Origin of the sequence: Bordetella flabilis, assembly GCF_001676725.1 — a bacterium.
In the GTDB taxonomy this organism is placed as follows: Bacteria; Pseudomonadota; Gammaproteobacteria; order Burkholderiales; family Burkholderiaceae_B; genus Bordetella_C; species Bordetella_C flabilis.
The window spans coordinates 1,200,473-1,256,102 of record NZ_CP016172.1 but is presented as its reverse complement, the minus strand read 5'-3'; the positions used below and the strand labels follow the sequence as shown (position 1 = coordinate 1,256,102).

Here is a 55,630-nt window from a genome sequence, read left to right as displayed (position 1 = left end):
CCGCGCGCTGGCGGCCCTGGTCCTGCTGGTACTGGCCAAGCTCTTCGCGGTTGCCGTTCCGGTGGCCCTGAAGATGGTGGTGGACAGCCTGAGCCGCCCCGACGCGGTGCTTGCGCTGCCGGTCTTCCTGCTCATCGGCTATTCCCTGCTTCGCTTCGCAGGCGGCCTGTTCACCGAGCTGCGCGACACCGTGTTCTCGCCGGTGACGCAAGCCACCGTGGCCGATTTCAATCTGCGCATCTTCGAGCACCTGCACCGGCTGGGCGCACGCTTTCACGCGAGCCGGCAGACCGGCACGCTGGCACGCGACGTGGAACGCGGGACCAACGGCGTCGGGTTCCTGATGAGTACGGCGCTTTTCACGCTGCTGCCCACCCTGGTGGAGATCGGCTCAGTGGTCGCCATACTGATGAGCGGCTACGACCCCTGGTTCGCCATCATCGTCGCCATTACCTTCGTCGTGTACTCGGTGGTGACGTATGTCCTGACCAAGCGCCGCATTTTCTACCAGCGCATGATCAACGAGCTGGATTCGGCGGCCGGCGGACGGCTGGTGGACAGCCTGCTCAACTACGAATCGGTCAAGTACTACACCAATGAAGCCGGCGAATCTCGCCGCCTGCGAGACCTGCTGGACCGCTGGCGCGCCGTCGGCGTGGAGAACCAGCGCGCGCTGTCCACGCTGCATATTTCGCAGAGCGCGGTGATCGCGCTGGGTGTCGGCGCCGTCATGCTGCTGGCCGGCTTGCAGGTCACGCATCGCACGATGACGGTAGGCGACCTGGTATTGGTGAACGCCTACATCATCCAGATCTGCCTGCCGCTGAACACCCTGGGCCTGGTCTTCCGCCAAACCAAGGAAGCCATGATCAATGCCGAACAGGTGTGCACGCTGCTACGCCTGCCCCCGGAAACCGAGCCTGCCCATGCCTTGCCGGAGATCGCGGTGACGCAGGGGGAAGTGGGCTTCGAGTCGGTGAACTTCGGCTATGAACCGGGCCGCCAGATACTGTGGGACGTCAACATCCGCGTGCCGGCGGGCGGAACGGTGGCCGTGGTCGGAGGCAGCGGTTCAGGCAAGTCCACGCTGGGTCGCCTGCTCTTTCGCTTCTACGAGGCCGACAGCGGCCGCGTGACCGTGGATGGCGTCGACGTGCGTACCATCGACCCCAGCAGCCTGCGTCGCAACCTGGGCATCGTGCCACAGGACACCATGCTCTTCAACGACACGATCGCGTACAACATTGCCTACGGCAAGCCGGGCGCCTCGCTCTCGGATGTGATTGAAGCGGCCAAGGGCGCGCGCCTGCATGACTTCGTTCAAAGCCTGCCTGCGCAATACGACACCGTCGTCGGAGAACGCGGCGTCAAGCTTTCCGGCGGCGAACGGCAGCGCATCGCCATCGCGCGCGCCATTCTGAAGAATCCCCCCATCCTGCTGTTCGACGAGGCCACATCCGCGCTGGACACGCGAACGGAGCGCGCGATCCAGGCCGAACTGGACCGCATTGCCGTAGGCCGCACGACGCTGATCATCGCGCACCGGCTGTCCACCGTGGTGAACGCGGACGAAATCGTGGTGCTGGAACACGGACGCATCGTCGAACGCGGCACGCATGCCGAACTGCTCGCCAGGCAAGGGATCTACGCGCAGATGTGGAACCTGCAACGGCAACAGAGCGAGCTGGAAACCACGGGCTCGCGCCTGTCTTCCCAGCACATCAACCTGGCCACGCTGGTGGCAGGCGTGCTCGATGGCGTGCGTCATGCCATCGAGGAGAAGGACATCAACCTGTATACCCACCTCAGTCTGGAGAACGCGCGCGTCCTGGGCGATCCCAGCGTGCTGCAACAGGTGATCTGGGATATGTGCATCAACGCCATCGCGGCCACGCCCGCAGGCGGCCGCGTGGAACTGGCGCTGCGTCGCGTCGGCGAAGCGGCGCGCCTGTCCGTGACCGACACCCGGCTGCCGCCGGCCGATGCGGCGGCGCTGGAGCCTGCCGAGCAGTTGCAGACCGTGCTTGCCGATCGGCCGCCGCTGGACCCCGTACGGGCCCGCGCCGATGTCGAAAAGTTCGGTGGCCGCTTCGGTGCGGACGCCACCAGCGGGCCCGGGCGCACCCATTGGCTGGAGATGCCGCTGCGCGCGCCCGCCGCCGCTACGCTGCCATACACCGGCAATCGTGCGGCGCCGCTCTCCTTGCGCGAGGCGCGCATCTTCCTGGTCGATGACGACACCCCTGAACAGTCGCGCATCAGCGAGGCGCTGGTCGGCGCCGGCGCGCAGGTGCAGGTCTTCAAGACCGGCGGCGAAGTACTGGAGGCGTTGCAGAGCATGCCGCCCGACACATGGCCGGACGCGCTGGTGTGCGATGTGACCTTGGACGACATGGATGGATATGCGGTCATCGCCGCCATACGGCAGATGGAGGCCGAGCGCGCGGTGGCCTTGTCGCAACGATTGCCCGCCGTGGCGCTGTCCGGGCACTCCGCATCCGAAGGCCGCCTGCGCGCATTGATGGCGGGCTTCCAGATGCATTGCCCCAAGCCCGTGGACCCGCACGTCGTGATCAGCACGACAGCGGGCCTGGTGGGTGGAAAGTTACGTCGCTTGTAAACCATACCGGGGCCGCGCCGCGTGAAAAGCGCATCCCCAGAAGCGTTACAAAGCCGGCCCGCGTCGGCACGCTAGTTGCCTTACCGGCCGGGCCCGAACTGTTGGGCTGATTCGATCAATAACGCGCACGGCAAGGCGCGCGAGACCCTCCCGGTTCTCCAGCAGAGCAGCGCGACAACTCATCCGACATGGAGAACGGTCATGCGAAGAATCGCAATCGTCAGTGAGCATGCGTCGCCGTTGGCGCTGGCCGGCAGCGTGGACAGCGGCGGACAGAACATCTATGTCGCGCAGGTAGCCCGGCAGTTCGCCAGGATGGGCCATCAGGTCGACGTGTTCACCCGCGCCGACAGTCCCTTCCTGCCCACCGAGATGAACTGGCAGGACAACGTCCGCGTGATCCATGTGCCGGCGGGGCCTGCGCGCCAGATCCCAAAGGAAGAGCTTCTGCCCTACATGGGCGCGTTCGGCGACTTCCTCGAACGGTATTTCTCCAGCCAGTCCCGTCCCTACGACATCGTCCACGCGAACTTCTTCATGTCGGCCCTCGCGGCGCTGCCGGCGGCGCGCGCCTGCGGCATCCCCTTCGCCGTGACCTTCCATGCCCTCGGGCGCGTGCGCCGCAAATTCCAGAAGGAAGCCGACCTGTTTCCCGAATGCCGCTTCGATATCGAGGACGACATCATCGCGCAGGCCGACCGCATCATCGCCGAATGTCCGCAGGACCGCGACGACATGAAGGAGCTCTACAACGCGGACCCCAGCCGCATCTCGATCGTGCCGTGCGGGTACGACCCGGTCGAGATGCGTCCCATGGATCGCGCCCGCGCGCGGGCCGAGCTGGGTTGGAACGACGATACGTTCACGGTGTTGCAGTTGGGCCGCATGGTGCCGCGCAAGGGCGTGGACAACGTCATCCGCGCGCTGAGCCGCATGCGCACGATGCATGGCATCGATGCGCGGCTTTGCGTAGTGGGGGGCAACAGCCGCGAACCTTCGGAGAAGGCGACGCCCGAACTCGCGCGGCTGCGCGCGATCGCGCGCGAAGAGGGCGTGTTCGATCACGTCGAATTCACCGGCCGGCGCGACCGCCTGCAATTGCGCGCCTACTACTGCGCGAGCGATGTCTTCGTGACGACGCCCTGGTACGAGCCGTTCGGCATCACGCCGGTGGAAGCCATGGCCTGCGCGCGCCCCGTCATCGGCGCGGACACCGGCGGCATCCGCTATTCCGTCCGCCACGGCGAGACAGGCTGGCTGGTGCCGCCCAAGGACCCCGATGCCCTGGCCGAACGGCTTGCCCTGCTCGCCCAGGACAACCTGCTGCGCAGGCGCATGGGCGAGGCCGGCATGCGCCGCGCCCGCGAGCACTTCACCTGGGAGCGCGTCGCGGGCGAGCTGCTGAACGTGTTTGACGAAATCATGGCGCCGGCGAACGTGCCGGCGACCGCCAACCGTGCGTCGGCGACCGCTGCGCGCGCCATAGCTTAAGGAGATGTGTGAATGAGCGATGTCGATACTTCCACGCTGTCGGGTCGCATTGTGCTCGTGACCGGAGGCGGTAGCGGGCTGGGCAAGGCGATCTGCGAGCTGCTCGCCGGCGACGGCGCGCGCGTCGTCGTGGCCGATCGCAACCCGCAGGCGGCGCAGGACGTGGCGAAGGCATTGCCGGCCGAACGCGGGTACGCCGTCACCCTTGACGTAGGCGACGAGGCGCAGGTGCGCGATGCCTTGCGCCAGGCGGTCGAACGCCATGGCCGGCTGGACGCCATCGTCAACAACGCCGGCGTCGATGTCACCGCGCCTTTGCAGGAGCTCAGCGCCATGGATTGGGACCGCGTGGTGCGGACCAACCTGACCGGCCCCTTCCTCATGTCCAAGCACGCGCTCGAGTACCTGGGCAAGGGCGGACACATCGTCAACATCGCATCGACCGCGGCGCGGCGCGCCTGGCCCAATGCCTCGGTCTATCACGCGACCAAATGGGGCCTGCTCGGCCTGTCGCATGCCTTGCATGCGGAACTGCGTCCGGCCGGCATCAAGGTGTCGGCGGTGCTCGCCGGCGGCATGCGCACGCCCTTCCTGCTCGATCGCTTCCCGGACATCGACCCGGGCAACCTGCAGGATCCGGCCAATGTGGCGCGCGCCGTGCGCTTCGTACTGACCCAGCCCGAAGAAACCGTGATTCCCGAAGTCATGGTGTTGCCGATGCGGGAGACCTCATGGCCTTGAAACCCGCGATCTTCCTGGACAAGGACGGTACCCTGCTGGCGGACCGCCCCTACAACGTCAACCCCGCGCTGATGGAATGGGCGACGGGCGCCCGCGCCGGCGTCGCCCTGCTGGGGCGCCTGGGCCACCCCTTGATCGTCATCAGCAACCAGGCCGGCGTGGCGCTCGGCCGTTTCGACGAATCCGCCCTTGGCGCCGTACAGGCGCAGCTGCGCGCCATGTTCCAGCACGAGGGCGCGCGGTTGGCGGGCTTCTACTATTGCCCGCATCATCCGCGCGGCACCCAGCCGCAGTATGCGGTGTCGTGCCTGTGCCGCAAGCCCATGCCGGGCATGCTGACCCGCGCGGCTGCCGAACATGGCATCGACCTGAAGGCCTCCTGGTTCATCGGCGACATCCTGGACGACGTCGAGGCCGGTCGGCGTGCGGGCTGCCACACCATGCTGCTGGACAACGGCAACGAAACCGAATGGGTACGCGGCCCCCTGCGCACGCCGGACGGGATGGCCGCCGACATGCACGCCGCGGCGCGCCTGATCGCGCGCCAACTCCCGCCCGTCCATGTGGGCGGCAAGGAGGCCGCATGAGTGCATTGGAGCCTACCCCGGACCGCGCATCGACTCCCACCGCGCACCATGCCGCCGGCAGCGGCGCAGCCGCGATCGTAACGCCGCGCGGCGCCAGGCAGACGACGGGCGCGCGGCACTGGACCGAGGCGCGCAACATCCTGTGCGTACGGCTGGACAACATGGGCGACGTACTCATGACTACGCCCGCGCTGCGCGCATTGAAGGCGCAGCATCCCGGTCGTCGGCTGACATTGCTCGCTTCGCAGTCCGGGGCCGCTGTGGCGCCTTACGTGCCGGAGATCGACGCCGTCATCGCCTACGAGGCGCCTTGGGTAAAAAACGCGTGCAGCCCGCCGGAGGAATACCACGCCACGCTGACGCGCCTGCAGACGCAGCGTTTCGACGCCGCGGTCATCTTTACGGTGTACAGCCAGAGCGCCCTGCCCGCCGCCTTGATGTGCTATAGCGCCGGCATCCCGCGCATCCTCGCGCACAGCCGCGAGAACCCCTATCACCTGGTCACCGACTGGGTCCACGAGGTCGAACCGCTGCCGGAACCGCGCCACGAGGTGCAGCGGCAACTGGACCTGGTGGGCACGGTGGACGCACGCACGGACGAGACGACGCTGTCCTTCCGCACCACGGAGGCGGACCATGCCGGATTGAATGAAGTGTTGCATGCGCATGGCGTGGGATCGGCAGGCGGCTGGGTGCTGGCCCACTGTGGCGCCACCGCGCCGTCGCGCCGATATCCCGCGGCGCTCTTCGCCCAGGCGATAGACATGCTGCAGGGCGCGGGCGAGTGCGTGATCCTCACCGGCGGCAATAGCGAACGCGCGCTCGTGCAGGAAGTCATCGCCCGCAGCGGCAACCCCGGCGGGCTGGTCAACCTGGCAGGCAGGCTTACCCTCGGCCAGCTCGGTGCCCTGATCGAACGCGCCGGCGTGCTCGTGTCGAACAACAGCGGTCCGGTCCACCTGGCCGCGGCGCTCGGCACGCCGGTCGTCGACCTGTATGCGCTGACGAATCCGCAGCACACGCCCTGGCAGGTGCCGCATCGCCTGCTCTACCACGACGTGCCATGCAGGAACTGCTATCGCAGCGTCTGCCCCCAGGGCCACCATGCCTGCCTGAGCGCCGTCGAGCCATGGCGCGTTGCGCAAGCGGCGTTCGAACTGCTGGAAGACCCTGCCCGCGGGCGCCCCCCAACCCTCATCAAGGCGGCGTGAGCGAGCCGCGGAGGGGATTCCATGTTTTGTAGCCAGCCGCACTAGAAGGATAACGCCATGTACACATTGGGCATCAACGCCGCGTTCCACGACTGTTCCGCCACCCTGGTCCGCGACGGAGAAGTGATCGCCGCCGCGGAGGAAGAACGCTTCACGCGCATCAAGCACGGCAAGCGGCCGGTCCCCTTCAGTACCTGGCAGCTGCCTTACCACGCCATCGACTATTGCCTGGGCCATGCCGGGATCGCGCTGCGCGACGTCGACCATGTCGCATACTCCTTCGATCCCGCCTTGCTGGCGGGCGCCGGCTCGCTCCCCGCCACCATCACCCTGCCCCTGGAACCTTCGCGCCAGCCGCGCGGCCCCGGCGGCGAGTCGCCGTGGGACCCACTGTTCCTGTCCTATATCGTGAACGCCCCGCGCCAACTGATCGGCGGCGCCCCGCACCATCTGCGCGAGCGGTTCGAGGGCCTCAGCCTCGAGCAGATGCAGGCGCGCTGGCAGTTCGTGGAGCATCATCTTTCCCACGAGGCCAGCGCCTTCCTGGCGGCGCCCTGCGACGAATGCGCCGTACTGACCATGGACGGCCGCGGCGAGCGCGCCACCACGAGCTACGGCCACTATGTCGACGGCCGCTACCGCCGCCTGCGGCAGATCGACCTGCCGCACTCCCTGGGGCTGCTGTACGAAGACCTTACGCAGTATCTCGGTTTCCTGCGTTCCTCCGACGAATACAAGGTGATGGCGCTGGCCTCCTACGGCAAGCCGGAGTACGCCGATGTGTTCCGCGAAATCGTGCGGCTCGATGCCGAAGGCGGCTACCGCATCGAGCCGGTCAACCTGGTGACGAAATTCGGCCCGGCGCGCAAGCGTGGCACGCCTTTCGAGCAGCGGCACATGGACATCGCGCACTCCCTGCAGCTGGTGCTGGAGGCGACCGCGCTGCACATGGTCAAGTGGCTGCACGAGCAGACCGGCTCCAGCAACCTGAGCATGGCGGGCGGCGTCGCGCTCAACTGCGTCATGAATGCCCGCATCGCGCAGAAGGGCCCGTTCGAAAGCGTGTGGGTGCAGCCCGCCGCCGGCGATGCCGGCACGTCGCTGGGGGCCGCGCTGTGGGTGGATTATGAACGGCGCGAGCGCGGGGAACGCCGCTGGACCATGCAGCACGCCTACCTGGGCCCCGAATACTCCGACGACGAAATCGAACGCTTCCTCGACCGTTCCAAGCTCGTCTATCGACGCCTTGACAATGTCGCCGAAGAAGCCGCCGAACTGCTGGCCAAGGAGAAGATTCTGGGCTGGTTCCAGGGCCGCATGGAGTTCGGACCGCGCGCGCTGGGCGCCCGCTCTATTCTGGCCTCGCCCCTGGACAGCGCCATGCAGGCCAGGCTCAACGGACTCAAGGATCGGGAGGACTTCCGTCCCGTGGCCCCCGTCGTTATCGAAGAGCGCGCCCACGAGTGGTTCGACGGACAGGGCAAGGGCAACATCTGCGCGCCGTTCATGCTGTTCGTCTACGACGTGCTGCCGCATCGGGCGCAGAAGATTCCGGCGGTCCGGCACATTGACGGCACCGCGCGGGTGCAGACCATACGGCGCGACCAGCACCCGCTGTACTACGACCTGCTGGCCGCCTTCGAAAAACGCACCGGGGTGCCGGTGCTGGTGAATACGTCCTTCAACACGCGGGGGGAACCCGTGGTCTGCACGCCGCGCGATGCCGTGGAGTCGTTCTGGACGTCACCGCTGGACGCGCTGGTCATCGGCAGCTACCTGGTCGAGAAGCCGGTCTGAGGCCCGGGCAACCGATACTGAGGAAAGATATTCGATGAACGCAGAGACCCAACCGCGCATCTCGGTGGTGGTGCCGACCTACCGCCGACCGGACCTGCTGGAACGCTGCCTCGGCGCACTGCTGCGGCAGACCTTGCCCGTGCGCGACTATGAGATCGTGGTGTGCGACGACGGGCCCAGCCAGGCGGCGCATGACGTGGTCCGCCGGTTGGCGCCCGTGGCGGGCGGGCCCACGGTGCGCTATGTCCCGGTCACGGACACGCAGGGGCCGGCCGGCGCCCGCAACGCCGGCTGGCGCCAGGCGCGCGCGGACATCATCGCCTTTACCGACGACGACACCGTGCCGGACCCCGCCTGGCTGGCCGCCGGCCTGGCCGCGCTGGCGCCCGAGGTCGACGCCTTGTCGGGCCGTATCGTGATGCCGCTGCCGGCCAACCCCACCGATTACGAACTGGATGCCAGCCGACTGCAGGATGCGGAGTTCGCCACGGCCAATGTCTTCGTGCGCCGTCATGCGCTGGAAGCCGTGGGCGGTTTCGACCCGCGCTTCACGCTGGCATGGCGGGAGGACTCCGACCTGCATTTCTCCTTGATGGAGCATGGGTTCCGCATCGTCAGGGCGCCCCAGGCCATCGTCGTGCATCCGGTGCGCCCCGCCCCGTTCGGCGCTGGCATCGGCATGCAGCGCAAAATCGTTTTCGACACGCTGCTGTACAAGAAGCATCCACGCCTGTATCGCGAACGCATCCGGCCGCATCCCCCGTGGTTTTATCTGTCCGTGACCGCGTTGCTGATCGTCGCGCTGGCGGCCTTCGCCGCCGGGCAGGGCACGCTGGGCGCCATCGCCGGCGCGGGCTGGCTGGCGCTGACGGCCTGGTTCTGCGCGCGACGGCTGCGCGGCACCCGGCGCACGCTGGACCACATCGTGGAGATGGCCATGACGTCCGCGACGATACCGCCAGCGTCGATCTTCTGGCGCGTGGTGGGATCGCTGCGTTTCCGGGCGGGGTTTCCATGACGCACGCCCACTTGTGGCATCCGGCGCCACGCCGCATCGCCGTATTCCGCGCCTTGCAGCTGGGCGACATGCTGTGCGCGGTACCTGCCCTGCGCGCCCTGCGGCGCCACTGTCCACAGGCACACATCACGCTGGTCGGGCTGGAGAGCGTGCGGCCTTTCGCCCAGCGCTTTTCCGCGTATATCGACGAACTGCTGGTGTTCCCGGGCATCCCGGCGTTCCCCGAGCAGGCGGCCCGGCCGCAGGCCCTGCCCGCGTTCTATCGCGAGACCCATGCCCGTGGTTTCGACCTGGCCCTGCAGATGCACGGCAGCGGCGCGCAATCGCTGGAGATCGTGCGCCAACTGGGTGCGCGCGCACATGCCGGCTTTGTGCCGGAGGCCGGCATGGCGGAGCCGGGACGGCTGTTTCCCTGGCCGGACGACCTGCCCGAGTCCAGGCGCTATACGGCGTTGATGCGTTTTCTCGGCGTGCCGGTCGACGACGAGGCGCTGGAAATGCCGCTGACGAACAACGACAGGTCGGAAGCCCGCCGCACCGCCCGCGCCTGCGGCATCGACCCGGCGACCACCATCTTCATCCACCCCGGCGCGCGCCTGCAATCGCGCCGCTGGCCGGCAGAGCGCTACGCCGAAGTGGCGCGCACGCTGGCGCGCCGCGGCTGGCGGATCGCCGTCACGGGCAGCGCCAGCGAGCGCAACCTGACCGCCACGGTGGCGACGGCGGCGGGCAGCGCCGCCGTGGACCTGGCCGACCGCACCTCGCTCGGCGGCCTGGCGGCCTTGCTTGCGAGGGCGCCACTGCTGATATGCAACGACACGGGCGTCTCGCATGTCGCGGCCGGCGTCCGCACGCCGAGCGTCGTGATTGCCTGCGGCAGCGACGTGTCCCGCTGGGCGCCGCTGGATCGCACCCGCCACACGGTGCTCGCCGACCACCCGCCGTGCCGGCCCTGCGCGCATGACATCTGCCCGGTCGGCCACGTCTGCGCCCGCAACGTCTCCGTGCAGGCCGTGTTGCAGGAAGTGGAACGACAGCTCACGGCGGCGCGGCCCGCGGATCCGCAGGCAGCCGGCGCGAACGCGGCCCGGCCTGCGCCTCCCGCACGCACTTTCAGCGATCTCAAGGAAGCGACACCCGACCATGCATAAACCGGCGACGCCGCGCAAGCTGCGCATCCTTACGTGGCACGTCCACGGCAATTACCTGTACGCGTTGACGCGCGTGCCGCACGAGTTCGTCATTCCCGTGCGCGAGGGCAACCCGCCGGGCTACGGCGCGCTGGGACATCGCATCCCCTGGGGACCGCACGTGCGCGAGGCCGACGCCGACGCGCTGCGCAACGAGGATTTCGATTGCATCGTCTACCAGTCCCGCGCCACCTACGAGACGCGGGAGCAGTTGCTTACGCCACGCCAGCTCGCATTGCCATGCGTCTATATCGAGCACGACCCACCGATGCCGCACCCCACGGACACGCGGCATTGGTTCCGGCATGAGCGCGGCATCCTGGTCCATGTGACCCATTACAACCGCGCGGCCTGGGACAACGGGTCCACGCGTGCCGCGGTCATCGAGCATGGCGTGCCGGCGCCCCGCAACGTCGCCGGCAAGGACACGCTGCCCAAGGGCATCGTGGTGCTGAACCATCTGCGGCGGCGCGGTCGCCGCATGGGGGCCGACCTGTTCGAACAGATACGCGAACAGGTGCCGCTGGACCTGATCGGCATGGACGCGGAATCGATGGGCGGGCTGGGCGAGGTTCCCAACATGGAGGTCGGCGACTTCGTCTCGCGCTACCGTTTTTTCTTCAGCCCCATCCGCTACACCAGCCTGGGCCTGGCGCTGATCGAAGCCATGATGGCCGGCGTACCGGTGGTCGGCTTCGCCGCCACGGAGCTGCCGCGCGTCATCGTAAATGGCCGCAACGGCTATATCGATACCGACCCGGGGCAGTTGGCGGCCGTGATGAAGGCACTGATCGACGACCCCGCAATGGCCGCGGCCTGGGGCGCCGAAGCCAGGAAGACTGCCTTGGAACGTTATGGGATGGACCGCTTCGTGGCGGATTGGCAGGACCTGTTTTCCGGGTTGATGGGAGATCAACGATGACCCAAGCATTTCCGAGTCCTCTGCGCGTACTGGTGTCCGGCGGGGCCGGCTTCATCGGCTCGCACCTGTGCAAGCGGCTGCTGGCCAAAGGCCATACGGTGGTCTGCCTGGACAATTTCCACACGGGCCAGATCCAGCACGTGGAACCGCTGAAGCGGCATCCGCGCTTCACCCTGGTCACGCACGACGTGGTGGACCCGTTCGACGCGGAGGTCGATCGCATCTACAACCTGGCCTGCCCCGCATCGCCCATCCACTACCAGACCCAGCCCGTGCACACGCTGCGCACCTGCGTCATGGGCGCGATGAACATGCTGGAGCTGGCGCGCAAAACGGGCGCGCGCATCCTGCAGGCGTCGACCAGCGAAGTCTACGGCGACCCCCAGGTCCATCCGCAACGCGAAAGCTACTGGGGCCACGTCAATCCCGTCGGCGTGCGGTCCTGCTATGACGAGGGCAAGCGCTGCGCCGAAACGCTTTTCCACGACTATGCGCGCATGTACGGCGTGAAGATCAAGATCGCGCGCATCTTCAACACGTACGGACCCAACATGGCCCCCGATGACGGCCGCGTGGTGTCCAACTTCATCGTCCAGGCCTTGCAGGGCCAGGCCTTGACCATCTACGGGGATGGCAGCCAGACTCGGGCCTTCTGCTATGTCGACGATATGGTCGATGCGCTGGAACGCCTGATGGAAAGCCCCGACGACTTCAGCGGGCCCGTCAACCTGGGCAACCCGGAAGAATTGACCGTGCTGGAGGTGGCGCGGCGCATCCAGCGCCTGGCGGGCACCGATGTCCCGCTGATTTTCAAGCCGCTGCCGGCCGACGACCCGGTGCAGCGCTGCCCGGACATCAGCCTGGCCGCACGGGAACTGGGCTGGGCGCCGTGCGTACACGTGGAGGACGGATTGCGGCATACCATCCGGTACTTCAGCCAGTTCGTCAACGCGGACCTCATGCGGGCGCACACCCGCGCCGCCGCGCCGCTGTGAGGCGGCGCGGCGGGCGGCTCCCCGCACAGGCGCCGCTCCAGAGGAGACGACATTGAAATGCATCGATGATCCCGGACATATCGCGGCGATTTCGCCCCATCTGGACGATGCGGTAGCCAGCTGCGGCGCGCTGCTGGCTGCCTACCCTGGCAGCACCGTCGTCACCGTCTTCGCCGGGGCGCCGGCGGCGGGGGCGCCGCAGACCGACTGGGACCGCCGCTGCGGCTTCCCGGACGGCGCGACCGCCATGGCCCAGCGTTGCGCGGAGGACGACAAGGCCTTGCACCTGCTCAAGGCACGGCCGGTGCGGCTGCCCTTCCTGGACGACCAATACATCCGCGCGATGACCCGTGTCAGTCCCAAGATCGAAAAGATCGCGCCTGCCCTGGCGAATGCCCTGGACCAGGCACAGGCTCGCACAGTGCTGTTTCCGATGGGCCTGTTCCACAGCGACCATGTGCTGGCTTCGGACGCGGTGCTGGCCCTGGTCGCCGCCACGTCGGACCGCCTGTGGGTGGCCTACGAAGACGCGCTGTATCGCACCAAGCCGGGGCTGCTGCACGCCCGCCTGGTGCAGTTCTACACGCGCGGCTACAGCCTGACCCCCGTTGTCTTCGGGGCCCCCTCCAACATTCACCGCAAGGCCACGGCGGTATCGGCCTATGCCAGCCAGCTCGGCGAACTTGGCGTCAAGAAAGGCGAAGGCGATGCCGCCGCCCCCGAGCGCTATTGGCTGCTGAGCGAATCGGTCAAACAACAACCATGATCGCGCAGGCCGCCCGGCGCGCCGCTCCCCGCACCCCGCCGCCGCGCGAAGGAAAGGACCCGACATGAGCGCTCCCCGACTTTCCATCGTCGTACTGACCTACAACCGCCGCGAGGAGCTGCTCGGCAACCTGGCGCGCCTGGGCCGCCATGCGCCCGGCGTGCCCATCATCGTGGTCGACAATGGCTCGGGCGACGGCACGGCCGCGGCGGTCCGGCAGGCTTTTCCCGGGATTCGCCTGGTGCGCGCGCCCGCCAACCTCGGCGCCGCGGGCCGCAACCTGGGCGCGGCCGCGGCCAGCACGCCGTACGTCGCGTTCTGCGACGACGATACCTGCTGGGAGCCGGGCGCGCTTGCCGCGGCGGAGCGACTGCTGGACGCCGCCCCCCGCGCGGGCGTGATCAGCGCCGCCGTGCGCATCGGTCCGGACGGCAGGATGGACCCCACCTGCCACGTCATGGCGAGCAGTCCGCTGGGCCCCGGCCCGGCCGGGACCATGCGCCTGCTGGGTTTCATGGCGGGCGCCTGTATCTTCCGCCGGCAGGCCTACCTGGCGGCGGGCGGATACCAGCCACGCTTTTTCATCGGCGGCGAGGAAGCCCTGCTGGCCCTGGATCTGGCCGCACTGGGATGGGACATGCTGTATGCGCCCCATATCTGCACCTGGCACCACCCCTCGCCCCTGCGCGACCGCCCCCTGCGCACCCACCTGCTCAGCCGTAACGCCATCTGGACGGCGTGGTTGCGGCTGCCCTGGCGCGCCGCCTGCCGCGAAACGGCAGCGGAACTGCGCGAGGCGGCACGGCGCGGGACCGGCTGGCGCGTTCTGCGCGCCGCCCTGGCAGGGGGACCCTGGGTCTGGAGGCATCGCCGGGTCATCCCGTCCCAGGTCGAAAGCCAGCGACGCTGCGTGGCCGGCGGGCCGCTGCACGGCTCGGCCGCCACCCCGGCGTCCATGGCCGGCGCCCTTTCCTATCCCGTACATGCGCGGGAAGACCATACTCATCCTTGACGTCCCTGCATGCCCGGCGCGGCCGTTGCGGTCGCACCGCGGGCTCTGCGGGGACTTCCGAGGGCCTCGCCCGGCGCGTCCGGGCAGTATCTTCCGCCCGGCATGCCAGGCATGACGTGTGCGGACGGCGACGAAATCATGAGGAGAACGATATGACGAAGGCGCGCAATCCGGGCCCCGATCGAGCGCCCAGTGACCACAGCGGCGACCCTCTGGACCACGCCGTACTGCGTCCCGATACCGGGCCGCGGGAGGACAAGCCCGAGCGCACGCTGGGCAACCACCCGGCCGACCCCAACTCCGTCAATGCCAAGACCTTCCCGCCGGGCGTCGATCCCAAGGACGCCATGGACCCCGGTCGGCAAACCCCCGGCGCGCCCCCGGTCGACAACCGCTCCGGTTCGAAGTCATGAAACGGGTGCCCCGGCGACGGCACGACAGCCCCTTTTGCCGCCTCGCCGGACGCTCGTTCGGCCCAGGCACGGTACTTGCTCTTGTCCCCCGCCGCAACGTTGCGGCACACCCCGTGGACAAGGAGAACAGTATGAACAAGGCGGATATACCCCTCGCTCAGCGTGACGCCCTGGCATTGATGCTGGATGACCATCGCAAGGTCAAACAGTTGTTCAAGGATTTCGGCAAAGCGGCGGATCCGGAAATTCGCGAGTCCATCGCGCACGAGGCCTGCCTGACCCTGACCGTCATCGCGCAGATCGAAGAAGAGCTTTTCTATCCCTTCCTGCGCAGCCAGAATCCGGTTGCCTTCGGGCGGCTGCTGGACAAGGCGATCGTCGAACATGGCTGCGCGCGCAATCTCATCGCGCAAATCCAGGGCATGACGACCGATGACCCGTTGTTCACCGCCAGGGTCACCGTGCTGGGCGAATACATCAGCCATCACATCGAGGAAGAGGAAGGCGAGCTCTTTCCCAAGCTGATCGTGCTGAACGTCGACCTTCGCAATATTGCCAAGCAGATGTTGCAACGCAAAGAAGAGATTACCGTCGAAGCGCATTTGGTATGACACCGGCGATCCGGTGGGGCGTGGAGCGCGATGAAGATATTGACTAAGGAAACGCCAAGCTCGAGAGCGACCCTATGGCTGGCACCAGCCAACGAGGGGGGTTTCCGTTGGGAAGTGGAAGTCGTTGATACGGGTAAGACGGCTGCGCCACAGGTCATACAATCCGAGTTCGTGTTCCGCACGCCAACCGATGCGGCGTTGGACGGCATCCGTGCGCTGGAAGCGCTGGCCGTACCGCCGTGAGCGAAGAGGTATCCCTTGATTGGAATGGCGCGCCGCCCTAGCGGCGCGCTTTTTCTTGGAGAGCCGGCCGGGGCGTTGCCGCGACGCCCGGCCTCCATAGCGCATGCGTGCCCCAGGCGCGAGGATTCCGGCAGAGGTTCAGGCGGTCAGCGGGTCGGCGCGCCCTTGTCGCCCGGCAAAAGGCTGGGCGGCGCCTCGCGTGAGGCGGGCGACACGCCGCCGGGAACCGTGGCGTTCGGTGCTGCGCGCTCGGGCGGGCTGGCCTGCCCGCTGGCGGCCACGCTCTTCTGCAGGGCGATGCCCTCATCCAGATGCGCCTTCAGGCTTGGCAGGGTCTGCTGCGCGAATGCCTTGATCTCCGGATCCCTGGCTTTCTGGTTGGCGTCGGAAAAGAGCTCCACGGCGTCCTTATGCGCCGCGACGGCAACCTTGTCGGCGTAGCTGCGGTCCAGCCGCGTGCCGTTTTCAGACCGCAATTCCTTGAGGATCCTGGCCTGGGCCGGCGGCAGTTCGGCGGGCAATTCCACGCCCTTGGCGGCAGCCAATTCCTTCAACTGCCTGGCTACCGTCGCGTGGTCCTGGATCATCAGTCCGGCATAGCGCTTGACCTCGTCCTGTTCGCCGTTGCGCTGCACCCATAGGCTGGCCTCGGATTCGAAGGTGTTGGCCTGCGCCGCCTGCCGCAGGAATTCACGGTCGCCGCGGCTGATATCGGCGGCCTGCCCGACGGCGGCCCCGGCCATCGCAACCATGCCCAGCAGGCTCGCGGCCAGAACGGCTTTTTTGAAGTGATTCATCTCGATCTCCCTAGGCGCGGGGCGCGCAGCCAGGGACCGCAACCAGTGTGCCCATCCGTGTGGCCCCTACAGGGACGCGGCCAGCAGTGAGCTCACCGACGCCGGTCAGGCAAACAGATAGCGCGCCTGCTTCAGCAGTTCGCTCTTCTGCAATACGCCCACGACGCGCCGGCCATCGGGGTCGCTCAGCACCGGGGTTCGCTCCGCCGGCGACTCCACCACGGTCTGCCACACGTCGAGCAGCCGCTGGCTCGCGTACACCACGGGGAAATCGCGGGCCGCCATGTCGGCCAGCGTGGTCGCCGCGCCCTCCCCGGCATTGACGCGCGCCATCAGGTCATTGGTCCAGACCGCGCCGATGAAGCGCTGCGCCTCGTCGACGACGAATACGAAGCGGTTCTTCTGCGACAGGCCGACTTCCAGGGCGTCGCGCAGCATGGCGGATGTCGGGGCCAGCAGGCCCGGCGTACGCATGACCGTGCCGGCCGTGGCGTCGGCCAGCCGGCTGCGCCGTTCGTAGCGCGCGCGATGGCGGGCGATGACCTCGTAGGTGCCCGTCTGCCGGAACAGCATGGAGGTCGCGTAGGCCGCCACCGTGGCGACCATCAGCGGGAAAACGAAGGAAGGCTCCTGCGTCATCTCGAAGACCATCAGCGTGGACATGAGCGGCGCCTGGGTGGTGGCCGCCAGCGAGCCCGCCATGCCCAGCACGCCCATCAGCACCAGGTCATGCTCCACGCCGAACACATGCGCGGCCACCGGCGCACACACCGCCCCGGTCAAGGCGCCGATCATCAGCGACGGCGTGAACAATCCGCCGATGGCGCCCGCACCGACCGTCGCCGCCGTGGCGACGATCTTCAGCGCCAGCAGCATCAACAGGGGCGTCGCCAGCGTGTCGCCGTCGAACAGCCGCGCGATGGGCGCGAAACCGTTGCCGGTCACGTCGGGCGCGACCAGGGTGATCAAACCGACGATCAGTCCGCCCAGGGTCATGCGCACCACCACCGACCGGTGCAGCCGCGTGAACAGGCGCTTGGCCATGCGGGTGCACCAGAGGAAGACCGAACCGGACACGCCAGCCGCCACGCCCAGCGCCGCGACGGCCAGCACGCCGGGGCCGGTGACATCGAACGCGTAGGCCGGCAAGGCATACAGGGGCGTGAAATGGCCCATCGCGCTGGTCACCCAGGTCGACGTGGCGGCCGCGGTGAACAGGTATCCGATGCGCCGTAGCTCGATGCCGCCAAACGCGATTTCCGCGATGAAGATGGCCGCGGCCAGCGGCGTGTGATACACCGCCGCCAGGCCGCCGGTGGCCGCCATGGCCACGGCCAGGCGGAAGTCCTCGCCGCGCAGGCCGCGCAGCCGCATGCAGAATACCGAGCCCACGGTTGCCGACAACTGCACCATCGCGCCTTCCTTGCCGATGGAGCCGCCCGACACGATGGAGAAGAAGGAAGACAGGCAGCGCAGCAACGACGGCATTACCGGGATGCGCGACATCTTGCCGTCTATGGTTTCCAGGTATTCCGACACCACGCCATCGCGCTGTTCGCGCCGCTGCGCCTGCACCAGCACGAAGGCGGCGATCGCGCCGCCCAGCGTGGGACAGGCGATCCGGATATACCAGGGCAGGTCGGCGAACAGCCGGGTGATATCGTCGGCCGTTCCGAACAGGGCCTCGGAAGCGTGCTCCAGGCTCCAGCGGAACCCGTGCGCGGCGAGCGCGCCCAGAACGCCCATGATCGCGGCCAGGGCCATGCCGAGCAGATAGTCCGCCACCGACCGGCCTTCGCGGTCGAGCGGCGGCGCGTCCATTCCTGCCCTTGCCTTTTCCTTTTTCATGGACGGTTCTTCAGCACACGGCGAAACGCCTTCATCATGGGCGACCACACGGCATTGCGGCGGCTCAACAGCGAAATATCCCGCGTCAGGGGCAACACCGCGCCGACCGGCAGGGCCGCCACGCCTGTCTCGCCGGTGTCTTCGAGCAGGGCCGCTGGGGCCACGGTCAGCAGGTCGGTGCCGGCCACCAGCTTCAATGCGCCGGCCGATATGAAATCGACTTCCAGGACGGCGCGGGGCAGGGGCTGGTCCGCGCCCGCGAACAAGGCGTCCAGGCGCTGGCGCGCCACCGACGTGCGCTTGGGAAGAATCCAGCGTTGCCCGGCCAGATCCGGCAAGCCGATCGTTTTTTGCGCGAACAAGGGGTTGCGCCGGCCGGCCACCAGACGCAGCACGTCCTGCCCGACGGCCTCATGGCGCAGCACGCCGCCGCGCGTGGCGTCGGCGGGCGCGACCGCGAGATCGAGGTCGCCCTGCTCCACGCGGTCCGGCAGTTCATCGGACAGCCCCAGGGTCAGGGCGACCCGCAGCCCCGGCTGCGCCGGCAGCAGAACCTCGAGCACCGGCATGATGACCGTGTCCATGGTGGCGGCCGTGGCCCCGAGGCGCAACAGGCCTCCCGTTCCGGCGCGCAGGCCTTCGGCGTGGCGCACGGCGTCTTCGTACTGGTTGACCACCTTGCGCGCATGCTCGGCGAAGGCCAGGCCCGCCGAGGTCGGCCGGATCGCCCGACCGGCGCGGTCGAACAGCGGGATGCCGGTTTCGTCCTCGAGACGCTTCAGCGACTTCGACAAGGCGGGCTGCGTCACGGCACACGCGGACGCGGCCCGGCCCAGATGGCCGTGCGTTACCACCGCAAGAAAATACGAGAGGTCGCGCAGCGAAATATCCATGAACGAAAGTTATGGAATCGATAACTGACTGGAATCCAGAGTGTAGCGCATCCGGCCGCGCCGGCCGGCGGCTTGGCGACTTGGCGACTTGGCGGCACGGCGTCACCCGCCGCGCGCCGCATCGGCATGGCGGCTGCGGCGCTAGAATCGCGGCAGCCGCCAGGATGCGCCGGCGCCCCGTACATGACCGACACACCCGACCCCACCGACTCCGCCGCCTACGCCGTCACACTGCTTCCCGGGCAATGGCGCTTCCTCGCCACCGGCGACGACACGCTGCTGGCCGCGGCCGCGCGTGCCGGCGTCCGTATTCCCAGCGCATGCCGCAATGGCACCTGCCGCACATGCATGTGCCGATTGGCGCAGGGCGAGGTCGCCTATCCCGGCGGGCGGCCGGGCCTGACGGCGGACGAGATGGAAGAAGGATGGATACTGGCCTGCGTGGCGCGGCCGCGCGCGGATCTGCGCATCGACGCACCGGGCGCCTCGGCGCTGGAAAAGACGACGCCGCGGCCCATCATCACGGGTCCGCGGCGTTGATGCGCCGGCGCGGTTCAAGACCGTGCGGGGCGCGTTATGGCGCCGCTCGCACATCGCGCACGCCGGACGGGGCAGCGCGCGGACAAGGCGGCGACTTCATTCAGGTGTAGCTCAGGGACCACGCGGCGGCCAGGCAGGAGCGCTGTTCCCGCGCCGGGCGGTGGCCAGGCACAGGCCTGGCAGCCGCGGCACGCGTCGAAGGCGGCCGCGGCGACGGCGGCAATCAGCCCGCCGCGATGCGGTAGTGGTCGGTGTTGAACTGCACCTGGGAGCTCGCTTCCTCCTTGATGCTGACGCCTTGTTGAACGGCACGCTCGCCGTCCGCACCGGTGGGCAACCACACCGGGTCCAGCGCGCGGGCATCGACCTGGGACCATGCCTGATTCGGCACGCCGAGCAAGGTCAATTCAGCACCGATCAATCCTTTCAAAAGCTCGTTCATCTACGACTCCTTGTCGCCGGCAACACAACGCCCGGCATCTCTGATGGACAGATTATGCGGAGCCGGGTTCCCGACAGGAAGCGAATTCATTTTATGGAGACCATTGAAGCCGCCTATGCTCTTCCACCGTTCGCCGTGCGTAGGGCGTCCGGCCTGCTTCCTGCCCGCTGCGGCAAGGACTAGACTAGCGCGGTGCGATTTCAAGCACCTGACCACGAAGACGCCGCGCGGCGTCCCGAACGCCGGCACAGGCGTCCATGAGAACAATTGGAGAAGACGAATGCAATCGACCTTGAGGATGATGGCGGGCGTAATCACGCTATGCGCGGCGACGGCTTGCCTGGCGCAGGACAACTGGCCCACACGCTCCATCACCATGATCGTGCCCTTTCCGCCGGGGGGCGTCGCCGATACGGTCGCACGACCTGTCGCGGACGCCATGAGCCGCGCCTTGAAGCAGACCGTGGTGGTGGAAAACCGCGCCGGCGCGGGCGGCGGGCTGGGGATGGGCGTGGTGGCGCGCGCCGAACCCGACGGCTACACGGTGCTGATGGCCCTGTCTTCCATTTCGATCATTCCGGAGGCCGACCGCATCCTGGGCCGCGCGCCGATGTACCGGCTGGACCAGTTCAAGCCCATCGCGCGGTTTACCGCGGACCCCACGGTGCTGGTCGTCCGCGCGGACAGTCCCTGGAAGACCGCGCAGCAATTCATCGACGACCTGCGGCGTCCGGACGCGCAGCCCGCCAGCTACGGTTCCTCGGGCAACTACGGCACCATGCACGTGCCCATGGAAATGCTGAAGGGCGCGTCCGGCATACGCGTGCTGCACGTGCCTTATGGCGGTGCGGGGCCCGCGGTGGTGGCGCTGCTGGGCGGGCAGGTGCAGGCGCTGTCGACCGGGCCGGCCTCCGTGCTGCAATACATCCAGGCAGGCAAGGTGCGTCCGCTGGCGACATGGGGCGACACCCGCCTTGCCGCCTTGCCGGATACGCCCACGCTAAAGGAACTCGGCTATGACGTGACGTTCGCGCAATGGTCGGGGCTGTTCGTTCCCGCCGGCACGCCGGAGCCCGTCGTGCAGAAACTGCGGCAGGCCGCGGCAACGGCCGCAAACGACCCTAAGGTGCGCGAAACCATCCAGGCGGCGGGCAGCCCGCTGCTATACCTGGACGCGCCGCAATTCCAGGATTACTGGAGCAAAGACGCCGCCAAGATGACCGACGCCGTACGCAAGATCGGCAAGGTCGAATGACCTTGCCGATGGCTGCACAACACTGTTGGCGTGGCGCCGTGGCAAGGCTTGCGCCCCGCGGCCGGCCTGGCTGACTATCAGCTGACCGAATAGCCCCTTCCCGTCATGCACGCCGCCATGGCCCGGTTGTACGAATCCACCATGACGTTGGTGGTGTACTCGGTGACATGCGCGGGGTCGAAGCCGCTCTGGTTCATGGCCCAGCCCTGGCATTCGCTGCGGTCCCGGGTCTGCTGCGCCTGGGTTTGCCCGCGCGCTGGATAGGCAATCAGGTTGCCGGCGGACGGCGATGGGGCCGTATATTGCGCCGGGGGCGCGACATACACGGGCGCCGGCGGCGGCGCGTACACCACCGGCGGTGCGGCATACACGGGGGCGCCGTACACCGGCGCCGCGTAATACGGTGTGGTGTAGACCACGGAGGGACCGTAATAGGCCGGCCGGGAATTCAGTGCGATGATGGCGCCCGCCGCCCCCAGCGCGAGCGCACCGCCTACCCACCAGCCGCTGGAGGAACCGCGGTAGCCGCCATGGTGGTAACCGCCATGGTAGTAGCCGCGCCCGGCGAACGCGGGCGATGAGACACTGGCCGTCGCCAGCGCCAGGGCCACGATGGCGGCCCGTAATGCAAAGGGTTTCATGTTGCTGCTCCAGCCTGCCCGCGCGAGCGGGGCAGGCGCGGAAGAATACTCGCATACTGTACTCACTTGGAGCGCCGCCACACGTGCGAATTCCGTGCCGGCGGTGCTACCGAGGTTTCAGCTCGTTTCTGGCGCACGCGGCGGGCCCGCCTTGCTGCCTGGTGAAGGACACGGCGGAAGTCGCACCCAACCCTGGACGCTTTATTTTAACCCGGGTATAATTCTTGCACTTGCCGCGGCACGCACTACGGTCCACACACCGTCGCGCGTTTACCGACCTGCTTCCCCCAGGGCCCATGACGCCCCTCCCCGGAAAACCGCAATGCCCCTCTCCGTCCAGACTTCCTGCACCGCCTTCGCGCGCCATCGCCGCCTGGCCAGCGGACCGCTGCCCGATGTCGCCCTGGCCGTGAAGGCCGCCCTCGAAGGCGACCCGGCCGCGCCGGACAGCGTGCTGACCTTCGACGACAGCACCGGACGGGTCGTGGACCTGGACCTGCGCGGCAGCCGCGATGACGTTCTGGCGCGGCTGGCCGCCGACCCGCCGGCCGGCGAAGCGCCACGCGGGCGTGGGCGGCCGAGGCTCGGCGTGGTGGCGCGCGAAGTCACGCTGTTGCCGCGCCACTGGGAATGGCTGAACGCGCAAGCTGGCGGGGCGTCCGTCGCGCTGCGTAAACTGGTGGAGACTGCCATGCGCGATCCGCGCGGCCGCGCGCAGGACATGCGCGAAGCCGCCTATCGCTTCATGTCCGCCATGGCCGGCGATATGCCCGGCTTCGAGGAAGCCACGCGCGCGCTCTTCGCCGATGACCACGACGGCATGCGCGCCCGCATGGCGGCGTGGCCCCCGGATATCCGCGACCATGCATTGAAACTGGCCTTCGGCGACGCGCCGCGTCCGGCCTGACGCACATTGCGGCGGTTTGCCCGCGCCGCGTCCCACTGGAGCATAGATCCATGATTTCCCCCCACGACAACGTCAGCATGGCCCTGTTCTGCGACTTCGAGAACGTCGCGCTGGGCGTGCGCGATGCCAACTATGAAAAATTCGACATCCGCCTGGTGCTCGAGCGTTTGCTGCTGAAGGGCAGCATCGTCATCAAGAAGTCCTACTGCGACTGGGACCGCTACAAGGCCTTCAAGGCCCCCATGCACGAGGCCAATTTCGAGCTGATCGAGATCCCCCATGTCCGCCAGTCCGGGAAAAACTCGGCCGACATCCGGCTGGTCGTCGACGCGCTGGACCTTTGCTATACCAAGTCCCACGTCAACACCTTCGTCATCATCAGCGGCGATTCGGATTTTTCGCCACTGGTCTCCAAGCTGCGGGAGAACGCCAAGCATGTGATCGGCGTGGGGGTCAAGCAATCGACTTCCGATCTGCTGATCGCGAACTGCGACGAGTTCATTTTCTACGACGACCTGGTGCGCGAAAGCGCGCGCTCAACCTCGCGCCGCGCCGCCCGCGATAACGGCGCCGGCCGCCGCGCGCCCGAAGACGACAAGCGGCGCAAGGAGGACGTCGAGGCCCGCCGCACGCAGGCGGTCGACATGGCCGTCGAGACCTTCGACGCGCTGGTCGCCGAACGCGGCGACAGCGGAAAAATGTGGGCCTCGGTCCTGAAGGAAGCCATCAAGCGGCGCAAGCCCGACTTCAACGAGTCGTACTACGGCTTCCGCGCGTTCGGCAACCTGCTGGAGGAAGCCCAGTCGCGCGGACTGCTGGAGGTTGGACGCGACGAGAAGTCGGGAACCTATGTCTATCGTGCGCAGGCCGCCGCGGGCAGCGCCCGGAACGGCGGTTTCGACGACATGGCGGGCGACCGCATGGAGATGCGCGCTCCGGCCGAGACCCGGAACGGGTCGGCCCTGGGCGGCGTGACGCAGGCCGAGCTCCCCGCCAGCGACCATGCCGGCGCAGCCCCAGCCGCGGGTACACCAGCGAGCCCGGCGGCGGGTCCTGCGGGATCACGCCGGCGCGGCACGCGGGGCGGCCGCTCCGGGCGCAAGAACCAGGACGTCCAGACGACCCAGGCGGAAACGGCGCGCCAGGACGCCGCCGAGGCGCCGCAGGATACGGCCACGACCGTGCCCTGGATGGACGCCGCACCGATCACGACCGCCGCGGATGCCGAGGTCGCGAGCGCGGCGGCCCACACCCAGGCTGCCCGCTCCCCGGCTGCCGGCACGACTGCGGACACGGTTGCGGGCACGGCGGAGGACTCGAACGGCGACACGACCCGGGGCAAACGCGCGGGCGCGAATACCCGCCGGCGTACCACCCGCACGCCGGCCGCGACGAAGTCCCGTCGCGGCTCGGCCTCCGCGTCCACGGAGGCCGATACCGTCTCTTCGGACACGTCCGGGATGCACGCCGCCACCGATGCGGCTGCCGCGCCGACGCACCGCGATAGTGCGGTCCAGGCCGACGCGACGCCGCCCGCCGATGACGCGCCCAAGGCTGCACGCAAATCGCCGGCGCGTACGCGCCGCCCGCGCAAGACAGCGACCCCGGCTGTCGAAAGCTGAGCTAGACTGCCGCTTCCCCTGCCCTGCGCGGCAGGGGTTCGTCGCTCCCCCACAGCTCCGCTTCCCAGGTGAGACCCATGAAGAAACCCGCAAGCGCTTCCAAGAATTCGGACAAGAAAAGCAGCCTCGCCAAGCGCCGGCTCGCTCCCCTGGCGACCCCTTCGGATATCTCCGCGGATGGCACGCGCGATATCGCGGGCGCCATGAACCGGCTTCTGGCTGACGTCTTCGCGCTGTACCTGAAAACCAAGAATTTCCATTGGCACGTCAGCGGACCGCACTTCCGCGACTATCACCTGCTGCTGGACGAACAGGCGACGGAAATCTTCGCCATGACCGATCCGATCGCCGAGCGTATCCGCAAGCTGGGCGGCTCGACGCTGAAGTCCATCGGCCATATCGCGCGCACGCAGCGCCTGCTGGACAACGATGCCGACTACGTGCAACCGCTGGACATGCTGGCCGAGCTGCAGGGCGACAACAAGAACCTGACCACCTTCATGCGCGAGGTGCATGACCTGTGCGACGAGCATCGCGACATCGCCACGGCCAGCCTGATCGAAAACTGGATCGACGAAACCGAACAGCGCACCTGGTTCCTGTTCGAGACGAGCCGCCGCGGCGACAGTACCGGCCACTGATTTCTACTTCGGGCCCGCGGCGCCGTCCTGCAAGGCCCGCGCGCGCGTCAGCAGGAGCTCGCGATCGCGTGCGTTACGCGTCATGCCCGCGGCCTCGTTGAAGGCGTCGCGTGCTTCCTGCATCCTGCCGACCTTCGCCAGCAGATCGCCGCGTACGCTGGGCAACCACGGATACTGGCGCAAGGCGGGATCGCGCGCCAGCGCTTCCACCAGCGGCAAGGCCTGCTCCGCGCCGTGGGCCATGCCCACGGCGACGGCGCGGTTGAGCGCGACCACCGGTGAAGGGGCGCGATCCATCAAGGCGTCATACAGCCCGACGATGCGCGCCCATTCGGTTTCCGCGGGCGTGCGGGCGCGCGCGTGGCATGCGGCGATCGCGGCCTGCAGGGCATAGGGGCCCGTATCGCCCAGCGCCGTCGCGCGCGCCAGCGCGTCCAGGCCGCGCCGTATCAGCAGGGGATCCCAGCGCGAACGATCCTGGTCCGGCAGCAGCACCGGCCGGCCTTCGGCGTCCACCCTGGCGTGCATGCGCGAAGCCTGCAACTCCATCAGCGCCAGCAGGCCATGCACCTCGCTTTCATCGGGCGCCAGGCCGGCCAGCACGCGCCCCAGGCGCATCGCCTCCTCGCACAGCGCCGGCCGCGTCCAATCGTCGCCCGCGGTCGCCGCGTAGCCCTCGTTGAACACGAGGTAGATGACCTGCAGGACCGAAGCCAGGCGCTCGGCGCGCAGATGCGCGGGCGGCACTTCGAACGGCACGGCGGCCTTGGACAGCGTGCGCTTGGCGCGCACGATGCGCTGCGCGATGGTGGGTTCGGGAACCAGGAACGCGCGGGCGATCTCGTCGGTGGTCAAGCCGCACAACAGCCGCAGTGTCAGCGCGACGCGCGCGTCGGTGGACAGCACGGGGTGGCAGGCGGTGAAGACCAGGCGCAGCAGGTCGTCGCCGATATCGTCCTGGCGCGCCGCGTCCAGCGCGTCGACGAAGTCCGGCTCCACGCTGGTTTCCAGGGCGTCCATATCCTGGCCCAGTTGCTCCTGCTTGCGCGCATGCAAGCTGTCCTGCCGCAGCCGGTCCAGGCCGCGATTCTTCGCCGTCTTCATGAGCCAGGCTCCCGGATTGTCGGGCACGCCGGTACGCGGCCAATGCTCCAGCGCCGCCACCAGGGCGTCCTGGGCAAGGTCTTCCGCCAGGCCCACGTCGCGCACCAGGCGCGCGACGCCGGCGATCACCTTGGCCGATTCGATGCGCCAGACCGCCTCGATGGCGGCGTGCGTGGCCCGTGTCGTCATCGCTCCGTCACGCCGCGCCGGCGTCCGCGGGGGCCGCGTCGGCGTCCATGTAGACCAGTTCCCAGATATGCCCGTCCAGGTCCTCGAAGCCATGGCCGTACATAAAGCCGTAGTCCTGCGGTTCGCGCGGCACGCGGGCGCCGGCCGCGCGCGCCTTGCCGACGATCTCGTCCACCTCCGCACGGCTGTCGCACGACAGGCATACCAGCACCTCGGTGGCGGCAGCCGGATCGCATAGCGGCTTGTCGGTGAAGGTCTTGAAGAAATGCTGGCGCAGCAGCATGGCGTAGATGTTTTCGCCCAGGATCAGGCAGGCGGCGTCGTCATTCGAAAAGCGGGGCTCGAAACCCAGGCCGAGCTGCTCGAAGAAGCGGCGCGCGCGGGGCAGGTCCTGGACAGCCAGGTTGACGTAAATCTGTCGATGCATGGGGATCTCCTCGAAAGCGTCGATGGGCGTGGCCTAGGCCGGGCGGTTGGTCAGCCCGCATGCGTGGTCCGCGGCGACGGCGGCGGCAAAGTCGTCCCGTTCGTACAGGGGCCGCGCCTCGATCTGGACGGCGGCGGCGGCGTCGTGCGGCGCGGGAAAACGGCGCGACCATTCCAGCGCCTCCTCTCGGGTACGGACCTGGATCACGGCATAGCCTGCCACCAGACCGGCCGGCGATCCGGCGAACGGCCCTTCGCAGACGAGGCAGTGGCCTTCGTCGTAATGGATGCGCCACCCTTTGGCGCTGGGCTGCAGGCCCGCGCCGTCGAGCAGCACGCCCGCCCGTGCAAGGGCCTGGTGGTAGGCCGCCATGGCGGCCGAAAGACCCTCCTGCGGCCGGGCACCCGGCTCGTCGGCCGCTTCCGCCTTTACCAAAATCAGGAATCGCATGGACGCCTCCGTGTCTGCCTGCGGCCGCGCGGCGGCCTTCGCAGACACGACGAGCGGGACGCCGCGGGCTCGACAATCCGCAAGGCGCATCCGGGAAAACCCCAGGTCCATCGACCGGCGCGATCGGGCCCGGCTTACACCGGGGCGGACTGCGCCAGGATGCTGGCCAAGGTTCCGGCGGCGGCACGCCGCAGCCATTACTCGTAGCAGGGTGCGGTGCGGCGCACTTCCACGGTGGACCATTGTGCGGCGGGGCATTCGGCCGCGATAGCCAGGGCCTCCTCGCGTGTCTCGACATCCAGCAGGAAGAATCCGCCCACCATTTCCTTGGCTTCGGCGAAGGGGCCGTCCACCAGGCGCTGGCGTCCCTCGCGTACTTGCACCCGGGTGCCTTCCTTGTCGGAAACCAGCGATTCGCAGGCCAGGAGCTTGCCGCGCGACTGCAGGCCCTCGGCGAAACGGCACATCTGGTCGTAGACGGCCCGACCCTCGCTTTCCGAACGCTGCAGGCGCTGGTCGCGCGGCTCGACGATAAGCAGCATATAAGCCATGTATGCCTCTCGATAGGTGGATGCCCGCGCCGTGCAGGCAGACGCGCACTGGGCGGTGGCGATGCCGGCGGGATGCACCGGCGCCGGGACAGTCGCGATAGACCGTCCACCCGCGCCGGCTGGGCCGGGCTCTCAGTCTAGCGTAGTTGCCGCGATGGCGGGCGCTCGCACATGCCCCTCATGCCCGCCCGTCATGCCCGCCCGCGATCACCGGCCAATATCGCGTCTTGTTCCGCGCTTGGCGCCGTCCGGCGGTCTGCAAAGATGGTGACTTGACCGTCCGCACCGCCGCGCCACCCCGAACGGCCCGGCCAGGTGCAGCGGCGAGCGCCCCGCCGCGCGAATACGCGGCGCGCGCAAAACGGGAACGAGGGAACGATGGAACGAGGACATGCGATGATGCGCCGCCGTTTGCGACGGGCCGCCGCGATGCTGGGCCTGGGCGCCGCGACACTGGCCGGCCTGCCTGGCGTGCAGGCGCAGGCCAACCTGGGCGCCATGCGCCAGAAGCTGGTGCCGACCAGCGTGCAGCAATGCCGCGACCTGTTGCAGCGCCGTCCGCAGCTGGACTCCTACGCACCGGCCGCGACGAGCGCCCGCGACGCCTATTGCAGCTGCGTGGGCCAGGCCTATGTGGCCAACATGCCGGACAACGTCGTGCTGGCTTTCGCCACGAACAAGCTGCCCGCGGACCAGAATGAACAGGCCGCGCGCCTGAAAGCCGCCGCCGCCAGCCTGGAAGCCGCGCGCGCGCGCTGTTCCGCACGACGCTGAACCGTGCGCCACGATGGCCCCGGGCCTGCGGCACGGGCGTCCGCCGACCTATCGTGACCATGGATGGATTCCATCGATATAGATAGGCTTCCGCGGGGAGTTCCAGCCTTTTAACCTAGTCGTATCCGTGCGGGCCGTCCCGTCCGCCGCCCCCACCCACATCACGGAACGACAAGGGAAAGACACACATGGCCAAGGTACTGGTTCTCTACTATTCCTCCTACGGACACATCGAGCAGATGGCCCAGGCCATCGCCGAAGGCGCGCGTGGCGAAGGCGCCCAGGTCGATATCAAGCGCGTGCCCGAGACGGTGCCGGCGGAAGTGGCCAAGAATGCGCATTTCAAGCTTGACCAGGCCGCCCCGTTGGCGACCGTGGCGGACCTGGAAAACTATGACGCCATCGTGCTGGGGACCGGTACCCGCTACGGCCGCATGTCGTCGCAGATGGCGGCCTTCCTGGACCAGACCGGTGGCCTGTGGGCGCGCGGCGCATTGAACGGCAAGGTGGGCGCCGCCTTCGTGTCCACGGCGACGCAGCACGGCGGCCAGGAAACGACGCTGTTCTCCCTCATCACCAACTTGCTGCATTTCGGCATGATCGTGGTCGGGCTGCCCTACAGCCATCAAGGCCAGATGAGCATGGAGGAAATCGTCGGCGGCGCGCCTTATGGCGCCACAACCATCGCCGGCGGCGACGGTTCGCGCCAGCCCAGCGAAATCGACCTGGCCGGCGCGCGCCACCAGGGCGCCCTGGTGGCCCGGACGGCGGCGAAGCTGTTCGGTTGATCACGCGCGACCCGGGGCGTGCAAGCGCCCCGGCCGCCATGTCGCAGGGCCGGCGCGGGCGTCCGAAGGAACGGCCAGGCCGCGCCCCGCAACATTAGCGCGGCGCGGCAGCGGCCCGGCTTTCCAGCAGTTTCACCAGGGCATGCAGCACCCGGTTGACCGGGGTCGCGATGGCCCGCTCCCGGCCTTTGCGGTCGATGTAGCCGTTCAGGTAGTCGATCTCCGTCGGCTTGCCCCGCGCCAGGTCTTGGGCGGTGGACGACAACTGCGTCGGCATGGTCTGGACGATCTTCTGCACGGCCGCCCAGCTGTCGCCCGGCACGGTCACTCCCTGGGCCTGCGCCACGGCCAGGCATTCGTGCACCACGTCGCGCAAGACCTGCTCCATGCCCTGCCCCCGGGACAGCTCGCCATACGGCATCTGCGTGATGGCCGACAGCGCGTTATAGGCGCAATTTAGGATCAGCTTCGCCCACAGCGCGCCGATGGCGTTGTCGGATACCTCGACCGGAATGCCGGCCGCGATGAAATCGCGCGCAATACCCTCGCTGCCCGGCCCGCTGCCGATGACCAGTTCGCCGCGCCCGTGGTGCCTGACGTGGCCAGGCCCCGCCATCTCGGTGGCGACGTAGACCACGGCCGGAAGGACCGTCTGCGGCAGGATGGCCTGCAGGCGCTCGGCGTTGTCCACCCCATTCTGCAGGCTGAGCACCCGCGTGTCCGGCCCGAGGTGCGGCGCCAGCGCGCGGCCCGCGCTTTCCGTATCGGCCGACTTGACGCAGAACAGGACGACCGACGCGCCGCGGGCGGCGTCGGCGCCGGTGCTCGCGGCCATGGGAACATGCCCCTGGAACCCCTGCATCTCCAGCAACAAGCCCTGAGCGCGCACGGCATCGACGTGGCGCGGACGGCCGATCAGCGCCACATCGTGACCCGCGCGCGCCAGCATCGCGCCGTAATAGCAACCTACGGCTCCCGCCCCCATGACTGCGACTCTCATGACGTTCTCCTGTTGATCCTGCGCCTGATACTAACGGTCTATGCGCAACCGGGGAACCCGTACGCGGGCCCTCTAGAATGGGGGGTCCGGCCGCGCGCGTGTCGCGGCCCTCGTATTACCGGGAGGACCGCTTTTGCCTGTCGACCTCCGCAGGGTGTCCCTGCGCCGCATGAAGAACTGGGCCCTCGCATCGCTGGCCGCCACTCTGGCCGGGGTCGCGCTGAGCTACGCCATGGGCGGGGCGGGCCCATGGGCCTGGGTACGGGCCTTCTGCGAAGCCGCCACCATCGGCGCATTGGCCGACTGGTTCGCCGTGGTGGCGCTGTTTCGCCGGCCGCTGGGCCTGCCCATTCCGCACACCGCCATCATTCCCGCGAACAAGGAGCGCATCGCGGACAACCTCGCCACGTTCGTGCGCGATCATTTCCTGGATCCGGCCTCCTTGCTGGAGCGCCTGCGCGTCTTCGATCCGGCAGCCCGCCTGGGCCAGTGGTTGAGCGATCCGCGCCAGGCGCGGGTGGTGGCGGGCACGGCGCGCACCTGGGCCTTGCACGCGCTGAACCTGCTTGACGAGCGGGCGGTGCGCGAAGCAATCCACGGCTTCGTGGTCAAGCGGCTGGAAGGCTGGAACGCCGCCCAGACGGCCGGCGACCTTTTCGAATTGCTGGCGCGCGACGGCCGCCATCATGTACTGCTGGACGAGGCGCTCAACCGCCTGGCGAATTATCTGCAGGGCGAGCCGGTGAAGGCGCGCGCGTCGGCAGTGATGGTGAAGTACGCGCGCAAGGAATGGCCGCGCATGGCCAAGGCCCTGAACCTGGTGCGGCCCGTCGACGATATCGGCGACAGCCTGGCCGACCGACTGGCGCGCGCGCTGCTGGACGAGTTGCACGACGTCCTGGCCCGGCGCGACCACCCGTTGCGACGCGACTACGAAGCCTGGCTCGGCGGCTATGTGAGCCGCCTGCGCGACGATCCGGACCTGCAACGCCAGGTCGACGGCCTTAAGCAACGCATCCTCGCGCATCCCCAGGTCCGCGACTACGTGCAGGGGATCTGGAGCGCCGTGCAGGAGAGCCTGCGGCGCGACCTGTCCAGCACGGACTCGACACTGGGCAGGCACCTGGAGCAGACCTTGCTTGCACTGGGCCGCAACCTGGGCAAGGATCCGGAGCTGCGCCGGGCCATCAACCAGCATGTGCTCGAGGGCGCCGAGCGGCTGGCCGGCGGCCTGCGCCACGGCATCACCGACCACATCGCGCAGACGGTCAAGGGCTGGGACGAGCGGCAGTTCGTCGACGAACTCGAGCTGAGCATCGGACGCGATCTCCAGTACATCCGTTTCAACGGCATGCTGGTGGGCGGCCTGATCGGCCTGGCACTGCATGCCTGCGTGCGGTTGGCGCAAGGCGCCGGATGGCTGGCGGGGTAGCTCCGGCCGGGCGCCGGCTGGCCGGCCCGTCCATTACCGGCTGGCGGCGTAACGGCCGCATACGTACCGACGCGGTATGCGCCGCCGGCATGTAGCGGGCAACCCCGGTCGGCGGTAAGCTCCCCTACACGCGCCCCGCCCAGGAAACCGCCATGATCGCCCTGCCCGCCCGCTCCCCGCGCCGCCGCTCGCCTCGTGTGGCCGCCGGCGCATTGCTGTTGGCGGTGTTGGGCGGCTGCGCCGACATCGCCACCGCGCCCGCCGGCACCCCGCTGGCCGAGCTGGAATCACACTACGGCAAGCCGAGCTATACCTGTACGCGCCCCGATGGCGTGCGGCGCGCGATCTGGTCGCAACAACCCTCCGGCAGCTACGCCTGGGGCACCGACCTGGACAGCCAGGGCCGGGCGGTCGGCATGGAGCCGCTGCTCACGCCCAAACATTTCGAGGTCCTGCGGCAGGGCGTATGGACGCCGGATGCCGTGCGCTGCGAATTCGGGCCGCCGGCGCAGGTCCGCACGGCGGGCCTCGGCGAAAAGCACGAGGTGGTGTGGTCGTACCGCTATGTGCTGGACCAGCGCTGGCATTCGGTGATGTACGTTTACCTGGGCCCGCAAGGCAGGCAGGTCACGCACTACCACTCCGGCCCCGACGACCGCTACCAGCGCAGCGAGTAGCCGCGCAGCCATCGAGATTTGTGCGGCGACCATAAGGCAGCGTTATGGTCAGCGCCACGCCGGACTCCCTCCGCCGCCGATTTCCCTTGGAATAACAAACGCTTGGCGCGACAGGTCGCATGTTGCGCCGCAGCGTCGCGCGCCCGAACCACTGTTTTCCCCGCGCCGGCGATCGCGCATCATGCGGGCACGTCGCCCCGCGCGGGGCGCTTTCATCCCTGAAATGTTTTCCCCGGAGTCCTGCCCATGTCCACCACCGACGCCCGCAAATTCGGATTGGCCGTTGCCCAGATGGGGCCGGTCCATCTGGCCGACAGCCGCCAGGCCGTGGTCAAGCGCCTGGTCGCCATGCTGCGCGAAGCGGCGGCGCGGCAGGCGCAGTTCGTGGTGTTCCCCGAATTGGCCCTGACCACCTTCTTTCCGCGCTATTGGATGACCGAGCAGGAAGCCGTCGAACGCTACTTCGAACGTGCCATGCCCAACGCCGATACCCAGCCGCTGTTCGACGCCGCGCGTGAACTGGGTGTGGGCTTTTACCTGGGCTATGCGGAGCTGACGCCCGACGGCCGTCGTTTCAATACGGCCGTGCTGGTCGACCGCGCGGCCAAGGTGGTGGGCAAGTATCGCAAGGTGCACCTGCCGGGCCATGACGACCACAAGCCGGACGCCCCCTTCCAGCACCTGGAAAAGAAGTTCTTCGAGGTCGGCAACCTCGGCTTTCCGGTCTGGAACACGCAGGACGTGAACGTCGGCATGTGCATCTGCAACGACCGGCGCTGGCCCGAAACGTGGCGCGCCATGTCCTTGCAGAGCGCCGAGCTGATCGTGCTGGGCTACAACACGCCGTCCTGGAATATCCACTGGAACGAGCCCGTGCACCTGCGCACCTTCCATCACGAAATCGTGCTGCAGGCCAGCGCCTACCAGAACGCGGTCTGGGTGGGGGCGGCGGCCAAGTGCGGGTCGGAGGACGGCTTCCACATGATCGGCAGCTCCATGATCGTGGCCCCTTCGGGCGAGATCGTCGCGCGCGCCAGCGGCGAGGAGGACGAGGTCATCGCCGCCCGCATCGACCTGGACCTGGGCCGCACCTTCCGCCAGCATGTCTTCAACTTCGCCAAGCATCGCAGCCCGGAGCAATATCGCCTGATCGTCGAGCGCACCGGCGCGGGCGCGCCGCTGCCACTGCCGCCCGAAGCCACCCACGGCTGAACGCGCCGGGGCGGGCCCCTACGCGTGGCCTGGCGCCGCGGCGCCCGGGGCTGCCACTCTAGGTTGTCGGCGCGGCGGCTATCGTCGTTTCCACCCACTTCGCCACGCGCAGGGTCGGCATGTCGTGGCCGAAGGCGCCCAGTACCTGGACGCCGAGCGGCAGCCCGCCCGGCATGCGCGCGACCGGCAGGGTCAGGGCCGGAAAGCCCAGGAAGGCCCAGGGCGCGCACCACGTCGCATCGCCCGTGTTGCCCAGGCCGGCGGGCGCCGCGCCGTCGGCCGGCACCGTCAGCACCGCATCGAAGCCGGCCAGCCGTTCGGACAGCTCGGTGCGCAGCCTGCGCTGCAGCCGCCTGGCCGCGACATAGTCAGCCGGCGGGATGGCCCGCCCTTCTTCCACCAGGGCCCTGAGCGGCGCACTGACGCGGTCGCCATGGCGGGCGACCAGATCGCCATAGATATCGACCGCCTCGGTGCCCAGGATGTTTTGCAAGGCGTTCAGGATCGGCGCGCCGATCTCGGGCAGCACCATGTCCTTCACCGTCGCGCCGGACTGCTCCAGGAGCGCGACGGTGCGATCGAGCACCGCGGCCTGTTCCGCGCCGACCCTGTCCCAATGCGGGCCACGGATCACGGCCAGCCGCGGGGCGGCCAGCGGCGCCAGGCCCTGCTCCATATCGAATGAAACCGCGGCCAGATCCGAACCGTCCGCAAAGACATAGCCGGGATCGCCCAGCAGCGTGAAGGCATAGGCCACGTCATCGACGCCGCGCGCCATGAAGCCGACATGGTCCAGCGAACCCGACAGCGGGTGCGTCCCTTCGCGCGGCACGGCGCCGAAACTCGCCTTGAATCCGACAATGCCGCAATAGGCAGCGGGCCGCACGATGGAGCCCATGGTCTGCGTGCCCAGCGCCAGCGGCACCACACCCGCCGCGACCGCGGCCGCGGAACCGCTGGACGACCCGCCCGGCGTGTGGCCCGGATGCCAGGGATTTACCGTTGGACCGGGATGACGGAAGGCGAATTCGGTCGTGACGGTCTTGCCGAACACCGTGCCGCCCAGCCGCTTGATGCTGGCCACGATGGCGGCATCTTCCATCGGCACATGACCGGAGAAGATGGCGGATCCGTTGGTCGTAAGCAGGCCGGCTGTCGCGATGATGTCCTTCACTCCTATGGGAATGCCCGCCAGCGGCCCGCCCGCGGCTGGTCTCAGGAGGTCGGCCGGCACGCGCGTGACAAAGGCCTTCAGCGCAGGCTCGCATTCGTCGGCACGCGCGGCGCATGCCTGCAGGTAGGCGTCGCGATCCAGCGCGCCGCTGCGAAAACCGCGCAGTGCCTCCAGCAAGCCTGCAGGACGATTCTGATCCGGGTTCATCATGGCCTTAGCGTGGCAGGGCCACGGCTTTCTGTGCGTAGGTCGGCACGACGAAGGTCGCGTAGTCGGGCTGCGCCTTCAGGTTGCCCAGGGCGATCTGCGTATCCATGCCGGTCTTGAAGGCAGCTGCGGTGGTTTCCACGCTCTTCGGGTAGACGTCATCGTTCAGCATGCGCTCGACGGCGTTGCGCACCACCTTCGGGTCCAGCGAGGGAAACTCCTTCCCGGCGATTTCCAGCGTCCGGGCATGGTTCTTCTGCATGAAGCGCAAGGCCAACTCCATGCCGTTGACCATGCGCTGCGCGGCATCCGGATCGACGTCCGAACGAGCGGTAACGGAAGAAAACGCGTACGGGCCGTATTGCTTGGGAAAGCCCAGCACGACTTTCATGCCTTGTGCGGCGACCTGGTCCAGGCCGGGTTCATAAAGGACGGCCACCTTGGCCTGCCCGCCCAGGAAGGGGCCGGCTTCCGATCCGGTCTGCACCTGGATCATGTCGACATCCTTGTCGGCGTCCATTCCATTTTCCTTCAGCAGCTTGATGAACAGCGAAGTGCTGGTGGTCGGCATGAGCCCGGTCACGACCTTCTGGCCCTTCAGGCTCTTGACGCCATCATAAGGAAAGTCCGGTGCGGTCGCGATATATACCGCGGCGCCGTTGACGACGTTGCTGATGATCCCGACCTTGGCGCCCTTGGAGGCCGCGATGGCCGTCCATTCGGGACCGTGTATGGAAAATTGCGCGCTGCCGGAAATCACCGCGGACAACGCCGCCGTCGGCGACCCCGCGGTTTCCTTGGTCACCTCCAGGCCCTGCTGCTTGAAGAAGCCCTGGTCCATCGCGACGTAGAGGGGCAGGTAAAGCATGGACTGGAACGCCTGCGACACCGTCACCTTCTTGACCTGCGCCGTGGCGGGGGCGGCGGCTACGGCCAGCGACGCGGCGACGCAAAATGCCGCCAGGCTACTCTTGGAAAAGCGCATGACTATCAACCTCCGGGGAGAACGAGCGGGGAACGGGGCGGGCCCGCATGGCGGCGCCCATCCCGGAAGATCACTACACCTGGATATGCGGGCGGCCGTCGTCCATCTTCCATGGCAGGAGATTGCGCTCCAGCGCGTCGATGGCGTGATACAGCAGGAAGCCCACCAGCATCAGGACGAACAGCCCGACCCATACGGAATTCAGGTCGTAGAGGCTGGAAGCGGTGTAGATGAGATGGCCCAGGCCATACTTGGACGAGATGAACTCGCCCACCACGGCGCCGACCAGGCCGAGGCCGATGTTGATGCGAAAGTTCGCGATAATGGCCGGCAGCGCGGACGGCACGACGACGCCATGAAAGATCTGGTGCTTGCTGCCGCCCATGGAAAAAAGCAGGGCCTGCAAATCCTTGTCGGCGTCCTTGGCCGCCTGGTAGGCGGCGATCAGCGCCACCACGGCCGTCATGGAGATGACCAGCGCCACCTTGGACACCAGGCCGGTACCGAACCACAACAGCACGATGGGGGCAAGGGCGATCTTCGGGACGCTGTTGATGGCCACGATGAAGGGCTCCACCAGGCGCGCGACGAAGACCGAATACCACATCGCCAGTCCCAGCACGGAACCGATGGCCGTGCCGGCGACAAAGCCGAGCAGTGCCTCGAACAGCGTATAGCCGGTGTCCCACAACAGGGAGCCGTCCATCAGGCTCTTGACGAAGATCGCCCAGATTCCGCTGGGCTTGCCGACCAGGAACTCCGATATCCAGCCGGCCCGGACACCGGCCTCCCAGGCCAGGAAAAACACCAGCACGGCCGCCAGTTGCAGCAAGCCCCGGCCGGCCGGCGTATCGAAGACGGCACGGCGTGCCGGCCGCGGTTGCGCGCCGGCGTCGAGCGCCGGGGGCGCGGCCGAACGATGAGGAATCGATGACATGGTCAGGCCGCCTTCTTTCGGGTTTGGATGTCCAGCTCGCCGCAAAGGGTATGGAAGTATTCGGAGAAGCGGCGATCCGCGCGCGCCTCGATCGGGCTGCCGCGCGCGATGTCGATGTCGTGCACGTTCTTGACGCGCGTGGGACGTCCGCTCAGGGCCACGACGCGCTTGGACAGGGCCACGGCCTCGTCGACGTCGTGGGTGACCAGGATGACGGTCTTGTGGAAGGTTTCGACGGCCTCCAGCAGCACGCTTTCCAGATACAGGCGCGTCTGGTAGTCGAGCGCGGAGAACGGCTCGTCCAGCAGCAGAATGTCCGGATCCATGATCAGCGTGCGCATCAGCGCCACGCGCTGGCGCATGCCGCCCGACAGCGTCTGCGGATAAGCCTTCTCGAAGCCGGACAGGCCGAAGGTCGACAGGTATTCGCGGGCGGTATCGATCGCCTCGTCCTGGGCGATGCCTCTTATTTTCAGGCCCAGCAGCACATTCTCCAGCACGGTGCGCCAGGGAAACAGCAGGTCTTTCTGCATCATGTAGCCGACGCGGCCCCGCATGCTGGTCACCGGTTCGCCGCGATAGACCAATTGGCCGCGGTCCGCCTGCAACAGGCCGGCGATGATATTGAAGATGGTCGATTTGCCGCAGCCGCTGGGACCGATGATGCTGACGAAGTCTTTTTCGTAGATATCGAAGCTCAGGCCGTCCAGCACCTGCACGGCGCCCGCCTTGCCGGGAAAGGACTTGCACACATCGCGGATACTGAGTTGCACCGGCGGGGTCGGCGAAGAGAGGCTGGACATGGGGCATTCTCCTGGTTACCCCATCCATGCAAAACCCATGCCAATTCGCAGGAGTGCCTCGCTGCCCCCGGGGGCGCGCGGGGCCCGGACCGCGGACGGCGTCCGAGTCGGGGGCAGCGCACCGCACCACACGCGCCAGGACAGTGCGCGCGCACCATCCCAAGGCGGAACCGTCTCCAATACGCCACGAAAATCCAGGCCGCCGGGCCAGGCAGGGCAAGCGCTAATACTGGCGATACAAAAAAGGCCGCATCATGGCGGAGGATTGTTCCGACGCTCAGACAAGGCCTTGCCCCGATGACTCGCCGCCCCCACCGTCGCCCCCTGCTGGCCTGGGTCCTCTTGTCCGCCCTGGCGGGCGGGGCATGGATGTGCCCGGCGGCGGCCCGCGATGCAACCGCCCTGCCCGCAGGGGCCACGCCGCTGATGGCCGCCGTTGCACCGACCGCGGCTCCCGCGTTGGCTACCGACCGCCGCTGGGACGAAACACTGGCGGCCTTCGCCGCCGCGGACAAGGCGCATCCGCCTGCACCGGGCGGCGTGCTCTTCGTGGGAAGCTCTTCGATCCGGCTCTGGAACGGCCTGGAAACCGAATTCCAGTCCCTGCCGGTCGTCGTCAAACGCGGCTTCGGCGGTTCGCGGATGCTGGACTGCACCCAGCACCTGCACCAATTGGTGGTGCCGTATCGCCCGCGCCAGGTGCTCGTCTACGCCGGGGACAACGACCTGGCGGAAGGGCGTACGCCGGCGCAGGTGCTGCAAGCGTTCTCGGCCTTCGTCGACGGGGTCAGGGAAACGCTGCCGAACACACGCATCTCCTATATCTCGATCAAGCCCAGCCCCGCCCGTGTGGCGCTGATGCCCAGCATCCGCGAGGCGAACGAGCTCATTCGCGCGTACACGCTGAAAACCCGCAATACCGATTTCATCGACGTCTACACGCCGATGCTGGACACGCAAGGTCGGCCGCGGGCGGAGCTGTTCCGCGACGATGCGCTACACCTGAATGCCGGCGGGTACGCGCTGTGGAAAAAAGTGATCACTGCCCATCTGGATTGAGGGCGGGCGCGCGCGGCGCCACCGCCGGCGGGGCACGGCGGGATTTGTTGTCGGACACCAGCCGCGCCACGATATACAGGCCCAGGACGCTTCCGGCGAACAAGGCCAGGTCCTTCCACAAGGCCCGGTCGGGCGCGGGCTCGCCCACCACGCACAGCACCAGCAGGACGATAACCAGGTGGGCGCAGAACACCGACAGCGAGGCACGCCCCATGGTTTCCAGCCAGCGCATGCGCGGCAGGTGCGTCTTGAGCCAGTCGCCGAAATGCATGGCGAGCACCACCAGCGAAAAGAAGTTCAGCAGGCGCAGCGGTCCCAGGTGCCATTTGTCGAACAGGAAATTGAAGGGGTTGCCTGCGGGAAAGGCGCTCAGGCCCACGATGTGGCGCCAGATGAAGAAAGTTCCCGCGATGACCGCGGCGGCGAACACCAGCGCGGGCGGAAAGGGCCGGCGCTGGGCCGGCGTCGTACGCGCGTGCGTGGACCCCAGCCACAGGCCGAACAGCCACAGGAACTGCCAGCCGAAGGTTTCGAACGCGCCCGTTTCCTTGAACGGCACGGGCAGCCCCGTCAGCGAGACCACGCCGCCGTAAAGGAACCGTGACAGTTCGAACTGCGTGGCGAACCACAGCAGGCCGCTCAGGATCATGATGGTGCGCCAGCCGTGCCGCAGGCCGTACGACAGCACCCAGGGACTGGCCAGCATGAAAAGCACGTATACCGGCAGGATATCCAGCAAGGGCGGGTTGTACACCAGCCCCAGCGCGGAAACGAAGGCGGTGACTGGCTGCTGCAGGTAGAACCAGATCAGGTTCTGCACGGCGGGCTGCGGCAGCGTCAGGCCCAGCCCGGCAATCACCGTGAACAGGAACAGGAGCGACGCGGCCTGGCAACCGTACACCACCATGGCGCGCTGCGTGAAGGCGCGGTGCATCGCGGGCAACCCGTGCCGCAGGTAGCGCTGCGTGTAGACCAGGCCCGCCATATAGGCGGACAGCATGACGAAGCCTTCCGCCGCCGATACGAAGCCCAGCGGCTGGCTGGTCGGAATACCGAAATTCGTGGGCAGGTGCGTGGATAGCATCAGCACCAGCATCAATCCGCGCAGGGCGTCCAGCTCCCACCGGCGCGGCCGCGCCGCTGCGGCCGACCCGTCGACGCTTGGGACAGCCGACGGGGAAAGGCGAGGCAGATTGGAGGGAGAAGAGGAGCTCATGGCAATTCCTGGGGCATTGGGTCGGCCCGTGCACGTACTGATCCGGGTTAACCCGCAGGCCAGAGCCTGACACCGATGATACGTCACCGCATGCCTACGTTGTAGCGGTTTGTGTCGGCGCGCCGCCGCGCACGGTTTGGCCAGTTTCATTCCGCCACAAGGTTGAGGACAAAGTGCAGGAACCGGCGCGCGGCACGCCCGTTGCGGCGCTTCCCGGTCCATCATCCATGGAGGCTCCATGAGCGACAGTACGGCATTGCGGCGCAGGATGGTCGAGCGCCAGGTGCGCGGCCGCGGAATCGATGACGAGCGCGTCCTCGCGGCGATGGGGCGCGTGGCGCGCGACGCCTTCGTGCCGCCGCCCCTGGCGGAGTTCGCCTACGACGACGCCCCGCTGCCCCTGGAGGCCGGGCAGACGATATCCCAACCCTATATCGTGGCCCTGATGGCGCAGGCCGCGCAGCTGCAGCGTTCGGACCGCGTGCTGGAAGTCGGAACCGGCTCCGGCTACGCGGCTGCCGTCCTGGCCGAACTGGCCGACCGGGTCGATACGGTGGAGCGGGTACCGAAGCTGGCCGAAAGGGCCCGCACCACGCTGGAACGGCAAGGCTATGGACACGTCAGGGTGCATACGGGCGACGGCACCCTCGGCCTGCCCTCCGCGGCGCCCTTCGACGCCATCATCGCGGCGGCCGCGGGGCCTTGCGTACCGCAGGCCTGGCGCGAACAACTGGCCGTGGGCGGCCGGATCGTCATGCCGGTAGGCGATGAACATGGCGCGCAACGGCTGGTCAAGGTCACCCGCGCCGCCCACGACGCGTTCCAGGAGGAAGACCTGGGTGGCGTGGCCTTCGTCCCGCTGGTGGGCCTGCAGGGCTGGCCCGATCCGCAGGCGGATGCCGATGCCGGGACGCAGGCGGACGAGCCCGGTGAGCCGGGGGCCGTATCGGCAGCCAAGGCAGCGGACGAGCCGTCGGCGCGCCGCAGTCCCGCGGCCGGCCGCAAACGGCCCGCGCGAGCCCTGTCTCGTCCGGCCGGCATGGCGGACCGCGAGGTCACCGAAGGCGTCTGGGAAGCCGCCGAGGCGCTGCCGGATATCGGCGATCCCCTGTTCGCACCGCTGTTCGACCGCTACGCCGACAAACGCATCGTGCTGCTTGGAGAAGCCAGCCACGGGACCACGGAGTTCTACCGGGCGCGCGCCGCGATCACGCGGCGCCTTGTGGAGGTGCATGGCTTCGACATCGTCGCCGTCGAAGCCGACTGGCCGGACGCGGCCGCCATCGACCGCTACGTCCGGCATCGCCCCCCCGCCGAAGCGGCAGAGCCGCCCTTTCGCCGCTTCCCCACGTGGATGTGGCGCAACACCGACGTGGCCGCCTTCATCGAATGGCTGCATGCCTATAACGGCGTCCTGGCGCCGGACGAACGCGCCGGGTTCTATGGCCTGGACCTGTACGGCATGTCCGCCTCGATCGCCGCCGTGCTGGCCTACCTTGACCAGACCGACCCGGAAGCGGCGCGTATCGCGCGCCAGCGCTACGGATGCCTGACGCCCTGGCAGAAGGATCCGGCGGTCTACGCGCGCGCCGTCATGACGCGCGGCTACAAGGCCTGCGAGGACGCCGTGCTGCGCCAGTTGCAGGATCTGCTGTCCAGGCGCCTGGAAGACGCGGGCAACAACGGCGAAGCCTTGCTGGACGCCACCCAGAATGCGCGCCTGGTGGCCGCCGCCGAACGCTATTACCGCACCATGTACCAGGGGCCGGCGCAAAGCTGGAATCTGCGCGATACGCATATGTTCGAGACCTTGACCTCCCTGCTCGACGCCAAGGGCCCGCAGGCGCGCGCCGTCGTCTGGGCGCACAACTCGCATATCGGCAACGCGGCCGCAACGGAGATGGGCCGGGTGCGCGACGAAATCAACATCGGCCAGTTGTGCCGCGAACGGTATGGCGACGAGGTCGCCCTGATCGGCTTCGGCACCTATGCCGGCACCGTGGCCGCCGCCGACGATTGGGACGGCCCCATGCGGTTGATGCGCGTGCGCCCGGCGCGGCCGGACAGCTATGAACACCTGATGCACCGCGCGGGACAGCCGCGTTTCCTGCTGGACCTGCGTCCCGGCGTGCACGACGGATTGCGCGCCACCCTGGCCCGGCCGCGACTGGAACGCTACATCGGCGTCATCTACCGCCCCGAGACGGAGCTGTACAGCCACTACGCCGAAGCGGTGCTGGCCGAGCAATACGACGGCTACGTATGGTTCGATCAGACCGGCGCCGTCACGCCGCTCGCCGGCGAAGCGCGCCCTGGCGTTCCGGAAACCTATCCGTTCGCCGTGTGAGCGGCCCGATCGCGGTATCGGCCCGCACCCGGATGTCCCTCGGCAGTCCGGCCAGCCTCGCCCTCCGGCTCCCATTCGCCCCGCCCGGCGTATCCCGCTGCGTGATCCGCCGGCGGGGCGCGGGCGCATTTCCGCGCTTGCGTGGATAATCCGGCTCAGCGCCACCGGCGCGGCCACGGGATTGAACCAGGGAGACACGTCATGCAGAAAGTCATGCTCGTCACGGGCGCCAGCCGGGGTATCGGCGCGGCGACGGCGGTGATGGCCGCTCAGCGCGGCTATGCCGTCTGCGTCAACTACAAGCAGAACGCCGACGCCGCCCAAGCGGTCGTCGGGCGCATCGAGGCCGCCGGCGGCCGCGCCGTCGCGATCAAGGGCGACATGGCGGTCGAATCGGACATCCTGGCCCTGTTCGCGGCGGTGGACGAACACTTCGGGCGGCTCGACGGCCTGGTCAACAACGCCGGCATCCTGGAACGGCAGGCGCGGCTGGTCGACATGGATGCCGGCCGGCTACGCCGCATCTTCGACGTCAACGTGGTAGCGCCCTTCCTGTGCTGCCGCGAGGCCATCGGCCGCATGTCGCAGAGCCGCGGCGGGCAGGGCGGCGTCATCGTCAATGTGTCCTCGATGGCGGCACGCCTGGGCTCGCCGGGGGAATACATCGACTACGCAGCTTCCAAGGGCGCCATCGACACCCTTACCATCGGCCTGTCGCGCGAAGTCGCGGAGGAAGGCATCCGCGTGAACGCGGTGCGGCCCGGCGTCATCGACACGGAAATCCATGCCAGCGGAGGGGAACCCGGCCGGGTGGACCGGGTCAAGCACAGTGTGCCGCTGCGCCGGGGCGGGACGGCCGAGGAAGTGGCGGGCGCCATCCTGTGGTTCTTCGCGCCCGAAGCCGCTTACTCCACCGGCGCCTTCCTGGACGTATCCGGCGGCCGCTAGGCCCGCCTGGCGCCTTCCCGGACGCGCCCAGGCGTGAAATGCCGGCGCGACGGCGTCATGCTCTACCCATTTACATATTGTTGGAAGTCTGGTGACATAGCGCGGCGTCGGCGCCCACTCCCGGGGCACCGCCCTCGATCCCTCGAAGGACCCGCGTGCCCATCAGCCTATCGATCCGGCGCAAGCTTGCCGCTATCGCCCTGACGCTGCTCGCCACGGCCCTTCCCGCGCTGCTCGTGGTGCCGGTCGTGCTGCATGAAGCCCAGCGCCAGGTGGACGGTGAAGCGCGCGTCACGGCCAGCGTGCTGAGGCGCCAGATCGAAAACATCCTGCTTCGGGCGGAAGACCTTACCCAGGTCCTGACGCCCAGCCTCTACCGCCCGTGCGCCGAAGTCCTGAACCTGCTGCGGCAGACCGGTGCGCTGCAGCCCTACTTCCGTTCCCTGATGCTGGTACACGACGACATTGTCTATTGCTCGTCGGTCTACGGCATGCTGCACTCGCCCCTGATCGCCGTGTCGCCGCAGGAGCACGTGCCGCGGGGCATGTACATCACGGCCGTCCCGGGCACCCTGCTGGTGCCGGACCGCCCCGCCGTCATGGTGTCGCGCGGCTTGCGCGACGGTCACGGCGTGGTGGCTTTCCTGGACGCGCAATACCTCTTCGACCTGAAATCGGCGGCCGCGCGCGACGGCATCTACGACGTCGACATCGTCCTCGGTCCCCACCAGCAGCCTCTGCTGGAAGCCGGCGAACGGCAACGCTCGGCCCGGCCGATCTCCGCCGACACGCAGGTGTCCAGGTCGTCGGGCTTCCCGGTGCAGGTGCGCGTCACGCCGCTGCAGGCGCAGCGCGATGCCGTGCGCGAGCACGTCTGGCGCGGCTACTTCGCCTTCCTGGTTTTGGCCAGCCTGCTGTGCGGCTACGCGGCGTACCGCCTGTATGGCTGGCGCGTCTCCATACCGGGCGAAATCCGCAAGGGTATGCGCGCGCGCCAGTTCCACCTCGTGTACCAGCCGGTCGTCGACATGGCCAGCGGGCGCTTCTCCGGCGTCGAGGCCCTGCTGCGCTGGAGCCATCCCCGCCTGGGCAATGTGCGGCCCGACCTTTTCATCGCGGCTGCAGAGGAACACGGCATCATCGGCGACCTGACGCGGCACATGTTCGATATCGCGGCCAATGACCTGGAGGTGCTGGACCTGCCGCCCGGCAGCCATCTGGGCGTGAACGTGTGCGGACCGCACATGGCCGAGCCGCGCTTCGTCGCCGATGTCGAGCGACTGCTGGCGCGGATACGGGCACACGGGCAGGCGCACGGGCAGGTACATCGCCCGGCACACCAGGCCGCGCCCGACGGGGTGCTCCACGAGGCCGACGCTTCATGCACGCTCGTGCTGGAAGTCACCGAACGCCATCCCCTGCCCGACACGCCCGAACTGCGCGGCCACATGGCGCAATTGCGGGAGCGCGGCGTGCGCTGGGCGCTGGACGACTTCGGCACGGGGCACAGCTCCCTGTCGTACCTGGAAAGGCTCCATGCCAATTACCTGAAGATCGACCGCGCCTTCGTCAGCGCCGCGGGCACCGACGCGATCAGCAATGTGGTGCTCGATACCATCATCGGCCTGGCCAGCCAACTGGGCCTGGAAATGATCGCGGAAGGCATCGAAACCGAGGCGCAGGAAGCTTATCTGCGGGACAAGGGCGTGCAATATGCGCAGGGCTACCGCTTCGCCCGCCCCATGCTGCCGCGCGACCTGGCCGCATGGCGCGCGCAGCGCCCGGGCTGAGGGCGAGATGCGTGCAGCGCGGGCCCACAGGGGCCGGCGCCCCCTCGGTATCAGGGTTTTCCGCGCCATACCCCCGTATGATTTCGCCGCGGGCGGCGGCGCGGTACGCTCCCGCCTGTGTGAGGGATGGGGGTCCCGACGGCCGAGGACCTTTCTTTGCGCAAGCGACTTGCAATCTCCGTCATCGATGACGACGCGCCGGTATTGCGTGCCACCGTCGCCCTGTTGCGGGCGCTCGGCCACGAGCCAACCGGTTTCGATTCCGCCGCATCTTTTCTGTCGCATTACGGCAGGCGCCGCGACGACTGCATCGTCGCCGATATCCACATGCCCGGCATGACCGGGATCGAGTTGCGGCGTACCTTGCGCGCGCGGGGCGACGCGACGCCGCTCATCCTGGTGACCGGCGCGGCACGCCCGCACCTGCGACGACAGGCGATGCAGGCCGGCGTCGTCGACATCCTGAAAAAGCCGTTCGGCGCCGACGCCCTGCTCCAGGCCATTCTGCACGCCGTGGCCACGACCGCGTCCTGCGCGTCCTGCGCGTCGACCGAGAGGTCCGCATCGCCCGCGTCCGCCGCGGCGTCCCCCGCGGGCGGCACCCGACCCTGTGGATGCGCCTGAAGGCGCGCTAACGCCGTGGAACGGTGGAGTCGGTGGCCGCGGGCAGCTCCAGCTGCTGCGCCATGCGAACCAGATCGGCGAAGGTGCGCGCGCCCATTTTGCGCATGGCGTTGCCACGGTGGATCTTGACGGTGACCTCGCTCAGGCCGATTTCCGCGGCGATCTGCTTGTTCATCAGGCCGGCGGCGGCCATGCCCATGACCTCGCGTTCGCGCGGCGTCAGGCTGGCGTGGCGCCGGCGCAGCGCCACGTCCTGGCTTTCGGCGCCACGCCGATCGCGGTCGGCCCGGTGCGCAGCGGCGACGGCGTCCAACAGATCCTGCTCGCGAAAGGGCTTGGTGAGGAAATCCGCGGCGCCGTCCTTCATGGCCTGGACCGTCATGGGGATGTCGGCGTGCCCCGTCATGAAAACGATGGGAACGTGCACGCCCTGCCCGCGCAACTGGCGCTGCACGTTCAGGCCATTGGTGCCACGCAGCCGCACATCGAGCACCACGCAGGTCGGCACGGACGGAAAGGGGAACGCCAGCAGGTCGTCCGCCGACGCGAATAGTTCTACGCGCATGTCCAGCGAACGGAACAGCGCGCCCAAGCCTGTCCGTATGCTGTCATCGTCGTCCACCACCACGACGAGCGCCTCTTCCTGGCCATCCGTCTTGCTCATATCCGTCCCGCCATGTCCCCATGTCCTTGCCAGCGCCGCGCCGCCCGGGCGCCGCTTTGCCGCGGCATCCGCCTGCCGGCGAAACGGCAAGTATCGCATCCTGCCGGCGAGCGCCGCGAGACGGACGGCGCCCCGGCCGGCGCCCCTCGACTGAAACCGGCCCGATATGCGCCCGAAACGGGACAACGCCGGCCGGATGGCCCGAACCGGTTACGCCGGCGTGCACCGCGATACCGGCCTTGCTACGATGCCGGTCTACGATCGCCGCCCGCCCAGGGCATGCCTTCCCTATCCCTCTTGCGTACCCGCGCACGTCCAGCCTGGTCACCTGCCGCCATGCCCCCCTTGCTTCCCGCCGCGCCCGCCGGCCGTCGCCGCGTGCTGCTGCCCGCTGTCTCGATCGCCATCATGGCCGCGATCTTCGCGGTCGATGCCTTCACCACGCTGCATATCGCCATCGCCGTGATGTACGTCACCGTGGTGCTGCTGTCCGTGAATTTTCTGTCGCGCAAAGGCGTACTGGCGCTGACGCTGGCCTGCATGGGCCTGACCGTGGTCGGCTATGTCATGTCCTCCGCCCAGGGCGACACTTCTTTCGCGCTGGCGCGCTGCGTGGTCAGCCTGGCCGCCATCGCCACCACCTGCTGCCTGGCCCTGCAGAACATGGCCGTCACGGAAAACCTGCTGGCCGAGCAAGAGGCACTGCGCCGCAGCGAGGCCTTCCTGGCGGGCACGCAGCGCCTGAGCCGCACGGGCAGCGTGTCCTGCGCCATGCCGGGTACGCGCATGGCCTGGTCCGATGAGGCCGCACGCATCTTCGGGCACGATCCGTCCGTGACGCCGTCCATGGAACTGGTGCTGGCGCGCAGCCATCCGGACGACCGCCCCGCCGTGCTGCGCGCTTTCCGCGCCGCCGAGGCAGGAGAAAACGCCATCGATATCGAACACCGGCTGCTGATGCCCGACGGCAGCATCAAGCATGTGCGCTTCCTCGCCGCGGCGCGCGCGGCGGCGAATGGCAATCGTGAATACCTGGGCGCCCTGATGGACATCACTGAGACGCGGCAGGCCGAAGCCCGGCTGCAGCGCTTGCAATCGGAGCTCGCCCACGCCAGCCGGGTCTCCACGCTGGGCGAACTGACGGCCTCGATCGCCCACGAGGTCAACCAGCCCCTGACCGCCATCATGTCCAATGGCGAAGCCGGCCTGCGCTGGCTGGGCCGTGCGCAGCCGGACCTGGACGAAGCGCGGGCATCGATGGCGCGCATCGTGGATGAAACCGTGCGCGCCACCGAAGTCATCGGCCGGATCCGCGCCCTGGCGCAGAACCGCGCCCCATGCCACGACATGCTGCATGTCAACGAGCTGGTGCGGGAATCCCTGCTGCTGGTGGGCCACGAGGCGGCCCGGCAACGGTGCCCGATCCGCACGGAAACGTCGGCCGCGCTGCCGCGCGTCATGGGCGACCGGGTCCAATTGCAGCAGGTCCTGATCAATCTCATCATCAACGGCATGCAGGCCATGGCGGAGGTCTCCGACCGGCCCCGCCTCATCACCATCCGGACCCGCGTGCTGGAAGACCGCTCGGTGTGCGTATCGGTGCAGGACCGCGGCACCGGCCTGCGCGACAGCGACCTGGCGCGCATGTTCGACGCCTTCTACACGACGCGCGCCAACGGCATGGGCATGGGCCTGTCGATCAGCCGCTCCATCATCGACGCCCACGAAGGACGGCTGTGGGCCGAGAACAATGACGACGGCCCGGGCGCCACCGTGTCCTTCACCCTGCCGCCCCGGCCGGCGGCTCATACCTTGGTATGAATCCACCCATCCTATCGGGCGGCCCGGCCACACGCATGGACAACATGCTTTCCGCAACAGGCTTGCGTACCATTCGCCTGCGGTTCCGATGCCATGCGGCAGTGACCTTCCCCCTTCCCGCGCTGGCGCCGGGCTCGGGATCGCACCCCCTCTTCAAGACTTGGGCGGCGCCGAACCCGATGCCGTCCGCGGCTGGTACTTCAGCCGCATGACGCTGGCGACCGCGGCCACCGCGGCGCACGCCGCGCCCATCCACAGCGACAGGATAGCGCCCTGTTCGCTGGATGCATGGAAGCACGCCGCCACCAGGGCAGCGCCGCTGGACTGGCCCAGCAAGCGCACCGTCCCGACCATGCCGCTTGCCCCGCCCGCGCGTTCCGGCGGCGCCGCCGTGATCAGCGCGCGCACATTCGGCGACTGGAAGAATCCGAAGCCCGCCCCGCAGATAGCCAGCCGCCAGCACAGCCCGAACACCGAAGGCTCCGCTGGCATGGTGGCCAGCAAGGCCATGCCGGCCGCCAGCATGGCCAGTCCCACGCCCGCCAGGCCGCCCACCGAGAAGCGGTCGGACATGCGCCCCGCGAGCGGCGCCATGATCGCCACCATCACGGGCCACGGCGTGATCAGGAATCCCGTCTCGACCTGCGTATAGCCCAGCACGTTCTGCAGCATGAAAGGCAGGGAGACAAAGGCCAGCGACTGGGTCGCGAAGGACCCCACGCCGGTGGCGGCCGACAACGCGAACACCGGCCGCCGCAATAGATCCACGGCCAGGAAGGGCGCCGGATGACCGGCCTGGCGGCGCAGCAGCGCGACCAGGCAGGCCAGGCACAGCACCGACGTGCCGACGATGACCTGCCAGCTCGCCAACTGGGCGCCCTCGTTCAGGCTGAACACCAGCAAGGCCAGGAAGCCCGCGCACAGCAGCGCGCCCAGCGTGTCGAAGCGCCGCTTGCTGCGCAGGGTGGGCGGCATGGCGCGCAAGCAGAAATGGATGGCCAGGATACCGACCGGCACGTTGATCAGGAACAGCCAATGCCAGGTCGCCACCGTCAGCACCAGCGACGCCACGGTCGGGCCGGCGGCAAAGGCCAGCGCGACGGTCAGGGAGTTCAGGCCCACGCCGCGGCCGAGCAGCTTTTCGGGATAGATGAAGCGCAGCATGGCGCCGTTCACCGCCATCGTGGCCGCCGCGCCCAGCCCCTGCAACACCCGGCCGGCCACCAGCCAGCCCAGCGTGGGCGCCAGGCCGCAGGCCAGCGACGCCAGGGTGAACAACACCAGCCCGAACAGCATGACGCGCCGGTGGCCGATGATTTCGCCCAGCGTGGCCGCCGGCAGCAGGGCCGCCACCATGGAAAGCTGGTAGGCGCTGATGACCCAGATCGACCGCGCTTCGCTGGCCCCCAGGTCCCGCGCCATGGCCGGCAGCGCCGTGTTGGCGATGGCGGTATCCAGGCTGGCCATCGATACGCCCAGGAGCAGCGCCAGCACGGCGACCCAGCGCTGGTTTGCGGGCATGCCCGTGCCGAAGGGATAAGGTTGCTGAAGCGCGAAGGAAAGGAACATCAGGCACCGAAGGTGGGGAAGGGTCCGGCGCAAGCTGATGCGTACCGGCCCGAAGCGGGTAACGGTGTACCCCCTCCGGCCCGGCACTGTCAAACCGGGCGACATGGACACCGGTGGGAACACCGGTTGCTACGGAGACCTGGCGGCCCGGCCGCCAGCGTTGGAACGGCCGGGGTCCGCATCCACCGTTATGGAGTCAGCCATGGCCCTGAATACGACCCATCCCACTTCATCCACCACCGCGATGACCACTGCGCGTGTCGTGACCCCCCTGGACTGGATCGCCCTGGTGCTCGCCATCATCGGCGGGCTGAACTGGGGACTGGTCGGCGCGTTCAACTTCGACCTCGTCGCCGCGATCTTCGGCGCCGGATCGGCGATTTCGCGAGTGATCTACATCCTGGTGGGACTCGCCGCGCTGTACCTGATCTATTACGCGGCACGCCTCGCGTCCATGAACAGGACCTGAGTGGCCCGCGACGGTGCCCCGGCCGCCGGGCCGGGCGCCGTCGCGTCGCGCAGCCTCCGCGCGGCCCGCTTCGCCGCGCGGGAATCGGCATGCGCGTACCACCGCGCCACGCAGAGTTGTCTGCCCCGGCACGGACGAGCATCCCACGGCGGCCGGCGCCTCAGGGCGTATGCGACATCAGCCGCAACAACACCGTCAGCGATATCAGCGAACCTGCGGTCGATAGCAGGATGGTGCGCGCCGTGACGTGGGCCTCGCGCCGATAGAACTCGGCCAGCATGAAAGGTCCCGTACCGGTCGGCAGCGCCGCCAGCAGCACCGCCATATTCACCAGCGCCGCCGGCATGCCGAATACCCGCGCCGCCAGCCACCACGTCAGCGCCGGCTGCACCAGCAGCTTGCCGGCCACCAGGGCAAGCGACTCGCGCGCGGTATCCGTTGGCGTACGCTTTTCGGCCAGGAACAATCCCAGGCACACCAGCGCGCAAGGACTGGCGGCCGCGCCCAGCATACCGAGGAAGGTATCCAACCCGGCCGGCACGCCGACGCCCGACGCGGCGAGCAGCGCGCCCGCCACGGGCGCCACGATCAGCGGATTGCGCGACATGCCGCGCAGCACCCCGAGGCCCGCCTTGTGGAGCGCGCGCTCCGTTTGCAATCCCAGTTCGACCAAGGCCACCGCGATGGCGAACAGCACCGATACCACGAGCAGCGTCGCCACCGTGGTGGGCGCCAGGCCGGCATCGCCGAACACCATCAGTGTCAGCGGAAAACCGATATACGCCGTATTCGCGTACGACGCGGCGATCGCCTCCACGCTGGCATCCGCGAGGTGGCGGCCGGCCCGGATGCGCCAGGCCAGCGTCGCCACGAACACGGCGGCGCACGCCAGGCCGAAGGCGGCCATGAAGCGGGGCTGGTATAGCTGCTGCCAGGAGGCGTGCGCCATGATGCGGAAGAGCAGCGCGGGCAGCGCCAGCCAGACCACGAAGCGGTTCAGCTCGGAGCAGGCGGCCGGCCCCAGGATGGCGCGGCGGCGGCACACGAAGCCCGCCAGGATCAGGGCGAAGATGGGAACCAGGATTTGCAGCGTGGACAACATGATGCGGGGACTACCTTGGACGGGGCCCGTCCGGGCGGGTATGGCATGACGGCGTTCGATGCAGACGCAGCGTAGCGGCGGCCGGCGATACAATCCAATTCTTTATTCGTCCCCCACCAATACCTTTTACGCATCGTGCTCGATATCAAGCCCCTGCGGTATTTCGTGACGCTGGCGGAAATCCGGCATTTCGGCCGGGCCGCCGCACGGCTGAACCTGTCCCAACCGCCGCTCAGCCGCCAGCTCGCCGCGCTGGAGGCCGCATTGGACGTCCGCCTGCTGGAGCGCAACTCCCGCACGGTGGCGCTGACCCCGGCGGGCGAGCGCTTCCTGGCCGACGCCAAGGCCATCCTGGCCGCGGTGGAGCAGGCGGGCCGCAATGCGCGGGCCGTCGGGCGCGGCGAAGCGGGCTCGTTATCGGTGGGCTTCACCATGTACGCGGCGTACAGCGTCATTCCGGCTTATGCCCGCGCCTTCGGCAAGGCGTGGCCCGATGTCGCGCTGCAACTGCGCGAAGTCGTTTCGCACGATCTGGTGGCGCAGGTGCTGGACGGGCGTATCGACGCGGCCGTGGTGATGGCCGGGGGCGATTACGGCGAACTGTCCAGCCGCGTCGTCGTGCGCGAGCCGCTGTGCGTGGCGCTCGCGCGCCATCACCCCCGTGCGCGGGCGCGCAGGCTGCGCATCGAGCAACTGGCGGACGAGCCCTTCGTCATGACCGCCAGCGACGCCGCGCCCGCCCTGCGCGCCAGCATCGACGCCCTGTGCCGCCAGGCCGGCTTCGAGCCGACGGTCAGCCTGGAAGTACAACTGCAGCAGACCGTCCTGAACCTCGTCGACGAAGGCGTGGGCGTGGCGCTGGTGCCCGCCTCCATGCGCAAATCGCGGCTGCCCGGGGTGGTTTTCCGTCCGCTGGCCCAGGCGCCCACCAGCGAGCTTATCCTGTTGTGGTCGCCGCGCAACCGCAATCCCTGCCTGCCGCACTTCCTGGCCCTCGCCACGCCTCCATAGCGCCGCCTTCGCCGCCACATCGCGCCTGTATAGAAGATTCCCCGCATGCCTTCCACCCGCCCGCATCCCATCTACCGCCGCTTCGAACGCATGATCGACCCGTTTCGCGCCACGCGTGACGAGCCGCCGCCCGGGTCCGTGATGTCGTTCTACCGGCACTATCTGCGGCAGGTGCGGTTCGCCCTGCTGTTGCTGCTGGCCGTGGGCCTGGTGTCCGCGCTGGTCGACGTGGCGCTGTTCCAGTTCCTCGGCCGTATCGTCGACCTTGCGCGCGAAACGCCCAGCGCGGCGTTCTTCGACCAGCATGGCAAGGCGCTGCTGGGCATGGCCCTGGTGGTGCTTGTGCTGCGACCTGCCTTGACCGGCCTGCACGACCTGCTGGTGCACCAGACCCTGGCGCCGGGCCTGACCACGCTGGTGCGCTGGCAGAACCACCGCTATGTGCTCAAGCAGGGACTGGGTTTCTTCCACAACGATTTCGCCGGCCGCATCGCCAACCGCATCCTGCAGACCGGCACGGCGCTGCGCGATTCCGCCATCCAGGCGGTGGACGCGGTCTGGCATGTGGTGATCTACTCCGGCAGCGCGCTGGTGCTGTTCTTCCAGGCGGACTGGCGCCTGACCCTGCCGCTGCTCGTCTGGCTGCTGGGCTATGTCCTGACGTTGGCCTATTACGTGCCACGCGTGAAGGCGCGCTCCGTCAAGGCGTCCGAAGCCAGCTCCAAGCTGATGGGCCGCATCGTGGACGGCTACACCAATATCGGCACCCTGAAACTGTTCGCGCACAGCCAGCGCGAAGAGCAGTACGCCCAGCAGGCCATGGCCGAGCAGACCGGCAAGGCCCAGATGGCGGCGCGCCTGGTGACGTCCATGGGCTTCGTCATCGCGGTGCTCAATGGCATTCTGATCGCCGGCACGCCGGGACTGGCGCTCTGGCTGTGGAGCCAGGGCCGGATGTCAGCCGGCGCCATCGCGCTGGCCACCGGACTGGCCATACGCATCAGCAATATGTCGGGGTGGATCATGTGGGTGGTCAACGGCATATTCGAAAACATCGGCACGGTGCAGGACGGCATCCAGACCATCTCGCATCCGCGCATCGTCGCCGACCGCGCCGGCGCCGAGCCCTTGGGCGTCACGCGCGGCGGCGTACGCTTCGAGCACGTGCACTTCCGCTACGGCAAGGGCGATCCCGTCTTCTCGGGCCTGGACCTGCAGGTCGAACCGGGCGAGAAAATCGGCCTCATCGGTCCCTCCGGCGCCGGCAAGTCGACGCTGGTCAGCATCCTGCTGCGGCTGTACGACGTGCAGTCCGGGCGCATCCTGATCGATGGCCAGGACATCGCGCACGTGACGCAGGAAAGCCTGCGCTCGCAGATCGGCGTGGTCACACAGGACACCTCCCTGCTGCATCGGTCCATCCGCGAGAACCTGCTCTATGGCCGGCCGGACGCCGACGAAGCGGCCGTGCTGCACGCGATCCGGCAGGCCCACGCGGACGGCTTCATCTTCGACCTGACGGACGGACAGGGCCAGCGCGGACTGGATGCCCACGTCGGGGAACGCGGCGTGAAGCTGTCCGGCGGCCAGCGCCAGCGCATCGCCATCGCCCGGGTACTGCTGAAGGACGCGCCCATCCTGGTGCTGGACGAAGCGACATCCGCCCTGGATTCGGACGCGGAAGCGGCCATCCAGGAGAACCTGGAAGCGCTTATGCGGGGCAAGACGGTGATCGCCATTGCGCACCGGCTCTCCACCATCGCCCGCATGGATCGCCTGGTGGTGCTCGACCACGGCGCCATCGTGGAAACCGGCACCCATGCCGAGCTGCTCGCGCGCAACGGCCTGTATGCGCGGCTGTGGCGGCACCAGACCGGCGGTTTCGTCGGCCTGGAATGATCGCCGCGCGCCGTCCGGGCGCCGGCGGTCTTCAGGCGTCGGCCGGCGTGGCGCGCGCGTCGAACTCCGCGGCCTCCAGCGGATACAGGGGCGGCTGGCGCTTCACATAGGGGAAAATGCCGTAGTCCGACGTCGTGACGCCCGGACTGTCGCATTCCACCAGGCCGCCGGAAATCGGCACGAATACCGGCCGGCAATACATCCGCGACTTCAGCAGCAGGAAGCGCGCGGCACGCGGATCCTCGCCCACGCTTTCGAACACGGCGAGATCCCAGGGCTCGTGGGGCTGCTCGGACACGACCACGCGCGCCGCACCCAGGTCGAGCACCGCGGTACGCCCCATGCCCACCCGCATCCCCGTATATGTGGGCCCGGTGATGACGTATTCGCCGTCCGTGACGGCCCGCACGACGCCGGTCGCCTGCATCGGTGACGCATGGATGCCCAGCGCCGCCAGCGAACGCTTGTTGCCCAGTGGCAGGGTGACGCGCGCGCCCACGCCCGCTTCGGCCATGCGGGCGACCGCCTCGGGGTCGCACAGCACGCCGGCCAGGATGCCCTGCATGCCGCGCGCCAGCGCCGCTTCCAGGACCGCCGTGGTATCGCAGGTGCCGCCCGAATTGCAGTTGTCGCCATGGTCCAGGAGCAAAACCGGGCGCTCCGCGCCCTGCGCCAGCGTCGCGCCGCGCTCCAGCGACGCCGCCAGCGGCTCGCTGCGATACACGAAACCATCGCGCCCGGCCCATATCCCGGCCGCGATGCGTTCGGCCGCCGCTTCGGCCAGCGCGCGGTCCCCGTCGGCGACCACCACCACGCTGATGCACGGATGCGGAATATCGGCCAGGCCGAAGCCCGCCAGGACCGACGCCGCCGCCAGCCCCTGCGCCTCGGCCTCGCGCGCCGCCTGAACGGCATCGCGCATCGCGCCGGTATCGGTCGCCGAACGCAGCGTATGGGTCATCAGGGGCGGCCGGCGCCACGCCATCACCGGCCGGAACTCCCCTGCGATCATGCGCCACAGCAGGCGGCCGGCGTGTTCGCCGGTTTCATACATGTCGACATGCGGATAGGTCTTGAAGCTGACGATGACGTCGGCGTTGCGCACCATGCGCGCCGTCACGTTGCCGTGCAGGTCCAGCGCGACCGCGATGGGCACGCCCGGCGCGGCGGCGCGCACGCGCGCCAGCAGGTCGCCTTC

53 protein-coding genes (2 of these 53 cut by a window edge) are annotated in these 55,630 nt (G+C 68.4%); 34 read left to right on the top strand and 19 right to left on the bottom strand.

What is annotated here, in order from left to right; genetic code table 11:
- From BAU07_RS05445 to BAU07_RS27060, 15 genes are all read left to right on the top strand, one after another.
- Positions 1–2,620, top strand: partial view of an ABC transporter transmembrane domain-containing protein gene (locus tag BAU07_RS05445; protein WP_066654806.1) — the 3' portion only. It extends 77 nt beyond the left edge of the window; the window shows 2,620 of its 2,697 coding nt (coding positions 78–2,697); its start codon lies off the left edge, out of view; the stop codon is at positions 2,618–2,620.
- A 201-nt stretch (positions 2,621–2,821) separates the two neighbouring features.
- Positions 2,822–4,111, top strand: coding sequence for a glycosyltransferase (locus BAU07_RS05440; RefSeq protein ID WP_066654804.1), 1,290 nt, complete (start codon positions 2,822–2,824; stop codon positions 4,109–4,111).
- Between the two features lie 12 nt (positions 4,112–4,123).
- Positions 4,124–4,852 (top strand): SDR family oxidoreductase, encoded by a 729-nt coding sequence (locus tag BAU07_RS05435; protein WP_066654802.1) that lies wholly within the window; start codon positions 4,124–4,126, stop codon positions 4,850–4,852.
- Entirely contained in the window at positions 4,843–5,439 is a 597-nt protein-coding gene (locus BAU07_RS05430) for a D-glycero-alpha-D-manno-heptose-1,7-bisphosphate 7-phosphatase (RefSeq protein WP_066654800.1), read from the top strand. Before BAU07_RS05435 ends, BAU07_RS05430 begins: the two co-directional genes overlap by 10 nt.
- Positions 5,436–6,650 carry a glycosyltransferase family 9 protein gene (locus BAU07_RS05425; RefSeq protein WP_084025381.1) on the top strand — a complete coding sequence of 405 codons (1,215 nt, stop codon included), beginning with the start codon at positions 5,436–5,438 and terminating at the stop codon, positions 6,648–6,650. Before BAU07_RS05430 ends, BAU07_RS05425 begins: the two co-directional genes overlap by 4 nt.
- Positions 6,651–6,707: 57 nt before the next feature.
- On the top strand, positions 6,708–8,447 hold the full coding sequence (locus tag BAU07_RS05420) for a carbamoyltransferase family protein (protein ID WP_066654798.1): 1,740 nt from the start codon (positions 6,708–6,710) through the stop codon (positions 8,445–8,447).
- A 34-nt stretch (positions 8,448–8,481) separates the two neighbouring features.
- The gene (locus BAU07_RS05415; RefSeq protein ID WP_066654796.1) at positions 8,482–9,465 is read left to right on the top strand and encodes a glycosyltransferase family 2 protein; all 984 of its coding nucleotides are present in this window, start codon (positions 8,482–8,484) and stop codon (positions 9,463–9,465) included.
- Positions 9,462–10,616 (top strand): glycosyltransferase family 9 protein, encoded by a 1,155-nt coding sequence (locus BAU07_RS05410; protein ID WP_066654795.1) that lies wholly within the window; start codon positions 9,462–9,464, stop codon positions 10,614–10,616. Before BAU07_RS05415 ends, BAU07_RS05410 begins: the two co-directional genes overlap by 4 nt.
- Positions 10,609–11,577, top strand: coding sequence for a glycosyltransferase family 4 protein (locus BAU07_RS05405; protein WP_066654794.1), 969 nt, complete (start codon positions 10,609–10,611; stop codon positions 11,575–11,577). Before BAU07_RS05410 ends, BAU07_RS05405 begins: the two co-directional genes overlap by 8 nt.
- Positions 11,574–12,572 (top strand): UDP-glucuronic acid decarboxylase family protein, encoded by a 999-nt coding sequence (locus BAU07_RS05400; RefSeq protein ID WP_066654792.1) that lies wholly within the window; start codon positions 11,574–11,576, stop codon positions 12,570–12,572. Before BAU07_RS05405 ends, BAU07_RS05400 begins: the two co-directional genes overlap by 4 nt.
- Before the next feature lie 52 nt (positions 12,573–12,624).
- Positions 12,625–13,338, top strand: a complete 714-nt coding sequence (locus BAU07_RS05395; RefSeq protein WP_198168873.1) for a PIG-L deacetylase family protein — start codon at positions 12,625–12,627, stop codon at positions 13,336–13,338.
- Positions 13,339–13,402: 64 nt separating this feature from the next.
- Complete coding sequence (locus BAU07_RS27500; protein ID WP_066654791.1) at positions 13,403–14,350, top strand: glycosyltransferase family 2 protein; 948 nt, start codon at positions 13,403–13,405, stop codon at positions 14,348–14,350.
- 152 nt (positions 14,351–14,502) lie between these two features.
- Positions 14,503–14,763: a hypothetical protein gene (locus BAU07_RS27495; RefSeq protein ID WP_066654789.1), complete on the top strand. Its 261-nt coding sequence runs from the start codon at positions 14,503–14,505 to the stop codon at positions 14,761–14,763.
- Positions 14,764–14,894: 131 nt separating this feature from the next.
- Positions 14,895–15,374, top strand: a complete 480-nt coding sequence (locus BAU07_RS05380) for a hemerythrin domain-containing protein (protein ID WP_066654785.1) — start codon at positions 14,895–14,897, stop codon at positions 15,372–15,374.
- A 30-nt stretch (positions 15,375–15,404) separates the two neighbouring features.
- Complete coding sequence (locus tag BAU07_RS27060) at positions 15,405–15,617, top strand: hypothetical protein (protein ID WP_157121993.1); 213 nt, start codon at positions 15,405–15,407, stop codon at positions 15,615–15,617.
- Positions 15,618–15,763: 146 nt separating this feature from the next.
- Here BAU07_RS27060 and BAU07_RS05375 read toward each other — a convergent pair whose 3' ends face one another.
- The 3 genes from BAU07_RS05375 to BAU07_RS05365 form a co-directional block, all read right to left on the bottom strand.
- Positions 15,764–16,414: a DUF4142 domain-containing protein gene (locus BAU07_RS05375; protein WP_066654783.1), complete on the bottom strand. Its 651-nt coding sequence runs from the start codon at positions 16,412–16,414 to the stop codon at positions 15,764–15,766.
- A gap of 105 nt (positions 16,415–16,519) precedes the next feature.
- The gene (locus BAU07_RS05370; protein WP_084025377.1) at positions 16,520–18,262 is read right to left on the bottom strand and encodes a chloride channel protein; all 1,743 of its coding nucleotides are present in this window, start codon (positions 18,260–18,262) and stop codon (positions 16,520–16,522) included.
- The gene (locus BAU07_RS05365; protein WP_066654774.1) at positions 18,259–19,155 is read right to left on the bottom strand and encodes a LysR family transcriptional regulator; all 897 of its coding nucleotides are present in this window, start codon (positions 19,153–19,155) and stop codon (positions 18,259–18,261) included. Before BAU07_RS05365 ends, BAU07_RS05370 begins: the two co-directional genes overlap by 4 nt.
- Before the next feature lie 183 nt (positions 19,156–19,338).
- Between BAU07_RS05365 and BAU07_RS05360 the strand changes: the two genes are divergently transcribed.
- The gene (locus tag BAU07_RS05360) at positions 19,339–19,695 is read left to right on the top strand and encodes a 2Fe-2S iron-sulfur cluster-binding protein (RefSeq protein WP_066654773.1); all 357 of its coding nucleotides are present in this window, start codon (positions 19,339–19,341) and stop codon (positions 19,693–19,695) included.
- A 223-nt stretch (positions 19,696–19,918) separates the two neighbouring features.
- On the opposite strand, the gene BAU07_RS05355 is transcribed toward BAU07_RS05360, so the two are convergent.
- Positions 19,919–20,137, bottom strand: a complete 219-nt coding sequence (locus BAU07_RS05355; protein WP_066654772.1) for a hypothetical protein — start codon at positions 20,135–20,137, stop codon at positions 19,919–19,921.
- Positions 20,138–20,417: 280 nt separating this feature from the next.
- Between BAU07_RS05355 and BAU07_RS05350 the strand changes: the two genes are divergently transcribed.
- The gene (locus BAU07_RS05350; protein WP_066654771.1) at positions 20,418–21,392 is read left to right on the top strand and encodes a Bug family tripartite tricarboxylate transporter substrate binding protein; all 975 of its coding nucleotides are present in this window, start codon (positions 20,418–20,420) and stop codon (positions 21,390–21,392) included.
- A gap of 77 nt (positions 21,393–21,469) precedes the next feature.
- Here BAU07_RS05350 and BAU07_RS05345 read toward each other — a convergent pair whose 3' ends face one another.
- Positions 21,470–22,033 (bottom strand): hypothetical protein, encoded by a 564-nt coding sequence (locus BAU07_RS05345; RefSeq protein ID WP_066654770.1) that lies wholly within the window; start codon positions 22,031–22,033, stop codon positions 21,470–21,472.
- Between the two features lie 322 nt (positions 22,034–22,355).
- Between BAU07_RS05345 and BAU07_RS05340 the strand changes: the two genes are divergently transcribed.
- The 3 genes from BAU07_RS05340 (at position 22,356) to BAU07_RS05330 (ending at position 25,203) form a co-directional block, all read left to right on the top strand.
- Positions 22,356–22,940 carry a DUF2239 family protein gene (locus BAU07_RS05340; protein ID WP_066654765.1) on the top strand — a complete coding sequence of 195 codons (585 nt, stop codon included), beginning with the start codon at positions 22,356–22,358 and terminating at the stop codon, positions 22,938–22,940.
- Between the two features lie 50 nt (positions 22,941–22,990).
- Positions 22,991–24,562, top strand: coding sequence for an NYN domain-containing protein (locus BAU07_RS05335; RefSeq protein ID WP_066654763.1), 1,572 nt, complete (start codon positions 22,991–22,993; stop codon positions 24,560–24,562).
- 77 nt (positions 24,563–24,639) lie between these two features.
- On the top strand, positions 24,640–25,203 hold the full coding sequence (locus BAU07_RS05330; protein WP_066654761.1) for a Dps family protein: 564 nt from the start codon (positions 24,640–24,642) through the stop codon (positions 25,201–25,203).
- Between the two features lie 3 nt (positions 25,204–25,206).
- Here BAU07_RS05330 and BAU07_RS05325 read toward each other — a convergent pair whose 3' ends face one another.
- The 4 genes from BAU07_RS05325 to BAU07_RS05310 all read right to left on the bottom strand — a co-directional run bounded on the left by BAU07_RS05325 (position 25,207) and on the right by BAU07_RS05310 (position 27,924).
- On the bottom strand, positions 25,207–26,496 hold the full coding sequence (locus tag BAU07_RS05325) for an RNA polymerase sigma factor (protein WP_066654759.1): 1,290 nt from the start codon (positions 26,494–26,496) through the stop codon (positions 25,207–25,209).
- A gap of 7 nt (positions 26,497–26,503) precedes the next feature.
- On the bottom strand, positions 26,504–26,923 hold the full coding sequence (locus tag BAU07_RS05320; RefSeq protein WP_066654757.1) for a VOC family protein: 420 nt from the start codon (positions 26,921–26,923) through the stop codon (positions 26,504–26,506).
- A 33-nt stretch (positions 26,924–26,956) separates the two neighbouring features.
- The gene (locus tag BAU07_RS05315) at positions 26,957–27,373 is read right to left on the bottom strand and encodes a YciI family protein (protein ID WP_066654755.1); all 417 of its coding nucleotides are present in this window, start codon (positions 27,371–27,373) and stop codon (positions 26,957–26,959) included.
- A gap of 197 nt (positions 27,374–27,570) precedes the next feature.
- The gene (locus tag BAU07_RS05310; RefSeq protein ID WP_066654753.1) at positions 27,571–27,924 is read right to left on the bottom strand and encodes a YciI family protein; all 354 of its coding nucleotides are present in this window, start codon (positions 27,922–27,924) and stop codon (positions 27,571–27,573) included.
- Positions 27,925–28,320: 396 nt separating this feature from the next.
- Here BAU07_RS05310 and BAU07_RS05305 point away from each other — a divergent pair, with 396 nt between their 5' ends.
- A complete protein-coding gene (locus BAU07_RS05305; RefSeq protein ID WP_066654751.1) occupies positions 28,321–28,698 on the top strand; it encodes a hypothetical protein in 378 nt (125 codons plus the stop codon).
- Positions 28,699–28,886: 188 nt separating this feature from the next.
- Positions 28,887–29,486, top strand: a complete 600-nt coding sequence (wrbA, locus tag BAU07_RS05300; RefSeq protein WP_066654749.1) for an NAD(P)H:quinone oxidoreductase — start codon at positions 28,887–28,889, stop codon at positions 29,484–29,486.
- Positions 29,487–29,580: 94 nt separating this feature from the next.
- Here the strand turns inward: wrbA and BAU07_RS05295 are convergent, their stop codons facing one another.
- Positions 29,581–30,486 carry a ketopantoate reductase family protein gene (locus BAU07_RS05295; RefSeq protein WP_066654747.1) on the bottom strand — a complete coding sequence of 302 codons (906 nt, stop codon included), beginning with the start codon at positions 30,484–30,486 and terminating at the stop codon, positions 29,581–29,583.
- A gap of 169 nt (positions 30,487–30,655) precedes the next feature.
- On the opposite strand from BAU07_RS05295, the gene BAU07_RS05290 reads away from it, so the two are divergent.
- From BAU07_RS05290 to BAU07_RS05280, 3 genes are all read left to right on the top strand, one after another.
- A complete protein-coding gene (locus BAU07_RS05290) occupies positions 30,656–31,918 on the top strand; it encodes a DUF445 domain-containing protein (protein WP_066654745.1) in 1,263 nt (420 codons plus the stop codon).
- A 152-nt stretch (positions 31,919–32,070) separates the two neighbouring features.
- Positions 32,071–32,595 (top strand): hypothetical protein, encoded by a 525-nt coding sequence (locus BAU07_RS05285; protein WP_066654743.1) that lies wholly within the window; start codon positions 32,071–32,073, stop codon positions 32,593–32,595.
- A gap of 246 nt (positions 32,596–32,841) precedes the next feature.
- On the top strand, positions 32,842–33,807 hold the full coding sequence (locus BAU07_RS05280) for an N-carbamoyl-D-amino-acid hydrolase (protein WP_066654741.1): 966 nt from the start codon (positions 32,842–32,844) through the stop codon (positions 33,805–33,807).
- 58 nt (positions 33,808–33,865) lie between these two features.
- On the opposite strand, the gene BAU07_RS05275 is transcribed toward BAU07_RS05280, so the two are convergent.
- The 4 genes from BAU07_RS05275 to BAU07_RS05260 all read right to left on the bottom strand — a co-directional run bounded on the left by BAU07_RS05275 (position 33,866) and on the right by BAU07_RS05260 (position 37,913).
- A complete protein-coding gene (locus BAU07_RS05275) occupies positions 33,866–35,191 on the bottom strand; it encodes an amidase (protein ID WP_084025375.1) in 1,326 nt (441 codons plus the stop codon).
- Between the two features lie 4 nt (positions 35,192–35,195).
- The gene (locus BAU07_RS05270) at positions 35,196–36,173 is read right to left on the bottom strand and encodes an ABC transporter substrate-binding protein (RefSeq protein ID WP_066654739.1); all 978 of its coding nucleotides are present in this window, start codon (positions 36,171–36,173) and stop codon (positions 35,196–35,198) included.
- Positions 36,174–36,246: 73 nt separating this feature from the next.
- The gene (locus BAU07_RS05265) at positions 36,247–37,110 is read right to left on the bottom strand and encodes an ABC transporter permease (protein ID WP_066654737.1); all 864 of its coding nucleotides are present in this window, start codon (positions 37,108–37,110) and stop codon (positions 36,247–36,249) included.
- A gap of 2 nt (positions 37,111–37,112) precedes the next feature.
- On the bottom strand, positions 37,113–37,913 hold the full coding sequence (locus BAU07_RS05260; RefSeq protein ID WP_066654735.1) for an ABC transporter ATP-binding protein: 801 nt from the start codon (positions 37,911–37,913) through the stop codon (positions 37,113–37,115).
- Positions 37,914–38,210: 297 nt separating this feature from the next.
- Here BAU07_RS05260 and BAU07_RS05255 point away from each other — a divergent pair, with 297 nt between their 5' ends.
- Complete coding sequence (locus tag BAU07_RS05255; RefSeq protein ID WP_066654733.1) at positions 38,211–38,972, top strand: SGNH/GDSL hydrolase family protein; 762 nt, start codon at positions 38,211–38,213, stop codon at positions 38,970–38,972.
- Here the strand turns inward: BAU07_RS05255 and opgC are convergent.
- Positions 38,953–40,188, bottom strand: a complete 1,236-nt coding sequence (gene opgC / locus BAU07_RS05250; protein WP_084025373.1) for an OpgC domain-containing protein — start codon at positions 40,186–40,188, stop codon at positions 38,953–38,955. The two genes, BAU07_RS05255 and opgC, sit on opposite strands and share 20 nt — an antisense overlap.
- A 238-nt stretch (positions 40,189–40,426) precedes the next feature.
- Between opgC and BAU07_RS05245 the strand changes: the two genes are divergently transcribed.
- The 4 genes from BAU07_RS05245 (at position 40,427) to BAU07_RS05230 (ending at position 45,897) form a co-directional block, all read left to right on the top strand.
- Positions 40,427–42,535, top strand: a complete 2,109-nt coding sequence (locus tag BAU07_RS05245; protein ID WP_066654729.1) for a protein-L-isoaspartate(D-aspartate) O-methyltransferase — start codon at positions 40,427–40,429, stop codon at positions 42,533–42,535.
- Between the two features lie 201 nt (positions 42,536–42,736).
- Positions 42,737–43,483, top strand: coding sequence for an SDR family oxidoreductase (locus BAU07_RS05240; RefSeq protein ID WP_066654727.1), 747 nt, complete (start codon positions 42,737–42,739; stop codon positions 43,481–43,483).
- Between the two features lie 155 nt (positions 43,484–43,638).
- Positions 43,639–45,273 carry an EAL domain-containing protein gene (locus tag BAU07_RS05235; protein ID WP_066654726.1) on the top strand — a complete coding sequence of 545 codons (1,635 nt, stop codon included), beginning with the start codon at positions 43,639–43,641 and terminating at the stop codon, positions 45,271–45,273.
- A gap of 156 nt (positions 45,274–45,429) precedes the next feature.
- Positions 45,430–45,897 (top strand): response regulator transcription factor, encoded by a 468-nt coding sequence (locus BAU07_RS05230; protein ID WP_198168872.1) that lies wholly within the window; start codon positions 45,430–45,432, stop codon positions 45,895–45,897.
- Between the two features lie 7 nt (positions 45,898–45,904).
- On the opposite strand, the gene BAU07_RS05225 is transcribed toward BAU07_RS05230, so the two are convergent.
- Entirely contained in the window at positions 45,905–46,561 is a 657-nt protein-coding gene (locus BAU07_RS05225; RefSeq protein WP_066654719.1) for a response regulator transcription factor, read from the bottom strand.
- A 336-nt stretch (positions 46,562–46,897) separates the two neighbouring features.
- Between BAU07_RS05225 and BAU07_RS05220 the strand changes: the two genes are divergently transcribed.
- Positions 46,898–48,382: a sensor histidine kinase gene (locus tag BAU07_RS05220; RefSeq protein ID WP_066654718.1), complete on the top strand. Its 1,485-nt coding sequence runs from the start codon at positions 46,898–46,900 to the stop codon at positions 48,380–48,382.
- Positions 48,383–48,535: 153 nt separating this feature from the next.
- On the opposite strand, the gene BAU07_RS05215 is transcribed toward BAU07_RS05220, so the two are convergent.
- Positions 48,536–49,951 (bottom strand): MFS transporter, encoded by a 1,416-nt coding sequence (locus BAU07_RS05215; RefSeq protein ID WP_066654717.1) that lies wholly within the window; start codon positions 49,949–49,951, stop codon positions 48,536–48,538.
- Positions 49,952–50,153: 202 nt separating this feature from the next.
- Between BAU07_RS05215 and BAU07_RS05210 the strand changes: the two genes are divergently transcribed.
- Positions 50,154–50,420, top strand: a complete 267-nt coding sequence (locus BAU07_RS05210; protein WP_232338251.1) for a DUF378 domain-containing protein — start codon at positions 50,154–50,156, stop codon at positions 50,418–50,420.
- 160 nt (positions 50,421–50,580) lie between these two features.
- Here BAU07_RS05210 and BAU07_RS05205 read toward each other — a convergent pair whose 3' ends face one another.
- Positions 50,581–51,522: an AEC family transporter gene (locus BAU07_RS05205; protein ID WP_066654716.1), complete on the bottom strand. Its 942-nt coding sequence runs from the start codon at positions 51,520–51,522 to the stop codon at positions 50,581–50,583.
- Positions 51,523–51,657: 135 nt separating this feature from the next.
- Between BAU07_RS05205 and BAU07_RS05200 the strand changes: the two genes are divergently transcribed.
- Both BAU07_RS05200 and BAU07_RS05195 read left to right on the top strand, forming a co-directional pair.
- On the top strand, positions 51,658–52,533 hold the full coding sequence (locus BAU07_RS05200; protein WP_066654714.1) for a LysR substrate-binding domain-containing protein: 876 nt from the start codon (positions 51,658–51,660) through the stop codon (positions 52,531–52,533).
- A gap of 45 nt (positions 52,534–52,578) precedes the next feature.
- A complete protein-coding gene (locus tag BAU07_RS05195; RefSeq protein ID WP_066654712.1) occupies positions 52,579–54,432 on the top strand; it encodes an ABC transporter ATP-binding protein in 1,854 nt (617 codons plus the stop codon).
- A 31-nt stretch (positions 54,433–54,463) separates the two neighbouring features.
- On the opposite strand, the gene BAU07_RS05190 is transcribed toward BAU07_RS05195, so the two are convergent.
- Positions 54,464–55,630: the 3' portion of a M81 family metallopeptidase gene (locus tag BAU07_RS05190; RefSeq protein ID WP_066654709.1), read on the bottom strand. It continues 339 nt past the right edge of the window; only the last 1,167 of its 1,506 coding nucleotides appear in the window; its start codon lies off the right edge, out of view — the gene reads right to left on this strand; its stop codon occupies positions 54,464–54,466.

What these genes read in the sequence shown, in the direction of transcription:
- BAU07_RS05440 (WP_066654804.1), top strand. Translation starts at nt 2,822, where the DNA reads ATGCGAAGAATCGCAATCGTCAGTGAGCATGCGTCGCCGTTGGCGCTG.
- BAU07_RS05435 (WP_066654802.1), top strand. Translation starts at nt 4,124, where the DNA reads ATGAGCGATGTCGATACTTCCACGCTGTCGGGTCGCATTGTGCTCGTG.
- BAU07_RS05430 (WP_066654800.1), top strand. Translation starts at nt 4,843, where the DNA reads ATGGCCTTGAAACCCGCGATCTTCCTGGACAAGGACGGTACCCTGCTG.
- BAU07_RS05425 (WP_084025381.1), top strand. Translation starts at nt 5,436, where the DNA reads ATGAGTGCATTGGAGCCTACCCCGGACCGCGCATCGACTCCCACCGCG.
- BAU07_RS05420 (WP_066654798.1), top strand. Translation starts at nt 6,708, where the DNA reads ATGTACACATTGGGCATCAACGCCGCGTTCCACGACTGTTCCGCCACC.
- BAU07_RS05415 (WP_066654796.1), top strand. Translation starts at nt 8,482, where the DNA reads ATGAACGCAGAGACCCAACCGCGCATCTCGGTGGTGGTGCCGACCTAC.
- BAU07_RS05410 (WP_066654795.1), top strand. Translation starts at nt 9,462, where the DNA reads ATGACGCACGCCCACTTGTGGCATCCGGCGCCACGCCGCATCGCCGTA.
- BAU07_RS05405 (WP_066654794.1), top strand. Translation starts at nt 10,609, where the DNA reads ATGCATAAACCGGCGACGCCGCGCAAGCTGCGCATCCTTACGTGGCAC.
- BAU07_RS05400 (WP_066654792.1), top strand. Translation starts at nt 11,574, where the DNA reads ATGACCCAAGCATTTCCGAGTCCTCTGCGCGTACTGGTGTCCGGCGGG.
- BAU07_RS27500 (WP_066654791.1), top strand. Translation starts at nt 13,403, where the DNA reads ATGAGCGCTCCCCGACTTTCCATCGTCGTACTGACCTACAACCGCCGC.
- BAU07_RS27495 (WP_066654789.1), top strand. Translation starts at nt 14,503, where the DNA reads ATGACGAAGGCGCGCAATCCGGGCCCCGATCGAGCGCCCAGTGACCAC.
- BAU07_RS05380 (WP_066654785.1), top strand. Translation starts at nt 14,895, where the DNA reads ATGAACAAGGCGGATATACCCCTCGCTCAGCGTGACGCCCTGGCATTG.
- BAU07_RS27060 (WP_157121993.1), top strand. Translation starts at nt 15,405, where the DNA reads ATGAAGATATTGACTAAGGAAACGCCAAGCTCGAGAGCGACCCTATGG.
- BAU07_RS05375 (WP_066654783.1), bottom strand. Translation starts at nt 16,414, where the DNA reads ATGAATCACTTCAAAAAAGCCGTTCTGGCCGCGAGCCTGCTGGGCATG.
- BAU07_RS05370 (WP_084025377.1), bottom strand. Translation starts at nt 18,262, where the DNA reads ATGAAAAAGGAAAAGGCAAGGGCAGGAATGGACGCGCCGCCGCTCGAC.
- BAU07_RS05365 (WP_066654774.1), bottom strand. Translation starts at nt 19,155, where the DNA reads ATGGATATTTCGCTGCGCGACCTCTCGTATTTTCTTGCGGTGGTAACG.
- BAU07_RS05360 (WP_066654773.1), top strand. Translation starts at nt 19,339, where the DNA reads ATGACCGACACACCCGACCCCACCGACTCCGCCGCCTACGCCGTCACA.
- BAU07_RS05355 (WP_066654772.1), bottom strand. Translation starts at nt 20,137, where the DNA reads ATGAACGAGCTTTTGAAAGGATTGATCGGTGCTGAATTGACCTTGCTC.
- BAU07_RS05350 (WP_066654771.1), top strand. Translation starts at nt 20,418, where the DNA reads ATGCAATCGACCTTGAGGATGATGGCGGGCGTAATCACGCTATGCGCG.
- BAU07_RS05345 (WP_066654770.1), bottom strand. Translation starts at nt 22,033, where the DNA reads ATGAAACCCTTTGCATTACGGGCCGCCATCGTGGCCCTGGCGCTGGCG.
- BAU07_RS05340 (WP_066654765.1), top strand. Translation starts at nt 22,356, where the DNA reads ATGCCCCTCTCCGTCCAGACTTCCTGCACCGCCTTCGCGCGCCATCGC.
- BAU07_RS05335 (WP_066654763.1), top strand. Translation starts at nt 22,991, where the DNA reads ATGATTTCCCCCCACGACAACGTCAGCATGGCCCTGTTCTGCGACTTC.
- BAU07_RS05330 (WP_066654761.1), top strand. Translation starts at nt 24,640, where the DNA reads ATGAAGAAACCCGCAAGCGCTTCCAAGAATTCGGACAAGAAAAGCAGC.
- BAU07_RS05325 (WP_066654759.1), bottom strand. Translation starts at nt 26,496, where the DNA reads ATGACGACACGGGCCACGCACGCCGCCATCGAGGCGGTCTGGCGCATC.
- BAU07_RS05320 (WP_066654757.1), bottom strand. Translation starts at nt 26,923, where the DNA reads ATGCATCGACAGATTTACGTCAACCTGGCTGTCCAGGACCTGCCCCGC.
- BAU07_RS05315 (WP_066654755.1), bottom strand. Translation starts at nt 27,373, where the DNA reads ATGCGATTCCTGATTTTGGTAAAGGCGGAAGCGGCCGACGAGCCGGGT.
- BAU07_RS05310 (WP_066654753.1), bottom strand. Translation starts at nt 27,924, where the DNA reads ATGGCTTATATGCTGCTTATCGTCGAGCCGCGCGACCAGCGCCTGCAG.
- BAU07_RS05305 (WP_066654751.1), top strand. Translation starts at nt 28,321, where the DNA reads ATGATGCGCCGCCGTTTGCGACGGGCCGCCGCGATGCTGGGCCTGGGC.
- wrbA (WP_066654749.1), top strand. Translation starts at nt 28,887, where the DNA reads ATGGCCAAGGTACTGGTTCTCTACTATTCCTCCTACGGACACATCGAG.
- BAU07_RS05295 (WP_066654747.1), bottom strand. Translation starts at nt 30,486, where the DNA reads ATGAGAGTCGCAGTCATGGGGGCGGGAGCCGTAGGTTGCTATTACGGC.
- BAU07_RS05290 (WP_066654745.1), top strand. Translation starts at nt 30,656, where the DNA reads ATGAAGAACTGGGCCCTCGCATCGCTGGCCGCCACTCTGGCCGGGGTC.
- BAU07_RS05285 (WP_066654743.1), top strand. Translation starts at nt 32,071, where the DNA reads ATGATCGCCCTGCCCGCCCGCTCCCCGCGCCGCCGCTCGCCTCGTGTG.
- BAU07_RS05280 (WP_066654741.1), top strand. Translation starts at nt 32,842, where the DNA reads ATGTCCACCACCGACGCCCGCAAATTCGGATTGGCCGTTGCCCAGATG.
- BAU07_RS05275 (WP_084025375.1), bottom strand. Translation starts at nt 35,191, where the DNA reads ATGATGAACCCGGATCAGAATCGTCCTGCAGGCTTGCTGGAGGCACTG.
- BAU07_RS05270 (WP_066654739.1), bottom strand. Translation starts at nt 36,173, where the DNA reads ATGCGCTTTTCCAAGAGTAGCCTGGCGGCATTTTGCGTCGCCGCGTCG.
- BAU07_RS05265 (WP_066654737.1), bottom strand. Translation starts at nt 37,110, where the DNA reads ATGTCATCGATTCCTCATCGTTCGGCCGCGCCCCCGGCGCTCGACGCC.
- BAU07_RS05260 (WP_066654735.1), bottom strand. Translation starts at nt 37,913, where the DNA reads ATGTCCAGCCTCTCTTCGCCGACCCCGCCGGTGCAACTCAGTATCCGC.
- BAU07_RS05255 (WP_066654733.1), top strand. Translation starts at nt 38,211, where the DNA reads ATGACTCGCCGCCCCCACCGTCGCCCCCTGCTGGCCTGGGTCCTCTTG.
- opgC (WP_084025373.1), bottom strand. Translation starts at nt 40,188, where the DNA reads ATGAGCTCCTCTTCTCCCTCCAATCTGCCTCGCCTTTCCCCGTCGGCT.
- BAU07_RS05245 (WP_066654729.1), top strand. Translation starts at nt 40,427, where the DNA reads ATGAGCGACAGTACGGCATTGCGGCGCAGGATGGTCGAGCGCCAGGTG.
- BAU07_RS05240 (WP_066654727.1), top strand. Translation starts at nt 42,737, where the DNA reads ATGCAGAAAGTCATGCTCGTCACGGGCGCCAGCCGGGGTATCGGCGCG.
- BAU07_RS05225 (WP_066654719.1), bottom strand. Translation starts at nt 46,561, where the DNA reads ATGAGCAAGACGGATGGCCAGGAAGAGGCGCTCGTCGTGGTGGTGGAC.
- BAU07_RS05220 (WP_066654718.1), top strand. Translation starts at nt 46,898, where the DNA reads ATGCCCCCCTTGCTTCCCGCCGCGCCCGCCGGCCGTCGCCGCGTGCTG.
- BAU07_RS05215 (WP_066654717.1), bottom strand. Translation starts at nt 49,951, where the DNA reads ATGTTCCTTTCCTTCGCGCTTCAGCAACCTTATCCCTTCGGCACGGGC.
- BAU07_RS05210 (WP_232338251.1), top strand. Translation starts at nt 50,154, where the DNA reads ATGGCCCTGAATACGACCCATCCCACTTCATCCACCACCGCGATGACC.
- BAU07_RS05205 (WP_066654716.1), bottom strand. Translation starts at nt 51,522, where the DNA reads ATGTTGTCCACGCTGCAAATCCTGGTTCCCATCTTCGCCCTGATCCTG.
- BAU07_RS05195 (WP_066654712.1), top strand. Translation starts at nt 52,579, where the DNA reads ATGCCTTCCACCCGCCCGCATCCCATCTACCGCCGCTTCGAACGCATG.